Source organism: Enterococcus sp. S183_ASV_20 (assembly GCF_018919685.1).
In the GTDB taxonomy this organism is placed as follows: Bacteria; Bacillota; Bacilli; order Lactobacillales; family Enterococcaceae; genus Enterococcus; species Enterococcus faecalis.
This window is the reverse complement of sequence record NZ_JAHLRI010000006.1, coordinates 1-57,671: the sequence shown is the minus strand read 5'-3', so window position 1 is coordinate 57,671 and position 57,671 is coordinate 1. Positions and strand designations below refer to the sequence as shown.

At 36.4% G+C, this 57,671-nt stretch carries 54 protein-coding genes and 1 pseudogene (1 of these 55 running past the window's edge); 18 read left to right on the top strand and 37 right to left on the bottom strand.

Features of this window, described 5'->3' with window-relative positions; translation table 11 throughout:
- Positions 1-388 carry the start of a putrescine carbamoyltransferase gene (gene ptcA / locus KQI94_RS03855; RefSeq protein ID WP_002355587.1) on the bottom strand. 632 nt of this gene lie to the left of the window's left edge, so only the first 388 of its 1,020 coding nucleotides appear in the window; it begins with the start codon at positions 386-388; the stop codon falls past the left edge of the window.
- A gap of 398 nt (positions 389-786) precedes the next feature.
- Between ptcA and KQI94_RS16710 the strand changes: the two genes are divergently transcribed.
- Positions 787-1,632, top strand: a complete 846-nt coding sequence (locus KQI94_RS16710) for a helix-turn-helix transcriptional regulator (RefSeq protein WP_002392183.1) — start codon at positions 787-789, stop codon at positions 1,630-1,632.
- A 42-nt stretch (positions 1,633-1,674) separates the two neighbouring features.
- Here KQI94_RS16710 and KQI94_RS03845 read toward each other — a convergent pair whose 3' ends face one another.
- The 8 genes from KQI94_RS03845 to KQI94_RS16495 all read right to left on the bottom strand — a co-directional run bounded on the left by KQI94_RS03845 (position 1,675) and on the right by KQI94_RS16495 (position 8,579).
- On the bottom strand, positions 1,675-1,992 hold the full coding sequence (locus KQI94_RS03845; protein ID WP_002355583.1) for a thioredoxin family protein: 318 nt from the start codon (positions 1,990-1,992) through the stop codon (positions 1,675-1,677).
- Positions 1,993-2,131: 139 nt separating this feature from the next.
- Positions 2,132-2,260: a hypothetical protein gene (locus KQI94_RS16705; RefSeq protein WP_002355577.1), complete on the bottom strand. Its 129-nt coding sequence runs from the start codon at positions 2,258-2,260 to the stop codon at positions 2,132-2,134.
- Positions 2,261-3,634 (bottom strand): 23S rRNA (uracil(1939)-C(5))-methyltransferase RlmD, encoded by a 1,374-nt coding sequence (gene rlmD / locus KQI94_RS03840; RefSeq protein WP_002355574.1) that lies wholly within the window; start codon positions 3,632-3,634, stop codon positions 2,261-2,263.
- A gap of 199 nt (positions 3,635-3,833) precedes the next feature.
- Positions 3,834-4,922 carry a diacylglycerol kinase gene (locus KQI94_RS03835; protein WP_002403511.1) on the bottom strand — a complete coding sequence of 363 codons (1,089 nt, stop codon included), beginning with the start codon at positions 4,920-4,922 and terminating at the stop codon, positions 3,834-3,836.
- Between the two features lie 18 nt (positions 4,923-4,940).
- Positions 4,941-6,371 (bottom strand): Asp-tRNA(Asn)/Glu-tRNA(Gln) amidotransferase subunit GatB, encoded by a 1,431-nt coding sequence (gene gatB / locus KQI94_RS03830; RefSeq protein WP_002358703.1) that lies wholly within the window; start codon positions 6,369-6,371, stop codon positions 4,941-4,943.
- A complete protein-coding gene (gene gatA, locus KQI94_RS03825) occupies positions 6,371-7,840 on the bottom strand; it encodes an Asp-tRNA(Asn)/Glu-tRNA(Gln) amidotransferase subunit GatA (protein WP_002358701.1) in 1,470 nt (489 codons plus the stop codon). Before gatA ends, gatB begins: the two co-directional genes overlap by 1 nt.
- Positions 7,840-8,145: an Asp-tRNA(Asn)/Glu-tRNA(Gln) amidotransferase subunit GatC gene (gene gatC, locus KQI94_RS03820; protein ID WP_002355569.1), complete on the bottom strand. Its 306-nt coding sequence runs from the start codon at positions 8,143-8,145 to the stop codon at positions 7,840-7,842. Before gatC ends, gatA begins: the two co-directional genes overlap by 1 nt.
- Positions 8,146-8,462: 317 nt before the next feature.
- The gene (locus KQI94_RS16495) at positions 8,463-8,579 is read right to left on the bottom strand and encodes a putative holin-like toxin (protein WP_002355568.1); all 117 of its coding nucleotides are present in this window, start codon (positions 8,577-8,579) and stop codon (positions 8,463-8,465) included.
- On the opposite strand from KQI94_RS16495, the gene KQI94_RS16760 reads away from it, so the two are divergent.
- Positions 8,542-8,730 (top strand): hypothetical protein, encoded by a 189-nt coding sequence (locus KQI94_RS16760; protein ID WP_336447689.1) that lies wholly within the window; start codon positions 8,542-8,544, stop codon positions 8,728-8,730. The genes KQI94_RS16495 and KQI94_RS16760 overlap by 38 nt on opposite strands.
- Here KQI94_RS16760 and ligA read toward each other — a convergent pair.
- Entirely contained in the window at positions 8,727-10,757 is a 2,031-nt protein-coding gene (gene ligA / locus KQI94_RS03815) for an NAD-dependent DNA ligase LigA (protein WP_002384934.1), read from the bottom strand. The genes KQI94_RS16760 and ligA overlap by 4 nt on opposite strands.
- 125 nt (positions 10,758-10,882) lie before the next feature.
- The gene (gene pcrA, locus KQI94_RS03810; protein WP_002363179.1) at positions 10,883-13,141 is read right to left on the bottom strand and encodes a DNA helicase PcrA; all 2,259 of its coding nucleotides are present in this window, start codon (positions 13,139-13,141) and stop codon (positions 10,883-10,885) included.
- Between the two features lie 164 nt (positions 13,142-13,305).
- On the opposite strand from pcrA, the gene KQI94_RS03805 reads away from it, so the two are divergent.
- The 4 genes from KQI94_RS03805 (at position 13,306) to KQI94_RS03790 (ending at position 18,613) form a co-directional block, all read left to right on the top strand.
- Positions 13,306-14,865, top strand: a complete 1,560-nt coding sequence (locus KQI94_RS03805) for a ClC family H(+)/Cl(-) exchange transporter (protein ID WP_002388522.1) — start codon at positions 13,306-13,308, stop codon at positions 14,863-14,865.
- A 135-nt stretch (positions 14,866-15,000) separates the two neighbouring features.
- Entirely contained in the window at positions 15,001-15,753 is a 753-nt protein-coding gene (locus tag KQI94_RS03800; RefSeq protein ID WP_002388523.1) for a DeoR/GlpR family DNA-binding transcription regulator, read from the top strand.
- Complete coding sequence (pfkB, locus tag KQI94_RS03795; RefSeq protein WP_002363177.1) at positions 15,750-16,667, top strand: 1-phosphofructokinase; 918 nt, start codon at positions 15,750-15,752, stop codon at positions 16,665-16,667. Before KQI94_RS03800 ends, pfkB (KQI94_RS03795) begins: the two co-directional genes overlap by 4 nt.
- Before the next feature lie 23 nt (positions 16,668-16,690).
- Positions 16,691-18,613 (top strand): fructose-specific PTS transporter subunit EIIC, encoded by a 1,923-nt coding sequence (locus tag KQI94_RS03790; protein WP_115357844.1) that lies wholly within the window; start codon positions 16,691-16,693, stop codon positions 18,611-18,613.
- 46 nt (positions 18,614-18,659) lie between these two features.
- Here the strand turns inward: KQI94_RS03790 and KQI94_RS03785 are convergent, their stop codons facing one another.
- Complete coding sequence (locus tag KQI94_RS03785) at positions 18,660-19,322, bottom strand: hypothetical protein (protein WP_002384931.1); 663 nt, start codon at positions 19,320-19,322, stop codon at positions 18,660-18,662.
- Between the two features lie 111 nt (positions 19,323-19,433).
- Positions 19,434-20,717, bottom strand: coding sequence for a trigger factor (tig, locus tag KQI94_RS03780; protein ID WP_002355556.1), 1,284 nt, complete (start codon positions 20,715-20,717; stop codon positions 19,434-19,436).
- A gap of 263 nt (positions 20,718-20,980) precedes the next feature.
- Between tig and KQI94_RS03775 the strand changes: the two genes are divergently transcribed.
- The 3 genes and pseudogenes from KQI94_RS03775 to KQI94_RS03765 all read left to right on the top strand — a co-directional run bounded on the left by KQI94_RS03775 (position 20,981) and on the right by KQI94_RS03765 (position 25,265).
- Positions 20,981-23,356 carry a hypothetical protein gene (locus tag KQI94_RS03775; protein ID WP_002384930.1) on the top strand — a complete coding sequence of 792 codons (2,376 nt, stop codon included), beginning with the start codon at positions 20,981-20,983 and terminating at the stop codon, positions 23,354-23,356.
- A 54-nt stretch (positions 23,357-23,410) separates the two neighbouring features.
- Positions 23,411-24,150 (top strand): annotated as a pseudogene (locus KQI94_RS03770) (WxL domain-containing protein).
- Positions 24,151-24,185: 35 nt separating this feature from the next.
- Positions 24,186-25,265, top strand: coding sequence for a DUF916 and DUF3324 domain-containing protein (locus KQI94_RS03765; RefSeq protein ID WP_002403513.1), 1,080 nt, complete (start codon positions 24,186-24,188; stop codon positions 25,263-25,265).
- A gap of 44 nt (positions 25,266-25,309) precedes the next feature.
- Here the strand turns inward: KQI94_RS03765 and ptsP are convergent, their stop codons facing one another.
- The 3 genes from ptsP to KQI94_RS03750 form a co-directional block, all read right to left on the bottom strand.
- The gene (gene ptsP, locus KQI94_RS03760; RefSeq protein WP_002361251.1) at positions 25,310-27,037 is read right to left on the bottom strand and encodes a phosphoenolpyruvate--protein phosphotransferase; all 1,728 of its coding nucleotides are present in this window, start codon (positions 27,035-27,037) and stop codon (positions 25,310-25,312) included.
- A complete protein-coding gene (locus KQI94_RS03755) occupies positions 27,037-27,303 on the bottom strand; it encodes a phosphocarrier protein HPr (RefSeq protein ID WP_002355551.1) in 267 nt (88 codons plus the stop codon). Before KQI94_RS03755 ends, ptsP begins: the two co-directional genes overlap by 1 nt.
- A 170-nt stretch (positions 27,304-27,473) precedes the next feature.
- Entirely contained in the window at positions 27,474-27,665 is a 192-nt protein-coding gene (locus KQI94_RS03750; RefSeq protein ID WP_002366170.1) for a hypothetical protein, read from the bottom strand.
- 302 nt (positions 27,666-27,967) lie between these two features.
- On the opposite strand from KQI94_RS03750, the gene KQI94_RS03745 reads away from it, so the two are divergent.
- Together KQI94_RS03745 and KQI94_RS03740 are read left to right on the top strand one after the other, a co-directional pair.
- Positions 27,968-30,208: an ATP-dependent Clp protease ATP-binding subunit gene (locus KQI94_RS03745; protein WP_002384925.1), complete on the top strand. Its 2,241-nt coding sequence runs from the start codon at positions 27,968-27,970 to the stop codon at positions 30,206-30,208.
- A 194-nt stretch (positions 30,209-30,402) separates the two neighbouring features.
- A complete protein-coding gene (locus KQI94_RS03740) occupies positions 30,403-30,717 on the top strand; it encodes a DUF1827 family protein (protein WP_002355547.1) in 315 nt (104 codons plus the stop codon).
- 42 nt (positions 30,718-30,759) lie between these two features.
- Here KQI94_RS03740 and KQI94_RS03735 read toward each other — a convergent pair whose 3' ends face one another.
- The 8 genes from KQI94_RS03735 to KQI94_RS03700 all read right to left on the bottom strand — a co-directional run bounded on the left by KQI94_RS03735 (position 30,760) and on the right by KQI94_RS03700 (position 38,396).
- Positions 30,760-31,830: a hypothetical protein gene (locus KQI94_RS03735; protein WP_002375935.1), complete on the bottom strand. Its 1,071-nt coding sequence runs from the start codon at positions 31,828-31,830 to the stop codon at positions 30,760-30,762.
- Between the two features lie 66 nt (positions 31,831-31,896).
- Positions 31,897-32,544: a DUF421 domain-containing protein gene (locus KQI94_RS03730; protein ID WP_002355545.1), complete on the bottom strand. Its 648-nt coding sequence runs from the start codon at positions 32,542-32,544 to the stop codon at positions 31,897-31,899.
- Between the two features lie 15 nt (positions 32,545-32,559).
- Positions 32,560-33,003, bottom strand: a complete 444-nt coding sequence (locus KQI94_RS03725; RefSeq protein WP_002355544.1) for a DUF3290 domain-containing protein — start codon at positions 33,001-33,003, stop codon at positions 32,560-32,562.
- 483 nt (positions 33,004-33,486) lie between these two features.
- The gene (locus KQI94_RS03720) at positions 33,487-33,870 is read right to left on the bottom strand and encodes a Pycsar system effector family protein (protein ID WP_014524773.1); all 384 of its coding nucleotides are present in this window, start codon (positions 33,868-33,870) and stop codon (positions 33,487-33,489) included.
- Between the two features lie 118 nt (positions 33,871-33,988).
- A complete protein-coding gene (locus tag KQI94_RS03715; protein WP_010774078.1) occupies positions 33,989-35,257 on the bottom strand; it encodes an adenylate/guanylate cyclase domain-containing protein in 1,269 nt (422 codons plus the stop codon).
- Positions 35,258-35,418: 161 nt separating this feature from the next.
- Positions 35,419-35,613: a hypothetical protein gene (locus KQI94_RS03710; RefSeq protein WP_002384921.1), complete on the bottom strand. Its 195-nt coding sequence runs from the start codon at positions 35,611-35,613 to the stop codon at positions 35,419-35,421.
- Positions 35,594-36,598, bottom strand: coding sequence for a hypothetical protein (locus KQI94_RS03705; RefSeq protein ID WP_010774077.1), 1,005 nt, complete (start codon positions 36,596-36,598; stop codon positions 35,594-35,596). The genes KQI94_RS03710 and KQI94_RS03705 overlap by 20 nt, the downstream gene beginning before the upstream one ends.
- 46 nt (positions 36,599-36,644) lie before the next feature.
- Positions 36,645-38,396 (bottom strand): DUF262 domain-containing protein, encoded by a 1,752-nt coding sequence (locus KQI94_RS03700; protein WP_002384918.1) that lies wholly within the window; start codon positions 38,394-38,396, stop codon positions 36,645-36,647.
- Positions 38,397-39,361: 965 nt separating this feature from the next.
- On the opposite strand from KQI94_RS03700, the gene KQI94_RS03695 reads away from it, so the two are divergent.
- Together KQI94_RS03695 and KQI94_RS03690 are read left to right on the top strand one after the other, a co-directional pair.
- The gene (locus KQI94_RS03695) at positions 39,362-39,607 is read left to right on the top strand and encodes a hypothetical protein (protein WP_224561195.1); all 246 of its coding nucleotides are present in this window, start codon (positions 39,362-39,364) and stop codon (positions 39,605-39,607) included.
- A gap of 187 nt (positions 39,608-39,794) precedes the next feature.
- Positions 39,795-40,535: a hypothetical protein gene (locus tag KQI94_RS03690; protein ID WP_002388530.1), complete on the top strand. Its 741-nt coding sequence runs from the start codon at positions 39,795-39,797 to the stop codon at positions 40,533-40,535.
- Positions 40,536-40,643: 108 nt separating this feature from the next.
- Here the strand turns inward: KQI94_RS03690 and KQI94_RS03685 are convergent, their stop codons facing one another.
- From KQI94_RS03685 to KQI94_RS03670, 4 genes are all read right to left on the bottom strand, one after another.
- Positions 40,644-41,552 carry a tyrosine-type recombinase/integrase gene (locus KQI94_RS03685; RefSeq protein ID WP_002384915.1) on the bottom strand — a complete coding sequence of 303 codons (909 nt, stop codon included), beginning with the start codon at positions 41,550-41,552 and terminating at the stop codon, positions 40,644-40,646.
- Between the two features lie 74 nt (positions 41,553-41,626).
- Entirely contained in the window at positions 41,627-43,201 is a 1,575-nt protein-coding gene (locus KQI94_RS03680; protein WP_002355543.1) for a peptide chain release factor 3, read from the bottom strand.
- Between the two features lie 173 nt (positions 43,202-43,374).
- On the bottom strand, positions 43,375-44,754 hold the full coding sequence (locus KQI94_RS03675) for a hemolysin family protein (protein WP_002363168.1): 1,380 nt from the start codon (positions 44,752-44,754) through the stop codon (positions 43,375-43,377).
- 174 nt (positions 44,755-44,928) lie between these two features.
- Complete coding sequence (locus KQI94_RS03670; RefSeq protein WP_002384914.1) at positions 44,929-46,143, bottom strand: AI-2E family transporter; 1,215 nt, start codon at positions 46,141-46,143, stop codon at positions 44,929-44,931.
- A gap of 75 nt (positions 46,144-46,218) precedes the next feature.
- Between KQI94_RS03670 and KQI94_RS03665 the strand changes: the two genes are divergently transcribed.
- Complete coding sequence (locus KQI94_RS03665; protein WP_002384912.1) at positions 46,219-46,650, top strand: GNAT family N-acetyltransferase; 432 nt, start codon at positions 46,219-46,221, stop codon at positions 46,648-46,650.
- 87 nt (positions 46,651-46,737) lie between these two features.
- On the opposite strand, the gene bph is transcribed toward KQI94_RS03665, so the two are convergent.
- From bph to pfkB (KQI94_RS03640), 5 genes are all read right to left on the bottom strand, one after another.
- Complete coding sequence (bph, locus tag KQI94_RS03660; RefSeq protein WP_002355538.1) at positions 46,738-47,271, bottom strand: biofilm phosphatase Bph; 534 nt, start codon at positions 47,269-47,271, stop codon at positions 46,738-46,740.
- A 188-nt stretch (positions 47,272-47,459) separates the two neighbouring features.
- Entirely contained in the window at positions 47,460-48,437 is a 978-nt protein-coding gene (lacD, locus tag KQI94_RS03655; protein WP_002358681.1) for a tagatose-bisphosphate aldolase, read from the bottom strand.
- The gene (locus KQI94_RS03650) at positions 48,434-48,895 is read right to left on the bottom strand and encodes a fructose PTS transporter subunit IIA (protein WP_002358680.1); all 462 of its coding nucleotides are present in this window, start codon (positions 48,893-48,895) and stop codon (positions 48,434-48,436) included. Before KQI94_RS03650 ends, lacD begins: the two co-directional genes overlap by 4 nt.
- Before the next feature lie 26 nt (positions 48,896-48,921).
- Positions 48,922-50,340 carry a fructose-specific PTS transporter subunit EIIC gene (locus KQI94_RS03645; protein ID WP_002403514.1) on the bottom strand — a complete coding sequence of 473 codons (1,419 nt, stop codon included), beginning with the start codon at positions 50,338-50,340 and terminating at the stop codon, positions 48,922-48,924.
- 4 nt (positions 50,341-50,344) lie between these two features.
- Positions 50,345-51,271: a 1-phosphofructokinase gene (gene pfkB, locus KQI94_RS03640; protein WP_002355534.1), complete on the bottom strand. Its 927-nt coding sequence runs from the start codon at positions 51,269-51,271 to the stop codon at positions 50,345-50,347.
- Positions 51,272-51,448: 177 nt separating this feature from the next.
- On the opposite strand from pfkB (KQI94_RS03640), the gene KQI94_RS03635 reads away from it, so the two are divergent.
- Positions 51,449-52,195 carry a MurR/RpiR family transcriptional regulator gene (locus tag KQI94_RS03635; protein WP_002363162.1) on the top strand — a complete coding sequence of 249 codons (747 nt, stop codon included), beginning with the start codon at positions 51,449-51,451 and terminating at the stop codon, positions 52,193-52,195.
- Positions 52,196-52,254: 59 nt separating this feature from the next.
- On the opposite strand, the gene trmB is transcribed toward KQI94_RS03635, so the two are convergent.
- The 4 genes from trmB to KQI94_RS03615 all read right to left on the bottom strand — a co-directional run bounded on the left by trmB (position 52,255) and on the right by KQI94_RS03615 (position 55,830).
- Entirely contained in the window at positions 52,255-52,899 is a 645-nt protein-coding gene (gene trmB / locus KQI94_RS03630) for a tRNA (guanosine(46)-N7)-methyltransferase TrmB (protein ID WP_002403515.1), read from the bottom strand.
- 72 nt (positions 52,900-52,971) lie between these two features.
- Positions 52,972-53,751 carry a phosphotransferase family protein gene (locus KQI94_RS03625; RefSeq protein ID WP_002355531.1) on the bottom strand — a complete coding sequence of 260 codons (780 nt, stop codon included), beginning with the start codon at positions 53,749-53,751 and terminating at the stop codon, positions 52,972-52,974.
- A gap of 128 nt (positions 53,752-53,879) precedes the next feature.
- On the bottom strand, positions 53,880-55,091 hold the full coding sequence (locus KQI94_RS03620) for an ABC transporter permease (RefSeq protein WP_002370786.1): 1,212 nt from the start codon (positions 55,089-55,091) through the stop codon (positions 53,880-53,882).
- A gap of 1 nt (position 55,092) precedes the next feature.
- A complete protein-coding gene (locus KQI94_RS03615; protein WP_002363160.1) occupies positions 55,093-55,830 on the bottom strand; it encodes an ABC transporter ATP-binding protein in 738 nt (245 codons plus the stop codon).
- 213 nt (positions 55,831-56,043) lie between these two features.
- Here KQI94_RS03615 and KQI94_RS03610 point away from each other — a divergent pair, with 213 nt between their 5' ends.
- The 3 genes from KQI94_RS03610 to KQI94_RS03600 form a co-directional block, all read left to right on the top strand.
- Complete coding sequence (locus tag KQI94_RS03610; RefSeq protein WP_002355527.1) at positions 56,044-56,469, top strand: HIT family protein; 426 nt, start codon at positions 56,044-56,046, stop codon at positions 56,467-56,469.
- The gene (locus KQI94_RS03605) at positions 56,470-56,814 is read left to right on the top strand and encodes a YtxH domain-containing protein (protein ID WP_002355526.1); all 345 of its coding nucleotides are present in this window, start codon (positions 56,470-56,472) and stop codon (positions 56,812-56,814) included. It begins immediately after the preceding gene.
- A 133-nt stretch (positions 56,815-56,947) separates the two neighbouring features.
- Positions 56,948-57,671: IS30-like element IS6770 family transposase (locus tag KQI94_RS03600; RefSeq protein WP_216448154.1), on the top strand; the 724-nt coding region annotated here is incomplete at its 3' end.

The window sequence follows — 57,671 nt, the reverse complement described above, 5'->3', positions numbered from 1 at the left end:
GATTGTAATCAGACATACCGTTAATGACTGGGATGGTAGCACAATTAGCTAAATCAACAATACTATGGTGACGTTCCACACGAGCCATCAAAATATCTACTAAACGTGACAATACGCGGCTGGTATCTTCAATCGTTTCATGTCCCCCTAATTGAATTTGACCAGGTGCTAAATATTCGCCATGTCCGCCTAATTGTTCCATTGCAGTTTCAAAAGATACTCGTGTCCGAGTTGAAGATTGTTGGAAAATCATTCCTAAAGATTTGTTTTTTAACAGTTGCGGATAATACCCATTTTTAATCGCTTCTTTAATTTTTAATGATAAATCGACTAAGTAGTGCATTTCCTCTTTCGTATATGTTTCTGTTGTAACGTAATCTCTTTTCATGATGTGTTCCTCCTAAAAGTTGTTTTTGTTTACACATTGACTTTACCAAGTTTAGCGAAGAGTTTACTATCCACCAAAAGTTAGAAAACGCTTTCTTTTTTGGCGTAATTTTTCATTAAAAAAAGTTTATTTATGGTTATAAACCGTTGGTACACCAGGGGTTTATAAAAGTTTAGGCGGATTTCTCTCTAATTTCTGACCAATCATAGATTTGAAAATGGTATAATTATTTTGAAAAATCATTCACTTAAAATAAAAGATGAAAGGGGTTTCCAATCGTGACATTTGTTTTTATTTATAACATCTTGTTGATTATTTTATATTCGTTTACTTCAACCTTTACCTTAAATCTTTACTTGAAAAATAAACAACCGATTTTTTTATTGCTTCTCTTTTTAATGGTTATTTTTATTTGTGACAATGTGATTGTTTATATGACTGAGTTCATTAATTCGTTTGCAACCGAATATAATCAGACCTTTATGACCGCACCTTTTTTAAAGACCATCATTTTTATTTGTTGTAATTTTGCCTATCTGGCTATTATCAATACTATTAGTGGTCGTCCTTTTAAAAATTATCAATTTGTCTGGTTATTTTTAATTGGTTTATGGATGCTAGCTATTCCATTTTCACAAAATTCCGCCTTAAAAGTTTGGTTGTACTATTTACCCAATCAGCTATTTTTAATTTACCTTGGATGCTATGCGCTCTATCAACTACGAATAGATCCTTTATCAGCCCTTGCGAAAAAATATCTTCGTTTTATTGGTTGGCTAAGCATTGGTTTCGGTGTGGCGATTCTTTTGGAAGATACCTTCGTTATTTTTAACATTGACCAATATTCTGATATTGTCTTTAAAATTAACAACCGAAACGTTTCTGAAGATATTTATACAATCATTCTCTCGATCGCCATTATCTACTTCTGTAATCGTGATTTTCCTCTGTCGGTTCTTGAAAAAGACGCTGCTAAATTGGAAGAAAATCAATCAGATGAACCCGTACTTTTGGCGCCTTTTTGTGATGCCTATCAATTAACGCAGCGAGAACGAGAAGTGCTTTCGTTACTTTTAGAGTGCAAAACAAATCAAGATATAGCCAACGAACTATTCCTATCAATCGGGACAGTAAAAACACATATCCACAATATTTTCGTTAAATTAGAAGTAAACAAAAGAGCAGAAGTTTTTGTCAGTTATCAACTTTTTTCTCAACAACAAACTGAACATTTAGCGAGATAATTAAAAAGGAAGCCTCTCCGTGATCGGTGGCTTCCTTTTTGATTAACTATTTTCTTGTACTTGTCGAACTCTCTTTTCAATTTCTTGAAAGTTAATAATTTTAGCTTGGCGATGAATTTCTTTTCCTTCATAGTATAAGATAATGGTCGGTGCAGAAAAAGCATTTAATTGTCCAATTATTTCTGGACTTTTATCAGCTTCTGCAATGTATGTAGGAAATTCATATTTTGTTGCAATTTTTTCGACAATCGGTTTATCAACTGTACAAACACTACAATTTTTTGCTGTCAAAAAGACGGCTTGTAGACGATTGTCTGTAATTTTTTCTTCTAATTCTTCTAATGTTGTTACATATTCCACTGAATAGCCCTCCTTGTCTTTTGTCTAAAATAACAGATTTACTAGCAAAATAACAACTTATTTGTTTGGCTAAGAATGCTTTAACAAAAAAGTTGTCGCCCATTTCATTAATGGGCGACAACTTTTTACTGATAACCGCTTATTTATTAAAAATTTTAGGCCCTTTGCGCATGTTTTTACGATCATTTTTGGGAGTTTCCATTTTTTTAGAACGGCCACCACCTTGTTTCTTTTTAATTAATTCTAACATTTTTTCTTTTTCATTCATTTAATCCACCGCCTTTGTTAATAACGTGACAGATTCAATGTGGGTCGTTTGTGGGAAATTATCCACTGGTTGAATTTCTTTTGCTTCATAGCCACCTTCTGTTAATAATGCAATGTCGCGAGCGAGTGTGGCTGGATTACAGCTGACATAAACAATTCGTTCAGGTTGCGTTTCAATTAATGTGTTTACTAATTGACCGTCTAACCCTTTCCGTGGTGGATCCACCACCACAACATCTGGTTGCAAGCCATTTTCAACTAATTTTGGCAATAATTCTTCCGCTAAACCAGCCGTGAAAGTGGCATTCTCAATGTTGTTTAATTTAGCATTATTTTCTGCATCTTTGACCGCTTCTTCAATTACTTCAATACCGTAAACTTGCTTTGCATCTTGGGCTAAAGTTAAGCCAATCGTTCCAATCCCGCAATAGGCATCCACCACAATTTCATTGCCTGTTAAAGCCGCATACTCTTTAACTTTTTGATACATCACTTCTGTTTGTTGTGGATTTACTTGATAAAATGAACGCGCGGAAATTTCAAATTTCAAATCAAAAATAGTATCTGTAATTTTTTCAGACCCATGTAATAAGATGGTTTCGTCGCCAAAAATGACATTGGTTCGTTTTGGATTTACATTTTGTACAATGCTGACTACTTCCGGAATAGCTTCCAAAATATCTGGCACAATTTTACTAATTGGGAATAATTTCGGTGTTCTCGTAATTAGAACAACCATCATCTCCCCAGTATGGTAGCCACGACGAACGACAATATGGCGTAAGTTCCCTGTATTATCAGATTCGTTATAAGGTTTTACGCTATATTTACGCATAATGTCACGGATTTTAACAATTGCTGCATCAATTTCTGGGTCTTGAATATAGAAATGTTCCATCGGAATTAAATCATGGCTATTTTTCCGGAAAAAACCTGTTTGTAGTTGGTTGTCAATTTTACGCACGGGAATTTGTGCTTTGTTCCGGTAATGCCACGGATCGTTCATCCCAATTGTTGGTAAAACAGGGACTTCTGGCAATTTAGCGACACGTTGCATAACATTTTCGACTTGTTGCGTTTTAAATGATAGTTGGGCGCCGTACGCTAAATGTTGCAACGGACTAATCCCGACTTTTGTAAAGTTTTCATCTTTCACGGGCACACGCTGTTCACTGCTTTTTAGGACAGTCAATACTTTCCCATAACCAAAACTTTTGCCTGTTTTTAAGACTTTGATTTCAAGTTTTTCACCTGGTAAGGCATTTTCAATAAACAATGGATAATGGTCCACTTTTGCCACGCCTAAACCTTCATGCGTCAAGTCAATGATTTCTACTTCAATGACGTCATTTTTCTTTACTGGATAATTTTTCATAAGTCGCTCCTTCTTTTTATACACTTCACTCATTCTAATGAAAATACCTAAGAAAAGCAACAACGAATTTTCATGGCGATTTAGCAATTCCGTTTGAGCTTTTTGGGTAAATAAAAGAATGAGACCCTTTCCCTTAGTCAAAAAATAGCCAATGAAAGATCTTATCAACTAAATCTTTCATTAGCTATTCACGGACTACCTAGTGCTTTTCTTTTTCGGCAATCTTTCCATCGCCATCAATATCTTCGTCTGTTAGTCGTTCAACTTCTTTGACAAATTCTTTGCTGGCTTCGTTATATGCTTCTTCCTCTTCGTCTTCTGATTCTACGACAATCTCATCGCTACCAGTTAAGACAGAACCCATAATTGCATTGGACGGCAGTGCATCACAATTTGCAAAAATTTCAATGTGTTGATGCATATTTTTAAAGGTCATTGGAGCATCGCCTCCATATTCACCATCTAAATTAATCATCATTTTATTGTTCTTTTCTAACGTTTCTGCATGTAAATAGCTGGTCTTTGTATAGATTAGTCGATGATCTTCAACATGCTTTCCACCATTTAACATTAACGCAACTAAATGAAGAATCTCAAAAATATTGGCTGTTTTTACAATGATTAATGAAAACTTACCATCGTCTAATTTAGCATCTGGTACGATTTGCTCAAAACCACCCACCGAGTTAGTCAGCCCTAGGAAAAACATTGATGCATTGCCTTCGTACACACCTTCATCATACGTCATGCGCATTTTAATCGGCTTCACTCGTGGCAACATTTCGGCTCCTTTGGCTAAGTACGCTAAATAACCAAAAATACTTTTCAACTCTGACGGAACCTCATAAGTCAGTTCCGTTAAATGACCACCCGCCGCAATATTGATAAAGTAATTTTTGCCGGCTTGGCCAATATCCATTTTGACAGTTTGATTTTTTTTAATCACTTCTGCTGCCTTAACGATATTATCACGAGGAATCTTCAAGGCCCGTGCATAGTCATTCGTCGTTCCAGCAGGAATAATGGCCATTTTAGGGCGCCGCTTCAACGGAGCAATCCCATTCACGACTTCATTAATGGTCCCATCTCCACCTGCGGCTACTAGTAAATCAAATCCTGCACGCGCAGCACGATGTGCTTCATTGCGTGCTGAATTTTCTTCTGGTGTGGTCGCAAATGCACTGGCTTCATAACCACATTCTTCTAAAATAGATAAAATATCGGCTAAGTTCTTTTTGATTAACTCTTTTCCTGACGTTGGATTATAAATCACTCTAGCTTTTTTCATGGTTTGCCTGCTACTTTCTTATCGTTTTGAAAGCTCTTCTTGCAATAACTTGTTAACCACACCTGGGTTTGCTTGTCCACGAGTTGCTTTCATAATTTGTCCAACAAGGAAACCAACTGCACGGTCTTTTCCGTTTTTAAAGTCATCAATTGATTGTTGGTTGTTGTCTAAAACTTCGTTAATCATTGGTAATAATTGCGCTGGATCAGATAATTGAACCAAACCTTTTGCTTCGACAACTTCTTTAGCGTCTCCACCGTTTTCAATTAACTCTTTGAACACTTTCTTCGCAATTTTCGAGCTGATTGTGCCATCGTTAATCAAAGTAATCATACCCGCTAGATTTTCTGGTGTTAGTTTAGTATCGGCTAATTCAACTTTTTCACTGTTTAAGTAAGCAGAAACTTCGCCCATTAACCAGTTTGATGCTTGTTTCGCATCTGCACCGTTTGCTAAAGTTGCTTCAAAGAAATCTGACATTTCTTTCGTTAAAGTTAAGACCATTGCGTCGTATTCAGGTAACCCTAATTCACTGATATAACGGGCACGACGTGAGGCTGGCATTTCTGGCAAACTAGCGCGAACTTTTTCAATCCATTCATCATCAATTGAAAAACGAGGAACATCTGGCTCTGGGAAGTAACGGTAGTCACTTGAGCCTTCTTTAACACGCATAAGCAACGTTGTACTAGTTGCTTCATCAAAGCGGCGTGTTTCTTGTTGAATTTCGCCACCAGATAATAGGACTTTGGCCTGGCGTTTTTCTTCATAAGCTAAACCTTTTTTTACAAAGTTCATAGAGTTCAAGTTCTTTAATTCCGCTTTAGTACCAAATTCTTCTTGACCATACGGACGTAAAGAAATATTGGCATCACAACGCATAGAACCTTCTTCCATTTTCACATCAGAAACTTCTGTAAATTGGATAATTGAACGCAACGCTTCTAAATAAGCATACGCTTCTTCTGGTGAGCGCATGTCTGCTTCAGAAACGATTTCAATTAAAGGCGTACCTTGACGATTCAAGTCTACATAAGAATAGCCATCTGTGCCGTGAATATTTTTCCCAGCATCTTCTTCTAAATGCACCCGTTCAATGCGAATTTTTTTCTTTTTGCCTTCGACTTCAATTTCAATCCAACCATCATGTCCGATTGGTTGATCAAATTGAGAAATTTGGTATGCTTTCGGGTTATCTGGGTAAAAATAGTTTTTACGGTCAAAATGTGTTTCTTTTGAAATTTCACAGTTCAAGGCAAGTGCTGCTTTCATGCCAAATTCTAAGGCACCTTTATTCATGACAGGCAAAACACCTGGGTAACTCCAGTCAACCACATTTGTGTTGCTATTTGGTTCTGCTCCGAAATGCGCTGGCGCAGAGGAGAAAATTTTAGAGTTGGTTTTCAATTCTACGTGGACTTCTAATCCAATGACAGTTTCAAAGTTCATTAATCGTTCCCCCCTAAAATGACTGGTTTTTTCGTATGGAAATCTGTCGCTTGTTCAAAAGCATAGGCTGCTTTATACATTGTATGTTCGTCAAAATGTTTTCCAATAATTTGTAAACCAACTGGCAAGCCTTCTGAGAAGCCTGCTGGAATGGACATGCCTGGTAGTCCTGCTAAGTTGACAGGAATGGTTAAAATATCATTCATATACATTGTGATTGGATCATTGATGTTTTCCCCTAGACCAAAGGCAACTGTTGGTGTGGATGGGCCAATGATTAAGTCATAATCCGCAAAGACATTCTCAAAATCTTGTTTGATTAGTGTACGGACTTGACCAGCCTTTTTAAAGTGCGCATCATAATAACCAGCACTTAAAGAGAAGGTTCCTAACATAATCCGACGTTTAACTTCTGTTCCGAAACCTTCAGAACGTGAATTAACATAGACATCTTCTAAGTTTTGTACATTGTCTGAACGGTACCCGTAACGAATGCCATCAAAGCGTTGTAAGTTTGAACTTGCTTCTGAAGAGGCAATAATATAATAAACCGCTACGCCGTACTTAGAATGTGGCAAACTAACTTCTTCCACCGTTGCTCCTAAAGATTTAAATGTTTCTGCTGCTTTTAATACCGCTTCACGAACATCAGGTTGTACCCCTTCACCTAAGTATTCTTTTGGTAAAGCAATTTTCATGCCTTTGATGTCGCCAGTTAAATCTGCCGTAAAATCAGGAACAGAAACGCCTGCAGAAGTGCCGTCTTTTTCGTCATAACCACTAATTGCATTTAAAGCTAAGGCATTGTCTTTAACATTTCGTGTCAATGGACCAATTTGGTCTAAACTTGAAGCAAAAGCAATCAAGCCAAAACGAGACACACGTCCATAAGTTGGCTTCAAGCCCACAATACCGTTGAATGCGGCTGGTTGGCGGATACTGCCACCTGTATCGCTCCCTAAAGAAACTGGGACTTGTCCGGCTGCGACAGCAGAAGCTGAACCACCAGAAGAACCACCAGGGACTTTGGTTTGATCCCAAGCATTTTTTGTTTTCTTGAAGTAAGACGTTTCCGTACTTCCACCCATGGCAAATTCATCCATGTTCAATTTTCCGACTGGAATCATATCCGCTTGATAGACTTTATCCATCACGGTCGCATCATAAATTGGGTCAAAATTGTGTAACATTTTTGAGCCAGCTGTTGTTAAAATATCTTTTGTGACAATGTTGTCTTTAATCCCAATTGGAATCCCAGCTAATGGATTACTTTCAGTGATGCCTTTTAAGTCAATCGCTTTGGCTAATGCCATTGCTTTTTCTTCACTAACTGTGATAAAAGAACCTAGTTGTTCTTCTGTATCTTGAATACGATTTAATGTTTCTTCGGTTAAATCAACTGCTGTGATTTCTTTTGAAACCAATAAATCATGTAACTCTGTTAACGATTTGTCGTATAATTTTTCCATTAGGCTCCTGCCTCCCCGTTATCCATAATTGCAGGCACTTTAATGTAACCATTCTCTGATTCCGGAACATTCCGCATTAATTCTTTACGGTCCATTCCTGGTGTCGCTACGTCTTCACGCATGACATTGATTGATTCATTCACATTTGAAGTAAAAGGAACCCCTGTTGTATCTACTTCTTCTAGTAATTCCACCATATCAATAATTTTATCTAGTTGATTGGTAAAGTCCGCTAATTCTTCTTCGGAGAAAGATAATTTTGATAATTTAGCGACATGTTTGACTTGTTCTTCTGTAATTGCCATAGATACCCTTCTTTCTATCATTTACTGAAATTTTCATTTTCAGATTAATCAATTGGATTGTATTTCTTTAAACAGCTTAGCACAGCTGTTCACTCTGTTCCTATTCTACCATAAAATGGTCGGATATTTTAGATGAAACCTTGAATTTCATTGATAATTTGTCGCTCGCAAAAATGACGGAAATATGTTATTATGAAAATGAAAAGAGAGATATGCAGGAACATACCTTTCTAATAGCCACTACTAGTTATAAGAACTAGCGGCTTACTGAGTTATTGGTTTTATTTCAAACGCTTAACCGTTCAGCTCCTCAAAGCTTATGAACGGTTATTTTTGTTGTCTAAGACAAGCGCTAAGATACCGAAGATAATGGTCACAACAAGTGTTGCAAAACCAATCATCAGTCCTAGCGCTGCTTCAACGGACAAAAACATTGCTCCTTTCGTTAAAGTAAGAAGAATTGCGCATAAGCATCAACCTCCTTTCTCAACTCAGAAATTCCTCGTTCATATAACTTTTATGACTAAAATAAGCATACCATCAAATTACTACATAAAATCTGACAACGTTAATTTTTCTTCTTAAAAATGACTTGCATCTAACGCATCGACCATTTCTTGTTCATTCCAAACGCTCACGCCTAAGCTTTCAGCTTTGGTTAATTTACTGCCTGCATCTTCGCCAGCAACCACAATGTCAGTTTTTTTCGAAACACTCCCTGTAACTTTTCCACCAAGATTTTCAATTTTTTCTTTGGCTTCTTCGCGAGTGTACTGCGTTAATTTTCCTGTTAAAACAACTGTTTTGTCTTTGAAAGGTGACTCCACTTCTGCTAATTGTTCTGTCCGGAGACCTTTATATGTCAAGTTCACTTGGGCTTTTTCCAGTTCAGCCATTAATTCATGAACTTCCTCATTTTCAAAATACGTCACAACGCTGTCTGCGATTGTTTCGCCAATTGAATCCAAAGCCACAATTTCTTCCGCAGTTGCACGACTTAAGGTTGGTAAATCACCAAAATGCTCCGCTAAAATTTTCGCCGCTTTCGCCCCCACATGGCGAATTCCTAAGCCAAAAATCAAACGTTCGACAGAGTTTTCTTTACTCCCTTGAATGGCAGTGTAAATGTTGTTTGCTGATTTTTCTTTGATTTTATCCAAAGTCATTAATTGTTCTTCTGTTAAGAAATACAGATCCGCTACGTCTTTCACTAATCCTTTGTCATACATTTGTGCTAACACTCGTGGCCCCAAGCCATCAATGTTCATTGCGTTTCGTGAGACAAAGTGATTCAGCCCTTCTTTAATTTGCGCAGGGCATTTTGGATTAATACAACGTAACGCCACTTCCTCATCTAAATGCACCAACTCACTATGACAAATTGGACAATGTGTCGGCATTTCATAAGGCTGACTATCGGCTGCACGTTTTTCAACTAGGACTTGCGCTACTTCTGGGATAATATCGCCGGCTTTGTAAATAATAACATGATCATTTAAACGGATATCTTTCATTTGAATAAAATCTGCATTATGCAAACTTGCCCGACTAACCGTGGTTCCCGCGACTCGTACAGGAGCCATGACCGCAGTAGGAGTGACCACTCCCGTGCGCCCAATTGTCCATTCAATATCTTCCACTACTGTCTCTGCTTCTTCTGGTGGAAATTTGTAGGCAATCGCCCAGCGAGGTGCTTTGACAGTGAAACCTAATTCATCTTGCAACACAAATTCGTTCACTTTAATCACAATTCCATCGATTTCGTATGGCAAAGTGCTCCGCTTTTCATGGTATTCTTCAATGTAGGCCCAAACTTCATCGATTGACTGACATAATTGCCGTTCGGGATTGGTTCTAAAACCAATTGCAGAAAGCTCTTCTAATGCCTCAAACTGCGTCTTCGCTTTCATTGGTCCAAAGTCAGCAACTGTGTATAAAAACGTATTTAAGTTCCGTTTTGCCACAATTTTTGTGTCTAATTGGCGCAAGCTTCCCGCCGCTGCATTCCGAGGATTGGCAAAAATATCTTGGCCATTTTCTTCACGTTCTTCATTCAACGCGACAAAGGATTGTTTAGGCATGTAGCACTCGCCACGAACTTCCACTGAAATGGGCTCCGTTAAACGCATCGGTACAGAGCGAACCGTTCGTAAGTTCTCTGTAATGTTTTCACCAACCGTTCCATCGCCTCGTGTTGCTCCGCGTACAAACACCCCGTTTTCATAACGTAATGAAATTGCTAACCCATCAATTTTCAACTCGCAACAGTAAGCAACGGGTTTACCAATCGCCTTACGAACACGTTCATCAAAAGCAAAAATGTCTTCCTTGCTAAACCCATCATTTAAACTATACATTGGAATGTCATGCGGAGCTTTTTCAAAACCAGATAAAACTTTGCCACCTACACGTTGTGTCGGCGAATCTGGCGTGATTAAATCAGGAAACTCCGTTTCAATATCGACTAACTCTTTATACAAACGATCGTAAACATAATCTTCTACGGATGGTTGATCTTTGACATAATATTCATGGGAATATTGATTGAGTTGTTTTCTTAATTCTTGCGCACGAGTTGTCGCCGCCGTTAATGTTAATGGTTGTTGTTCCATCGTAGAACTCCTCCTCATAAGTGTAATGCTCTTATCGTCTTTTTAACACATTTACACTAAGATAGAAAATAAAAAGAATTTATCTAATGATGATTTCTCATTAAATCGCTGACCTATTTTGCATGTTAAATTTTTTCAATTGGTGCAAATGCCGCTAACAACCGTTTTATGCCTTTTTCTGGGAAAGCAATGTCCAACTCTAAGTCTTTGGCCGAACCGCCTACACGAACGACTGTACCAACGCCCCATGCTTTATGTTGGACCTTATCACCTGCTTGCCAAGAAACTTTTTCGCCACCACTTGCCACTTTGTTGCTAACTGATTTTGTAGCTGGCTGTGTATAAGCTGGTTTACTTGCGCTGGGCTTGAATACTTTAGGATCAAAGGTGCGCGCTGGAGCTTTCTGTAAATTGGCCGCCGCCCCTTGTTTCATTAAACGCTCCGCCTCAATTTCTTCTAAAAAGCGACTTGGTCGATTATATTGCGTGCGACCATATAATGTTCTCGAATAAGCATTCGTTAAGAACAGGGCTTCTTCCGCTCGTGTGATACCAACATAAGCCAAGCGCCGTTCTTCTTCCAGTTCACTTTCTTCTAGCATGGCACGTGATAATGGGAAAACCCCTTCTTCTAAGCCCATTAAAAAGACCACTGGAAATTCCAGCCCTTTGGCCGCATGCAACGTCATTAAGGTTACTTGTGAAGAGCTCTCTTCTAAATTATCTAAATCAGAAACCAAGGCTAAATCTGTTAAAAAATCCGCTAATTTTGTTTCTTCGCCATTTGGATCGTCGTTATTTTGCGCTTCAAAACGTTTATCAAATTCTTGTGTCACAGATAAAAATTCGTCCAAGTTTTCTAAGCGAGCTTGAGACTCTAAATTATTTTGCGCCATCAAAGCTTCCCGATAACCACTACGTTGTAAAGTTTCTTTCACCAATTCTGTAATCGTTAAATAGGGCACTGTTTTCGTTAAGTCTTGAATCATCATGCCAAAATTACCAAGCTCTTTACCCGCTTTTCCTGAAATATTTGCCAAATCAACATTTTGGGCAGCTTCCAGCAAAGCCCAACCATGCGTATCCGCAAATAGTCGTAATTTTTCAATTGAACTTTTACCGATTCCTCGTTTTGGTTCATTGACAATTCGTTCAAAACTAATCGAATCATCTGGATTGGCAATCAAACTTAAATAAGCCAAAATATCTTTAATTTCTTTACGGTCGTAGAATTTATGTCCGCCCACCATGGTATACGGAATATTAGATTTCAAGAGCATTTCTTCCACTACACGGGATTGGGCATTGGTCCGATATAATACCGCAAAATCACCATAAATTCGGTCATTTTCCCGCATTTCTTTTTGGATTTGGCTCACAATAAATTGTGTTTCATCCCGTTCTGTGTCCCCGCGATAATAGACAATTTTTTCACCGTCTATATTTTCTGTCCACAGTTCTTTCTCGCGGCGGTTACGGTTATTTTTGATGACATCATTCGCAGCCGCCAAAATGTTTTTGGTGGATCGATAATTTTGTTCTAGCAAAATTACACTGGCATCTGGATAATCTTTTTCAAAATCCAAGATATTTTGCATATCCGCCCCGCGCCAACCATAGATACTTTGGTCGGCATCACCTACGACACACAGATTTTTGAAACGTGCAGCCAATAAATTGACTAAGGTATATTGTGCATGATTGGTATCTTGGTATTCATCCACATGAATATAGTGAAATTTATTTTGGTAGAACGCCAACGTATCTGGTTGTTCATTGAATAAACGAATCGTATTCATAATCAAATCATCAAAATCCATACATTGGTTTTTGCGTAATTCTTTTTGATAGGCTTCATAGCATTTTGCGACAATTTCTTCATATAAGGAACCTTGCATTTCAGCAACTTTTTCAGGCGTTTGTAATTCATTTTTGGCATTGCTAATCGTACCTAAAATTGAGCGAGGATCATATTTTTTTGAATCAATATTTAAGTCGTTTAAGATGCGTTTCATTAATGTTTTTTGTTCCGATGGGTCAATAATTGTAAAATTACGGTTGTAACCAATCTGATCCACATCACGACGTAAAATTCTTACACACATGGAGTGAAAAGTGGAGACCCATACATCTTCGCCACCCGTTTCCAGTAATTTATTTACACGCTCTTTCATTTCTTTAGCAGCTTTATTGGTAAACGTAATCGCCAAAATATTCCATGGATTTACTTCTTTTTCCTCAATTAGATAGGCAATTCGGTGTGTTAAAACCCGCGTTTTTCCACTACCAGCACCAGCCATGACTAACAGTGGTCCTTCTGTATGCAAAACGGCTTCTTCTTGTCGAGGATTCATTCCCTGAACCAAGGCATGTTTTTGTGTCATATTAAACGTCCTCTCTCTTTTTTCAATCTTATACAGTATACCAAAAATCCCTTTGAAGTTCTTTAGAAAAGAACAAAAAATCTTTTTCTTTTTATATGAAATTTTCTTGTAAATCAAGTCAAACCGCAGTACATTAGTAAGTAGTGATGGAGGCTAGAAATGAAATGAATAATGATGTACATGAAATTAAACAATTAGATGGTACCCGAATCGGCTTTATCCTTAAAGGCATCGTCGTCGGAATCCTGGTCGGCTTTGTTGTCAGCTTATTTCGCTTAGGCATTGAAAAAATTGGCGAACAAGTCGTGCATCTGTATCAAACGTTTCACGAAAAACCCTTTTGGATGATTCCTTGGTTCTTATTTTCTCTCGTGCTTGCTTATTTATTAGGACGACTGATCAAAAGCGAACCAGCAATTAAAGGCAGTGGCATTCCCCAAGTGGAAGGACAACTTCAAAGTCAATTAGAAATTCACTGGTTTCCAGTGCTTTGGAAAAAATTTATCGGTGGGATCTTAGCGATTAGTCCTGGGCTATTTTTGGGACGTGAAGGTCCTTCAATTCAACTAGGTGCAGTGGTTGGACAAGGCTATAGTCAATGGCGGCAAAGCACCAAGTCTGAAGAAAAAATTTTAATCAGTAGTGGTGCCAGTGCTGGTTTAGCCGCCGCTTTTAATGCACCAATCGCAGGACTTTTATTTGTTCTAGAAGAGGTTCACCATTCCTTTTCACCTTTAGTTTGGTTAACCTCTTTTTCTGCGGCCATTTCCGCTAACTTTGTTTCTTTGCATTTCTTCGGATTGCAACCAGTTCTTTATATTGGTCCGGTTAAATCTTTGCCTTTAGAGTACTATTGGACATTAGTCCTGCTGGGCGTTTTGCTAGGATTATTAGGTTGGATATATCAAAAAACATTGTTGTCCTTACCAAAAGTATATGGAAAAATCAAAGGCCTTTCTTCTAATTATTATGGTTTTGTTCCTTTTATTTTGATTTTACCGATTGGTTATTTCTTTCCACATTTACTTGGCGGTGGGAATCAAATTGTTTTAGCTTTAGGCAATCAACCGGCCACGATTTGGGCTTTAGTCGGCTTACTGGTTTTACGTTTTGTTTTTTCAATGGTTTCTTACGGTTCGAATCTCCCTGGTGGTATTTTCTTGCCTATTCTAACTTTAGGTGCCATTATCGGAACATTGTATGGTAGTCTACTTGTCCAATACGTAGGGATGGATCCAATTTTTGTGAAAAACTTTTTAATTTTTTCCATGGCTGGTTATTTTACTGCGATTGGTAAAGCACCGTTAACAGCGATTATTTTAGTAACAGAAATGGTCGGCAATTTTTCTCATTTAATGTCTTTAGGGGTTGTCGCTTTAGTTAGTTATATTACCATCGATAGTCTTGGCGGTAAGCCAATTTATGAAAGCTTATTAGAACGTTTGGTTCCTTCTAAAGTAAGTAATATTCGTGGCCACAAAACGATTATCGAATTACCTATCACTGCAGAAAGTTCCTTAGATGATACGATGGTACGTGATTTTGTCTGGCCTAAACAAATGTTGCTCACTTCCATTCGCCGTGGCGAATCGGAAATTTTAACACATGGTGATACTGTTATGCATGTTGGCGATGTGCTCATTATTTTGACCGATGAAAAACTCGCTTACCAAGTCAAAAAAGAGATTTATCAAAAAACTTTACCGAATGATTTAGTGAATTAAAGAAAGCTGCTGAACCTGAGTTCAGCAGCTTTCTTTTTTTATGACTGTTTTTTAATTTTTTTGAATGTTTTTGACCGTTTTAGATTGATTAGCGTTTTCATTTGTGCTATTATATCCATGAAATGAGGGATGAAAATGCTTACGGAAGAACGACATCAAAAAATTTTACAATTGTTAGATCAAAAATCAGTCGTCAAATCACAAGAACTTGCTAGCTTGTTCAATGCTTCCGAATCCACAATCCGCCGCGATTTACAAGAATTAGAAGACGCCAATTTGTTAGAACGCATTCATGGCGGCGCTAAGCGTATTCTTAATTTAGGCTTTGAACAAAACATGACGGAAAAATCAATCAAAAACACGCACGAAAAGCAAAAGATTGCTTCTTTAGCCGCTAGTTGTGTACAAGATGACGATATGATCTATTTAGATGCTGGTTCAACCACGCTAGAAATGATCCCTTTTTTAGTTGGGAAACAAATCCATGTAGTGACGAATTCCGTGCATCACGCTGCAAAACTTAGCGATATGGAAATTCCCACTATTATGCTTGGTGGTACTTTGAAGCTCTCCACTAAAGCAATCATTGGTGCCACTAGTATGGAACAGCTACAACATTTTCGTTTTAACAAAGCTTTTTTAGGAACTAACGGCGCACATTTAGAGTTTGGTTTAACAACGCCTGATCCCGAAGAAGCAGCGCTAAAAGCCTTGGCTATTCATCAAGCAGAAACAGCCTATGTTTTACTGGATCATACAAAATTTAATGAAGTAACGTTTACCAAAGTGGAAGAATTAGAGTCAGTTACTTTACTAACTGACTACTGCCCTGCTGAATCGCTTCAAGGATTCCAGCAAAAAACTATTTTAATGGAGGCAAACAAATGATTTACACAGTGACTTTAAACCCTTCTATCGACTTTATCGTTCATGTCGATCATCTACAAATTGGTGATTTAAATCGGATGACGAATGATTTTAAATTACCTGGCGGCAAAGGAATCAACGTTTCACGTATTTTAAAACGTATGGAGACAGAATCCACTGCCTTAGGTTTTTTAGGTGGTTTTACAGGCTCATTCATTGCCGATTGGTTGAAAAAAGAAGAAATCCAAACGAATTTCACTCCCGTGTCTGCTGATACACGAATCAACATTAAATTGAAATCAGATACTGAAACAGAAATTAACGGCTTAGGACCTGCTCTAACAAACGAAGAAATTCAAGAACTAAAACAAGCAGTTAGTCGTGTTCAGGCTGGTGATATTGTTGTTCTTTCAGGAAGTACACCTGCTTCTCTACGCAAAGGATTTTACGAAGAATTAATCCAAATTGTGAAGGAAAAAGGCGCAGAATTTGTTATTGATACGACAGGTGAAGATTTAATGAACGCTTTGTCACAAAAGCCTTTATTGGTCAAGCCAAATAATCATGAGTTGGCAGAATTATATCATACAACCTTTACAAGTGTTGAAGATATTTTACCTTATGGACATCGGTTACTAGAAGAAGGAGCGCAACACGTAATTATCTCAATGGCTGGTGATGGTGCATTACTTTTCACAACAGAAGGTGTTTATCGTTCCAACGTTTTAAAACGTCCACTGAAAAATTCTGTCGGCGCTGGCGACTCAATGATTGCTGGTTTTATTGGCAACTTTTCAAAAACACAAGATCCTTTAGAGGCTTTCAAATGGGGTGTCGCTTGCGGTAGCGCGACTGCATTTTCTGATGATTTAGCCTCAGAAGATTTTATCCAAGAACTTATCCACGAAGTAACAATTGAAAAAATTTCAGAATAAATCCACTAAGGGAGGAAAATAGAGTGAACATTAATGATTTATTAATAAAAGATGTCATGATTATGGTTTTACAAGCTACTGATAAAAAAGGCGCGATTGATGAAATGGTCCAAAAATTATACGATGGTGGCCGCATCTCTGACATTGACACTTACAAAGAAGGAATTTTAAAACGCGAAGCACAAACATCGACTGGTTTAGGCGACGGCATCGCTATGCCTCACGCAAAAAATAGTGCCGTAAAAGAACCGACAGTTCTTTTCGCTAAAAGTAAAAAAGGTGTTGATTATGAAGCACTAGATGGACAACCTACTTATCTATTCTTCATGATTGCTGCTCCAGAAGGCGCCAATGATACACATCTCCAAGCGCTTGCGGCCCTTTCTCGATTACTTATCGACCCAGAATTTGTTGGCAAATTGAAAGAAGCGGAAACTCCAGAAGCAGTACAAGCACTTTTCCAAGCAGCGGAAGATCAAAAAGAAGCGGAAGAAAAAGCAGAACAAGAACAAACAACGCCAGCACCAGAAAGCAATCGTAAATATATTATTGCTGTGACTGCTTGTCCTACAGGAATTGCTCATACTTACATGGCCGAAGATGCACTGAAGAAAAAAGCAAAAGAAATGGGCGTAGACATTAAAGTAGAAACAAACGGTTCAGAAGGAATTAAAAATCGTTTAACTGCTGAAGATATTGCTCGTGCTGATGGCGTGATTGTTGCAGCCGATAAAAAAGTAGAAATGAATCGATTTGATGGTAAAAAATTAGTCAATCGTCCCGTCAGTGATGGAATTCGTAAAACCGAAGAACTAATTAACTTAGCCATTAGTGGTGAAGCTCCTACTTTCCATGGCAGTGACTCGGCTGCAAGCGACCAAGAGGATTCAGCGGAAGGTTCAATCGGTTCTCGTATCTATAAAGATTTAATGAATGGTGTTTCTCATATGTTACCTTTCGTTATTGGTGGCGGAATTGCCATTGCTCTTTCCTTTATGATTGATCAATTTATCGGAGTTCCTCAAGATCAATTAGCCAACTTAGGTAATTACAATGACGTAGCTAGCTGGTTTAACCAAATTGGTGGCGCAGCATTTGGCTTTATGTTACCTGTCTTAGCTGGTTTTATTGCTTCTAGTATTGGGGATCGTCCAGGCTTAGTTGCTGGTTTCGCGGCTGGTGCATTAGCAAATGCTGGCGGAGCTGGATTCCTTGGGGCCCTAATCGGTGGTTTCTTAGCTGGTTATGTAGTGGTTCTTTTACGTAAAGTCTTCAAAGGCTTGCCAAAATCATTAGATGGAATTAAAACCATTTTATTCTATCCAGTTTTTGGTTTGATTATTACGGGCTTATTAATGTTAGTCATTAACATCCCGATGAAAGCAATTAATGATGCGTTAAATCATTTCCTACTTGGTTTAGATGGCACAAATGCTGCTTTACTTGGTGCCTTATTAGCTGGTATGATGGCCATCGACTTAGGTGGACCAGTTAACAAAGCTGCTTATGTTTTCGGTACAGCTACGTTAGCAAGTACTGTTGCAGAAGGTGGCAGCGTGGTCATGGCTTCTGTAATGGCTGGCGGAATGGTTCCTCCATTAGCAATTTTCGTAGCAACTCGTTTATTTAAAAATAAATTTACAAAAGATCAACAAGATGCCGGCTTAACCAATATTGTAATGGGACTTTCTTTTGTCACTGAAGGGGCAATTCCTTTTGCAGCAGCTGACCCATTACGTGTGATTCCAAGTTTCGTGGTAGGTTCTGCCTTTACTGGTGCGTTGGTTGGTGCGTTTGGTATCAAATTATTGGCACCACATGGAGGAATCTTCGTCGTCTTCCTATTAAGTAATCCATTACTATATCTATTGTTCATCTTAATTGGGGCGATTATTTCAGGAATTGTCTACGGACTTTTGAAAAAACCTGTCGAAGTACCTGCTTAAAAAAACAGCAAAAAAGCGATTCAACCATGGTTGAATCGCTTTTTTATTATTTTCTCTTCATCGCATAATTTTCTAAATACTCAGGATTCCCTTTGCTTCTGATATACGTATACACGCCCATCACAAAGGCCCCAAGGGTATTGGTAAATAAATCCCCCATCGTATCCATTAAAGCAGCACGCCCAATAAATGGTTGGCCGTTGGACATATTATAGCGTTGTAAGTTCATGTTCCCTAGTGAATCGCAGATAAATTCCCAGAATTCCCAGAAGACGCCACAAAGCCCTGCAAATGCAAACCCAAATAATAAAAATAACCACGGGGAAACATCGGCGTACTTCGTTTTCTTCAATAGGAAACCAGCAATACCATAACCAACAGCAGTTAACAGCATCGGACTAACAAAGTGTAAAATTTTATCCCAGAACGAAATGATTGAAATCATATGCAACGAGGTTCCTAGGAATACTGAAATAAATAAGAAAAACCAGTAAAAATAAACGATGGTCGGTGGCATAATAATTTTTAAAAATTTATTGACAAGATCTGGTAAAAAGATCAGCCCAATTCCAAGTAAACATTCGATAACAAACGTCACACCTTGTTTTGTTGAATACTTAGCCGTAAAAAATTCCCAGAGATTGTACGTCAAGCATAAGATGCCAAACACCACTAATCCATATTTAATTTTCGAATAATTTTTATCCATTTTGACACACCCTTTCAAAAGTTATTTTATATGAAAAAAACTGTAGATGAAAGACACCTTCCATCTACAGTTTTAGAAAACTCTATCGAATGAAGAGCTTATTAAAAATGTTTATTTTTCAACAGCTGTTTCAGTAATTGTTTCAACCGCACGTTTCATACGAATATCGTGTTCTAACATGTCGTTGTTTAATACTTTACGTACTTGCGCTTCAGGCATGTTGTATTGTTCTGCTAAATCTTTCACTTCAGCATCGATGTCTTCTTGTGTTACTTCGATGTTTTCAGCTTTGGCAACTGCTTCAATCACTAAGTTTGTTTTTGTGCGTGTTTCTGCTTCGCCTTCAAATTGTTTGTGTAAATCTTCTTCTGTAGAACCAGTTAATTGGTAGTACATTTCAGGAGAAATTCCTTGGCGTTGCATGTTGTTTAAGAATTCATCCATTGAACGGTGAACTTCGTCGTGAACCATTACGTGTGGTAATTCAACGATTTCAGCATTTTCAACAGCTAAACGAATTGCTTCTTCGTCTTTTGCTTCTTCAGCTGCTGCTTCTTTTGCTTCTGTCAATTCTTTACGGAATTTTTCTTTTAATTCGTCTAATGATTCTACTGAATCGTCAACGTCTTTTGCAAATTCATCATCCAATTCTGGTAATTCTTTTGCTTTTACTTCATGAACAGTTACTTTGAAAACTGCTTCTTTACCAGCTAAATCTTCTGCTTGGTAATCTTCAGGGAAAGTAACGTTTACTTCTACTTCTTCGCCAGCTTTTTTGCCAACTAATTGGTCTTCAAAGCCTGGAATAAATGAATTAGAACCTAATTCTAATGAGTAATTTTCGCCTTTGCCGCCTTCAAATGCTTCGTCGCCTAAGAAGCCTTCAAAGTCGATAACTACAGTGTCGCCATTTTCAGCAGCGGCATCTTCTTTGATTACTAATTCAGCTTGAGATTCTTGTTCGCGTTTCAAACGTGCTTCCACGTCTTCATCTGTTACTTCACGGTCTTGTTTAGACACTGTTAAGTTTTTGTATTCGCCTAATTTTACTTCAGGTTTTACAGTTACTTCAGCAGTGATAACCCAGTCTTCCCCTTTATTCATGCTTTCAACATCAATTTTTGGTTGTGCTACTGGTTCAATTCCTGCTTCTAATACAGCCGCTTCATATGCTTCTGGTAAAACAGCGTTTAACGCATCTTCGTATAACGCTTCTTCTCCATACATACGGTTAAAAACAGTACGTGATACTTTTCCTTTACGGAAACCAGGTACGTTTAAGTTTTTTTTCACTTTATTGAACGCTTGCGTTAATCCTTTTTCGATTACTGCTTGTTCGATTGAAAAAGTTAATACACCATCATTAGTGCCTTTTTTTTCCCATTTCGCAGACATTTGTTTCCCTCCGAATAACATTTAATTTTATACATCAAACTTTATTTATGCATACCTTTAAATAGTACACTATCCCTAGGAAAATGTAAATATTTTAAGTGCTAAGAAGTGAAAGAAAGACTCGATTTTTAGCAAACTATCAGTTTTTTAATTTTTTCGGATTAAAAAAGCATAGAATTTCGAGAAATTTCCTTCTTAAAACACTAAAAGATTGTGAACAAAATATCTTGTTCACCATCGGATGTAATCGCTTTACTTTATGAATGGCCCATTATAGAATGTATGTACTCAATATTTACACATTATATATTTTCGTCATTATACATATAATATCAAAAAAGGAGAGGATGGTTTTGAATAAGTTCGTATGGGGAATCTTTTCTTGCATCATATCATGGCTTTTTTTATCGCTGACTCAACCTTTGATAGCTCATTCTGAAACACTGAACCCTACAACTCACGCCTCTACTTTTAGTGAAACATTTACTTCAGTTTCAACAGAACAACAAACAACTCAAGCAACCGATATCGTGGAACAAGAAACCGAGCAAACCCATGCTTCCTCTGAAAACGATGAACCTATGGCACCTACGCCAGCTAGTGTTTCTGTTGGTAATAGCACCTTAAAAAGTACCTTAAGCACGGGAACGTATAACCAAGATATTATCACACTTTCGTATGAATACAGTGTGACACTTATCGGCTTAGCAATTAATGATCGACCGATTATTGCTATTCAACTTCCTACAGAAATTTCAAGCCAGTTAGATAACGACACTCTAAAGCAACAAGATTTTCTGACTCTTTTAACAGGGACTGTCAGTTATCCAGGAACAGCCACTCAAGATATTCACAGTTCAACTAACGGCGTCAGCCTCTCTTATAGTAGCACTTATCATTCTGTTTATCTGACTTTTCCAAGTAGCACCTTGGTGTTACTTCCCGGAACCAAATGGTCTGCCGCCATTTCGTTTGATGTGGGCGCACTTTATAAACGAGGAATTTCAATCCCTCCTGCTCTTAACGGCAAAGACTATCCGATTCGAGGAACCTTTACAGATGTCGGCACTGGATTAGGTGCAATTAATATTATTATTGGGAACAATACAAAAACAGGCGTAATTAGCAAAGCTCAACTTAGTTTAGGTAATTACCCCGTTCCTCAAGTCACACCAGCCAAACTAACTCAACCAAATCATCTGGACACTACTGTAACAGGGACCATTCAACAAGTACAAGACCCAAACTATAACTACTCTGTTCAATTAACCTTGAACCGCCATGATGGCACCACTACCCCCATTGTGGTGAAAGGGATTTCTGTCGATGCAGCCGGAAATTTCTCGACATCGTTAGCTTCACCATTAGAATATGGCGACACGCTCTCTACAATTGTCTTTGCTCGTTCCAAAACGTCAACCGACTATATTCAAAGCAGCCCCTCAGCTGACCAAAGTGTCAATTGGTCAATCCAACCAGTCACAAACGTAGTCGCCAATGCCGGCTCAACTCAACTTTCAGGTAAAGCTTCTCAAGTATCTAACGGAACCTATCAAGTTAAAGTACAAATAAATGGTGGTTCTATTTACACAACGTCCTTAGATTCCAATGGCCATTTTCAATTTGCTAATTTACCCACTTTCCAAGGAGGAGAAACGGTCAGCTTGTGGGTCCAAGGGCTCAGCAATCGCACTGGCCTGCCTTTGCTAACCAGTTCTACTGTTTCTCAAACAGTTGCTTATTCTGTGCCTCAACTAACGGTCACGCAAATCATTGAGCGGAAAAATGCACAAGGGCTCTGGGAAGCTGCAAACTCTGTCGTAAGTGGTCAAATCATTCGTTTTACGTTAACCACACGTTTAACCAATCAACCAGCAACGTGGATGAATCAACAATTACGAGCAACGGTGCCTAAAGGACTGTCCCAACTTTCAGCTGCTACATTAACAAAACAATCAGCAGCAGGTTTAAGTACGCCAATAGCTGGGCTTCAACTTTTAACTGATAGTTCCACTGGTTTGCCGTATTGGAGTTATCACAATTCGCTGCCAGCAGATAATTTTACAGAAGCCAATACACAATTCACCTTACAATATACAGCAACGGTTACAGAAGAATGGATAAACCAATTTCTTTTATTTTCTAGCACGGTTACTGGCAATGATGGTGGCGGAACGCCAATTACGCCAATCACTAAGGAACAGTCTTTACCTACCAAAAACGGTACCCTCCGTTTTGTGCAGATGCCAACTACAGTTTCCTTTAAAAATTTACCTTTTCCCAGCAAACGAACTATATACTCACCATCGACCATAAGCGCTCCTTTCCTCATTGCCGATGGTCGAGTTGCAAAAACACCATGGCATTTGTTGGTAAGAGAGAGTCAGCCCATGCATTCAACTTCTACAAATAAAACGATCCAGCAAGCTTTCATTTATCGAAAAAATGGCAGTGATTTTCCTCTCTCCTCTTTAGCAACCGAAGTTTATCAATACACCGCAACGGACGATAACAATGTAGAAATTCCTTGGAACCAACAAAATGGACTTTTTTTAAGCGTTGCTCCTGACCTTAATTTAACGGTCAAAGAATCTTACACTGCCGAATTACAATGGATTCTTTCTGATACACCCCTCTAATTAGGATTTAGCTTTTTTAAAAGTTAAAAATAAACAAGAAAGAAGGAATAAAAAATGAAAAAGATCGTGCGCATTTCAAGCATTTTGTTCGTTGCTACGCCTCTTATGCTTTTAAATAGTCCAAAAGTTGAAGCAGCTCAAGTCGCTTCTATTCAATCCAACGCTGATATTACGTTTGCTCTTGATAATACTGTCACGCCACCTGTCAACCCGACGAACCCTTCTCAGCCTGTGACACCTAATCCTGCTGATCCTCATCAACCTGGTACAGCCGGACCCCTTAGTATTGACTATGTTTCAAATATCCATTTTGGATCAAAACAAATTCAAGCCGGAACAGCAATCTATTCGGCACAACTGGACCAAGTACAAAATAGTACTGGCGATTTAATTAGCGTGCCAAACTATGTTCAAGTAACTGACAAACGTGGTCTAAATCTTGGCTGGAAATTATCAGTTAAACAGAGTGCGCAATTTGCTACAAGTGATTCAACACCCGCTGTTTTGGATAATGCATCCTTGACCTTTTTAGCAGCAACACCCAATTCAACACAGTTACTTTCTTTGGCGCCATTAACGGTCCCAGTAACCTTGGATCCAACTCTGGTGCCGCCACTTCTCCTGTGGCGACTGCCGCTCTTTCAACAGGAATGGGCACTTGGACATTAGCTTTTGGTAGCGGAGCGACCGCTGCTCAAGGCATTCAATTAACTGTTCCTGCGACAACGAAAAAAGTTGCAGCTAAACAATATAAAACAACGCTTACTTGGATTTTGGATGATACACCACTTTAAAAGAAAACAACCAAGGTATTGCATGAAACAACTTCATGCAATACCTTGTTATAAAAAATTGTCAAAAAGGAGTGCACACTATGAATCAGCAGCTTTTTAAATGGCTTCATGCTGTTAGCGTCATCATTTTTTTATTTTTTATTGGCTCTTATTCTGTAGAAGCAAGCGAAATGACTTTTTCTGTAAAAGCCATTTTACCCGACAATCAACGAACCAAAGAAACAAGTTATTTTGATTTACGTGTCGCTCCAAACCAAACACAAAAGCTACAAATCGAACTAACGAATCAAACAGCCAACGACATTACCGTGCTAGCTTCAGCCAATGCAGCGATTACTAATGATAATGGCTTGGCAGATTATTCTCATGCTGAAACAAAAAAAGATCCATCTGCACCTTTTACTTTTAATGAGATTGCGCAATTACCAAAAGAAATCCAACTACCTAAACACTCAACCAAGACTGTTGAATGTCAGCTTATTTTACCGGAAAAACCATTTAATGGGTATGTTTTAGGAGGACTCTACTTTGAACAAAAGTCAGATGAACAACCTGCTCACTCAGAAAACGGCGTGGCCATCAATAATCGTTTTTCTTATGTAGTCGGCGTCTTACTTAGTGAAACAGATGAACCTGTTCAGCCAGAATTATCTTTAAATGAAGTAAAAACCGATCAAGCTAACGGTCGTAACCGCGTATTAATGAATCTCCAAAACAAACAAGCGGCTATGATTAAAAAATTACAAGTCGACGCCTCTTTATATTATGAAAAAGAAGCTAAACCTCGCTACGAAAATCACCAAGAGTCGTTAACAATGGCCCCTAATACAAATTTTAATTATCGGATTGACTTAAAGGAACAACCTTTTGTTCCTGGAAATTATACTGTAAAAATCAAAGTAAACGATGGCTATCAAGACTATTCGTGGGAAAAACACTTAGTCATCCAAGAAAAAGAAGCTAAAAAATACAATGCTACCGCCGTCAACCTCCCACCTGAAAAACACACCAATTTCCCTTGGAAACTGGTGAGTAGCATCACGCTGGTTTTTCTATTCATTTTGGGAAGCACGATTTATTATTTCAAGAAAAAAATACGTGAATCGCAACAATAAAAAAGCACATCGACAATTGTCGATGTGCTTTCATAATCACTTAATTATTTTGTATATTCTTCAACTAATGCAACGACTTCTTCCATCGTGTCGCATTCTTTTAATGCGCGGTCAGCAAGTTCAGCCATTTTAGTTGTGTCTAGACGTTTCATCAAGCTACGTGTTTTAAGGATAGATGTAGCACTCATTGAGAACTCATCTAAGCCCATACCCAATAGTAATGGAACAGCTGTTTGATCGCCCGCCATTTCACCACACATACCAGCCCATTTACCTTCAGCGTGTGCTGCATCAATTACATTTTTAATTAAACGTAAGATTGATGGGTTGTATGGTTGGTATAAGTAAGAAACGCGTTCGTTCATACGGTCTGCCGCCATTGTGTATTGGATTAAGTCGTTGGTTCCAACACTAAAGAAGTCTACTTCTTTGGCAAATTTATCAGCTAATACGGCAGCTGCTGGAATTTCAATCATAATACCTACTTGGATATCGTTTGAAACTTCAACACCTTCGTTGACTAATTTTTGTTTTTCGTCTTCAAAGATTGCTTTCGCTGCTCTAAATTCTTTCAAAGTAGCAACCATTGGGAACATGATACGTAAGTTACCATGAACAGACGCACGTAATAATGCACGCATTTGTGTACGGAACATGCCGTCACCTAGTTCTGATAAGCTAATACGTAATGCACGGTAACCTAAGAATGGGTTCATTTCGTGTGGTAATGTTAGGTAAGGAAGCTCTTTGTCCCCACCAATATCCATTGTACGAACCACAACTGGTTTTCCTTCCATTCCTTCAAGAACTGCTTTATACGCTTGGTATTGGTCCTCTTCAGTTGGAAAGTCAGATGAATCCATGTATAAGAATTCTGTACGATATAAACCAACAGCTTCGCCGCCGTTTTTGTGTACGCCTTCTAAATCTTTTGGTGTACCAATGTTTGCAGCTAACTCAACATGTTTGCCGTCAGCTGTCACTGTTTCTGCATTTTTTAGTTTATCCCATTCTGCTTTTTGATCTGCATAAGCTTTTGCTTCTGCTTCAAATTCAGATTTTTCAGCATCTGTTGGGTCAATAATAACATCCCCAATGATTCCGTTCACTGCTAAAATATCGCCTGCTTTTACTTTGTCAGTAATTTCTTTTGTACCAACGATTGCAGGGATTTCTAACGAACGAGCCATGATTGCTGAGTGAGAAGTACGTCCGCCGATGTCTGTAACAAAGGCTTTAACATACGTACGGTCTAATTGTGCAGTATCACTAGGTGTTAAGTCATGGGCAACCACGATTACTTCTTCGTTAATCATTGAAGGATTTGGAAGAGTCACACCTAATAAATGTGCTAAGATACGTTTGGCAACGTCACGAATATCTGCTGCACGCTCTTGCATGTAAGCATTGTCGTCCATTGCTTCAAACATACCAATATACATATCCGTAACTTCTTTCAAGGCAGCTTCTGCATTGACTTTGTTGTCTTGGATATTTTGTTTGATTTGACCAACCATTTCTGGGTCAGATAAAACCATTAAATGAGCATCGAAAACTTGCGCTTCTGCTTCACCAAGGCTTTGAGCTGCTTTGTCGCGAATTGCTTGCAACTCTTCAGTAGATTTTGCTAAAGCATCGTCTAAGCGAGTTGCTTCTGCATCAGTATCTTCTACGGAAGTTTTGTTGAAAGACAAGTCAGGTTGAACTAGCAGGTAAGCTTTAGCAACAGCAACGCCATCACTTGCGGCAATCCCTTTTAGCATCTCAGACATTATTCAGCCAATCCTTCTTTTTGTAATGTTTCAACGATTGCTGCCATTCCTTCAGCTTCGTCAGCACCATCAACAGTGATTGTTACGTCAGAACCTTGACCAACGCCTAAAGACATAACGCCCATGATTGATTTTAAGTTAACAGATTTACCTTTGTATTCTAAGTTAATATCTGAGTTAAATTTGCTTGCAGTTTGTACTAATAAAGTAGCTGGACGTGCGTGAATTCCTGTTTCTGCTACAATGTGAAATTCTTTCTTTTCCATATAAATCGGTCTCCTTCGTAAATAAAAAATTTTTATGTTAGGGTTTTCCTTTCTTGATACGCTAAAATCAAACGTCTACTCGAAAAAAGACCCTTTCAGTTTCTAAGATTACCATTTTTTTCTATCTTACACAACACTTTTTGCTTAAATTTCGTGATGTTTTGCACTGACTATTCTTCCTCTTTTTGGTAACGATAAATGATTCGTCCATTTAACCCCGCTTCTCCAACAATTTCCGCGCGGTCAGGCAAAGAAATCCAAGCATCACGAAATTGGAAAAATTCATTTTGCTCCACGATTAATTCAGAGATTTCTCCAGCTTTTAATGAAGCAATTTTTTCTACAAAAGGATTTTCAGCCATTGATTTCACCACTCTTTCTCTTAAATATCAACTCTTATAGTTTACTTGAAAATGGCGCAATTGTCTGTAAAAAAAATCGAATCTTTGCCTTTTTTTAAACAAGGTCTTTTACTTGATTCTCTTACAAAAAATGCTATAATAACCTCAAAGGTCAAAAATGGTCAAGTGGTTTTATAGACAGAATTTATTCTTGCTATCTAGTACTTGGCTGGTTTGAGGAAAAATGGTCTGTTTACTAGAAATAATAGAGCAAACAGCTATTTTTCTGGCCTCAGTTATTTTGAAAGGATGTGTTTCATTCAATGATTTGTCAAAATTGTCAACAAAATGAAGCAACAATTCATTTATATGCAAATGTGAATGGTCAAAGAAAACAACTGGACTATTGCCAAAGCTGCTATCAAAAATTAAAAAATCAAGCAAATAATTCCCCTCAAAATATGGGACAAGACCCTTTTGGCTTTGGGAGTTTAGACGATTTATATCGTTCTCTTTCTCGCCAAATGCAACAAGGTAATCCTTATGAACAACAAACACCACCCACTCAATTTGGTGATGGTGGTAATGGAGGTCAACCCCCTCGCGGAGGCGCTGGCGCTGGTCAAGGTTTACTAGGCGAGTATGGGATTAACATCACCGAAGCGGCACGCCAAGGAGATATCGATCCTGTGGTAGGACGTGATCAAGAAATTAAGCGTGTCATTGAAATCTTAAATCGCCGTACAAAAAACAACCCCGTTTTAATCGGTGAACCAGGTGTTGGTAAAACAGCCGTTGTTGAAGGTTTAGCCCAAAAAATTGTCGATGGCGATGTGCCCCAAAAATTATTGGACAAAGAAGTCATTCGTTTAGATGTGGTTTCACTTGTTCAAGGAACTGGTATTCGCGGACAATTTGAAGAACGGATGCAAAAATTGATTGAAGAAATCACTGAAGCTGAAAATGTCATTTTATTTATTGATGAAGTCCATGAAATTGTGGGTGCTGGTGCTGCTGGTGATGGCAATATGGATGCTGGCAATATTTTAAAACCAGCCTTAGCACGTGGTGAATTACAATTAGTCGGTGCCACAACTTTAAATGAGTACCGTATTATTGAAAAAGATGCTGCCTTAGAACGTCGGATGCAACCAGTCCAAGTAGATGAGCCAACCGTTGCCGAAACCATAACGATTTTACATGGTTTGCAAAAACGTTATGAAGATTATCATCATGTTAAATATACAGATGAAGCGATTAACGCAGCAGCAAACTTATCCAATCGTTACATTCAAGATCGCTTTTTACCAGATAAAGCGATTGACTTGTTAGATGAATCTGGTTCAAAAATGAATCTAACTATTCAACTCGTCGATCCAAAAACAATTGATAAAAAATTAGCAGAAGCGGAACAACAAAAACAACAAGCTTCCGCAGAAGAAGATTTTGAAAAAGCGGCTTATTATCGTGATCAAATCAATAAATTACAAGCAATGAAAGAAAAACAAATCAGCGATGAAGAAACACCCGTCATCACTGAAAAAGATATTGAAGCCATTGTGGAACAAAAAACTGGCATTCCTGTCGGTGACTTAAAAGAAAAAGAACAAACCCAATTGAAAAATTTAGCTGTTGACTTAAAAGCTCATGTTGTCGGACAAGATGATGCCGTCGATAAAGTAGCTAAAGCGATTCGTCGCAATCGTGTAGGCCTAGGCAAACAAAACCGCCCAATTGGTTCCTTCTTATTTGTTGGGCCAACAGGCGTTGGTAAAACAGAATTAGCAAAACAATTAGCTTTTGAGCTATTCGGTTCAGAAGATTCGATGGTTCGTTTTGATATGAGTGAGTATATGGAAAAACACAGTGTTTCTAAACTGATTGGTTCTCCTCCAGGCTATGTTGGGTATGACGAAGCTGGACAACTCACAGAAAAAGTCCGTCGTAATCCTTATAGTTTAATTTTATTGGATGAAATTGAAAAAGCGCATCCTGATGTTTTACACATGTTTTTACAAATTCTCGACGATGGTCGTTTAACAGATGCACAAGGTCGTACGGTCAGCTTTAAAGACACCATCATTATCATGACAAGTAATGCTGGAACAGGAGCTGTGGAAGCCAACGTTGGCTTCGGTGCTGCCCGTGAAGGTGTGACTAAATCCGTTTTAGGTCAATTGAACAACTTCTTCACCCCCGAATTCCTTAACCGTTTCGATGGTATTATCGAATTCAAAGCATTAAGCAAAGAAAACCTGATGAACATTGTCAGCTTGATGTTAGAAGAAGTAAATAGCTTATTAGCTAAACAAAAATTACACATTGAGGTTCCAACAGAAGTCAAAGAGAAACTCGTTGATTTAGGTTATGATCCTGCAATGGGCGCTCGTCCTTTACGTCGAACAATTCAAGAACAAATTGAAGACGGCATTGCTGAATACTATCTAGATCATCCTGAAAATCATCAATTAGTCGCAGCGTTAGATAACGAAGGTAAAATTATCGTAACTGGCGCACAAGAAGTGACTAAAACAGAAACTTCAACATCTGACCAAGCAGAATAATCAAAAATCCACACGCATTAATAACAATGCGTGCGGATTTTTTTATGCTTTTCACTTTTTATTTTCATCAAAAAAAACTATAATAGAAGAAAGATATTCGTATACTTGTTCCTCATAGAAAAAATTCAATCTTGAACTCCTGTACATAATTGGAAACGCTCTTTTGCAGCACACAACTATAATGAGGTGATAAAATGAAATTAGTGAATGTGACCAATAGCTACAAACAATTAGTAAATAAACAATTGGAAAACACGGATGCTTACTTTGTAAAAGTCTACTCAGCAGGAAACACGACCGCTGTCTATTCAGAAGCAGCTCACCATGTGGAAGTTCTGATTATGAATAAAAATCGTCGCATTCGTCCGACAGAAGTAAAAGAAATTTTAGCAAAACTGTTAAAACGATTACCTAAAGAGGCTTATGACCCAGATGAAATTTCTATCATTGAGTTAAACCATGTGACCGAAGTGTCTGTTCCATTAAAAGTTTCCCTCATGGAAAACTAAAAAAAACTGCCGAAGTTTCCCCACTTTGGCAGTTTTTTCAATTTATTGTGACGTTATTTTTTTTACAAGACTTTGATAATTTTCCGACCAGGCTTCCTCATTTGTCGGACTGACTAATTTATTTTCCTCGATTGCTTTTTTTCTTAAGTCATCCACTTCTTTTTTGAAATTTTCCCCCGATTTTTGAGCATAATCTTTAGAAAAATATTTTGATTGGCGAGAATAAGCCTTCAGTTTTGCGTCTTTAATCTCTTCTTCTGTATCTGCAAAATATTCATCATAACGAAGATCGGTTATTTTCCCTGAATCTTTTAACGTAATAACAGTTAAACGTCCAGAAAGCCCCTCCCCAAAATCTTCTGTTAGACTTGTATAATGTTCTTTTGAAGGTTCTTTGATTTCCTTGGCTAAAGCCCTAGCAGCAGGAAGATAGCCATTATTAGCGCTATTGGATTGACCTTTGGCTGTCTGGAATGCGCCATCTAGGCGATTTTCAGCAACCATTTGATTTTCTAAAAAAGTCATCGTATTAACAACGGTCACTAACGATTGATCGGTTCGGGCGTTGTTCGCTTGAAAATTTGCATAGCCGGATAAACGTTTTGTCACTCCTGCCCATTCTTCAGAATAATAGTTTTTAGGTCCACGTTCATCAAATTCCACTAACTGAATTTGTTGATCCTTAACAACGACATCAATTAAAGCCGTATAGCCGCCATCAAACACGACTTCATGATGATAATAATCCCCTTGAACTTCCCCGATTTCTGGACGACCTGACCAATACATCTTCTGGGCTTTTTCTTCTGGACTAATTCCTGATTGTCCATTATTAGCTTCTACTGTAGCGCCAGAAACAGCATCAACTTCAAAGGTATGTCCATTACGCTCATAACTCACTTTGGCAGCACTCTCCTTCGGTTGATCATTCGTGTTTGTCTGCTCCTCCTGCTTTACAGAAGTGGCATTAGTGGCTGCCGAGGCACCACTCGTTACTTGGACTGCTTCTGCTTCAGTACTTTCTTTCATTTTTTCAGTTCGTTGATCTGGTTGGCACCCCATTAAAATAATCATTGAACAAAATAACCCGACAACTATCTTTTTAGTTTTCATTTTTCCTCCTTTTAAAACTCATTGAATTACCATTTAATTTTAATATAAGTAGAATGAAAAGTATAGCTAAGAAATCGTTTTTTCTTCATACGGCGATAAACTTAACTGTCCAGATAAATACTCACCTAAATAGATTTCCTGTAATCTTTGGAATCCTTGTTCTTGGATTTGCGTTAATAGCCAGTGCTCATCTTTTTTGATTAACTCTAGGACATCCATGTTGGCTTGACCGTCCACAATAATCGGATAACGAATACTTTCATCGCCATATTCGACGATTGTTAATTGACCATTTTGTTCTAAAACCGCCCGTTTAACAAGCTGGACTTCATAAATACCATTTGCTCGTAATTTAAACATTAGATCATTTGCAGAAATACCATTTTTCAAACATTCCTTCACCACAACCTGTCCATCCTTGATTAAAGTAATGGGTTTACCATCCACAATTTGCTTCACATAGCGATTGTGTTCTTTTGCAAATTTTAAAATTAAGACTAATAATGTCCACAAAATTAACACTAATACAAATTGGAGCACCGTAATTGAATCATTATAAATAACACCACCAATAATGCCCCCCAATACATAGTTTTGCACTTGGTCCATAGCCGATGTGGGCGCCAAATTGCCTTTTCCCATCAAATTAATTTGGACAATTAAACAAATAATACCTAAAGCAAATTTAATAATAATTGGACTATAAAACTGCATTAATTTTCCCTCACTTTACTTTATGATTTCAATCGTTGGTGTTAATAAATACGTTTCTTGTAACGTATAAGACTGCTGATCCGTACTTAAACTCATTTTATAAAAGACTTCGTCAATTTTAACTATGGTTCCGTCAGCCAATTGTGTACCATTGACATAAACTTTTTCTGGAGAAACCTTTTTTTCCTGTGCCACTTGTTCGACAAAATGTACCATTTGTGAAGATTGTGAATGCTGATTTTGGTTCAGTTGATAATTGGAATATTGAACCCCTAAAACAAATAATAATGATAAAAAAATAATAATACTTAATTCACGATATTTCGTTTGAATTTGATGTCGCACATAAAAACTAAACACAATGACTAGCCCGATTAACAAAGCAAAAATAAAAAAATACTTTAAGTAATCATTTAAATTAGATTGGCTTTTTAAATACTCGATGCCATAAAAATTCATGTTCTTGTCCACTCCTTGATAGATTCGTTATAGTAAGTATTCTATCTCAAAAAAAACAATCACGCCTGCTTTAATACCTTATAACAAGAAAAAGCCCAGCGCAATCATCTTGATAATGACTGCGCCGAGCTTCAATCTTCTAAAGATTCAGCTACTGATTGATTACAAATTAATTTTACATCAAACTTTTCAGTTCAACATCTGGATATTTATCCGCAAACCAGCGTTCCGCAAATTGGTTTTCAAATAAGTGAAAGTCCCTTTTTATCAGGCTTCATCATACAATAAATAATCTTAGAAAGCAATCCATTTCTGCTACAAACCAACGCAATGTTCAACCTTTGTTTTTCTCAATACACCTATTACTTCTTAATCAATAATTTTAGTAGGAAAATTGATTAGACAAGTATCACAAAACAAAAGTTGAAAATTATATGTTATTTATTGTGACTTTTCTGTTTTATCAATGGAACCTAATTTTAATCATTTCAATACATTCAGGATAGAAAAAACAACTACAGATATATAAGAAGCTATCGAAAAAATAAAACTCCAGTGTAAGTTTTTATACTTTTTCGTTGCTGTCTTTGCCAGATAATAATTTTGTTCAATCATGACTTCTTCAAAACTACCTTGAGGGATTTCAGATACTTTCATTTTATAAGATTCTGCATCTTTATAGGTAGTTACGTCTTCCCAAAAAACAATTCCGTTGCCATTTCTATAGCTTCTACGTGGAAAAATAACTAAAAATAAAAAAACATAAGCCACAAGTAAAAGTCCAATACTCGCTAATAAAAAAAGATTTTTCGATTTTTCAAATTCGAAAGGCATATTATCTTTAATTTGAGTATATAAAAATCCCATCAATACACCGTTTACAGTTATAAATACTGCTGATTTAGTATCTGCAAACTGTATATAATTGTTTAGATAGTCATTTTGTGAATAAACAAAGTCTTTTTTTTATGATGCCATGTAAATATCACTCCAATTCAGCTTTTTTTAAGTAACTCTTAGATAAATCATTATCATTAACATATAAACTAAAATATTTATTTTTGGTAATATTTCCTTCAGCTTTTATCTTACAAATCATATAATGCAGTCCATTAAAAGCAGTATGTCTCTTACATCGAAAAACAGCATTATCTTCATCCGTGAAAGCTTCCTTTGGGACTACATAGTCTAATTCTTCTTCTTTCGAAGCTTCAATACCAGAGTTTGAAACAGTCCATTCTACACTGTTAATTTTATGTAGCAACGACTGACTAGCTTCAATTTGATAAACTATATCTGTATCTTTTTCTAATGCTTTTTCTGAATAGTAAGGTATCCGCCTTTCGTTTTCTGATAAATAGTAACATTTTATTTGAAAATCTCCCTCATACGATTCAAAATGGGCTATTCTTTCTAAATATTTTGACCAATCAAAATTTTTCATTTTATAATTAAATGAATTGTGTTTCATAATATAATAGTCTTTTTCTTCAGAGCTACCTTTAATGTAGATATCACTGAGCAAATCATCTGGTAATTGCAAGTATGAAAAAACATTTTCTCCAACCATAATACTATTTTCAGAAGCCTTATTTTGGAGCTTAGATGACAAATCAGCATGTAAACTAGTCACAGTAACTTCATTAATATTATCAATGCCATATTTAGACCAAAGAACTTCATCATCATCCCCAAAATCTATACCAATTCTTATTTTTAATGATGATACACCTAAAACATTCTCAAAATATTTTTTCAAAATATTTTGATTCATGTATTGTATCACTGAAGCAGCATTTATAGCTTGAATTATTGCATCACTTTTTAAAAGTTTACTATGTCCAGTAAAAGCAAAAATTGCATCTCCTTGAAGTCGGTGGATATGACCACCAAAATATCTAATAATTTCAATTCCAGTTGAAAGAACAGCATTTTTTATTTTCTGAACAGTCTCTAAATCATATTTAAGTGCCAATCTAGTGGAACCTTTAATATCTAAAAAAATGGAGCAGATATACTGTGTCTTTGGAAGTAAACTTTCATCAATAAAATCTGGATGTGTTCCTATTTTCTCAGAAAATCTATTTGGTGGAAACTTAGCTATAGTAAGTGTTTCATTCTCTGGAACGATTATACTTTGAGAAGAATCCATATATCTACTATGAATTACAGATTTTTCTAATTTATTATCTAGGTTTTCTTTTCGTAAGTTTTTATAAAAAATTCTTTCAATATTATTATAATTATTATACAATTTAATTTTCATCCTTTCAGCTATACGAGCACATAGTTACAATAAAAAGCCTAATAAAGGCTTTTTATTATAAACACTCTAAATTTTAGTCAATTATCTCCAAAGGAGGTAAGCTTTCTACTAAATCCATTTATTGACTATAACATGATTAAACATTCCAACTAAATCTTTTTCTTGATAATACTGTTTGCTAAAGTAGTCACTCCTAGAATAGCTACGCTACCTAAAGCAGTTCCAACTAAATTTCTTTTTTCCTTTAAGCTACGACTATGTTCCATACAAAATAAAGATTTATCTGATGGAACTTCTTTGTTGCAATTTGGATACTTACAAGTCTTAATTTTCGATTCTTTCATTTTCAGTCACGTCTGTCCTTTCATTATTATAAGTTGCTATGAGCACTTCAATTTTTGTAGACAAATCATTAGTTAATTCCTGAATTCTTCCATCATCACCCACGTGAGCATTATCTAATAACCACGCAATAGTTCTTCCGCTTTCGTTTTCTTTCATTAACACTTGTTTAACAAACGAGTGATAGTTTGTCAGTGTTGCAAATAAAGATTGTTTTTCTCCCAAAGCTGTATACGCTATTAGGTTTAGTTGGACTGCAGAATTTAAATATCCTAAAGATGTTTGCAATAAATTATCAATTCTACGTGCATCTTTTGATTTTGTTTTTGAATCAATTAAAAGAGCTGCATCTTCGTGAATAGAAAGCATTAGCTTGCTAATTGTTTCATTAGCAATTTTGATAGAACTAATCAATAGCTCTCTTTTGTTCGATTCATTCTCTGAAGCTAATCCTTCAACAACTAATTGTCTGGATGAAAAAAATCCCGCATATCTATCATTATACTGACCTTTCTCTACCCTTTGTATAATTTGATTTAATCCCTCAATTTGCTCTGAAATTGATGCTAACTGACCTTGGATTGCTGATAACTCTGGTAGAACACCTAACTCTTTTACAATTTTCTTATCAAGAGTAACAAAACTTTTATTTTCCCCACTTAAATTATCCTTAATGACAGCATATGTTTCACCTGTTTTTTTTCTTACGCCAAATGACCATTCTCCAGAATCTATCTTTTCCTTTGCAAAATCAGGTATCCTAGCTACGTATTCTGTTTCTTTCTGATTAGACAAATTTTCAATCAAACTCATTTCTGAAATATTTGAAAATAAACTGTTTTTAATTTTTACCGCTATCGATTTTGAAGCTATTCTTTGCAATGGCAATAATGAATAAGATGTAAAATCATAATTGTATAAATTTTTATCGGTAACATTTACCAATAACGATGCGTCTTTAGGTAAACCAATTTCGAAATCTTTCATAATAACACCTACCTGATAATAAGTTGAATTACAAGCCACTAAGGTATTATTTAACAAGCTCCTTTAAATCTTGTTTCATCTTGGCAACTCTATTTTCATAAAACAATTCAAAATTTTCTATATCTAATTTGATATCTTCATCAATAAATAAAAATGAGTTATTCAAGTGATTGATTTCCATCCATTCTGACAAACTCTTATCTTTCTTCAAAATATTTTTTTCCTTATTTAATAATTGTAAATTTCCAATTTTATTCCAATTATTACCAATCCTCTCAATTTCTTCTTTACTAAAATGGTTTTCCATAAATGTTTTATTTTGAAATTTTGATTTTGGGTGAATATGGTCAATATCGAAATTTTGATTGAAATAATCTAAATCTGGATAGAATAAAGACAATACAAAAAATGCGTCATCAGAACCACATTGTACTTCAAATAAGCCTTCAATTATTGCATCATCAAAAGAATAATTTTTTGTAGGATTGCTTTTAGCACTATTGATTATTTCTTTTAAAGGAAAGACACCAGAGGAAGAGTCATCAATTATTTTACGAATTTCTCGAAGGATACTATCTGATTGCCCACCAAAAATACGTTTCAAAAACACTAATAATAACCATTTTTTCATGAGTTGAGAATTGGCGTTTTGCGTGTTGGAATCTAAGAATCTATTTTTTATAACTTCATCCTCAAGTTTGTTTTCATAGATATAATAAACAATTGGTATAGCAGCATTTTTAGCAGGAAACGTTCTGTTTTCAAAACCCAATCTATAGAACATCTCAAAAGCATTAAGAATTGATTTACGAATCCTTTCCCAATTAGTTTTAATTTTATTAATTACATCTTCATTAAAATTTTTCACTCTACTCTTTATGTCATCTGCATATAAAACTAACATATTTTTCAAAATGAAGTCTATTGTGATAGAAAAATCACCGAACTGGTTAACTTCTCTAATTAATTCCTCAAAATTTTCCCTCGCATCAGACCAATGAACTGTTAAAAAAGACATCAACAAATCTGAAAAAGTAAGTTTCGTCCCGCCATCATTAGTTCGAATAAAAATATCTAATACCTTATCAAGATTTTGTTCATCTTCCAAGTAATAATTTAAAACTTTTTCTTCGTTGATAGTCTCATATAACAGATTTAATATATCTTTGGAGTATTCATTATTTTCTAAACCCACTTTTTCTAAATAAGAACATCGATTTTTTTCATCTGACAAGCCTAAAATACTTCCTACTTCAAACCAATATTTTTCACCTAATTTATTTTCTTTCTCTACTTTATCTCTACGTAAAAATTTGAATTCATATTCTTTATCAATTTTTGTTTCTTGCTTATAGGTATTTTTTATATTTAAGTATAACTTCATTGGAGGAAAATTGTCTTCATTGTCCACCCATCGTTTGTGATTTAATTTAACTGCATAGCTTCCTTTTAGTCCAATATATAAGCTGTTCAACCTCTGTTGTCCATCAATTACTGCAAAAAAATTGTCTGTTCGTCCCATAGAATTATAATATTCATTCATTTCTCCAAAACGTTGTTTATATTTTCTCAAAAAAGAATAAAATCTATAATTATTTTTTATTTCATCTGAAGTAATTTGCCATAACATTAACGAATTTATAGGATACTTTCTCATGATACTATCAAACAATGATTCTATCTGCTCTGGGCTCCATACAAATTTTCTTTGGATAGCAGGTAATAGATAAATATTTTTGTCTATATTTTCAATAGCTTCTTTGATAGTAATTAACGGTTGAAATCCTCTTTCCACCATATCATATCTCCTTGCATAGTTGACTTATTTTTTAATCTGTGAGTGTATTTTTTGAATTATCACAATAATAAAGAACAATATTTTAGAGAATACGGTTCCATAATAAATAACAAGTAAAATTACTCTATTTTATATTCCGTTCTTCTAAATTTTCCAATCATACAATATTATCTCAAACTTATAAGAAAAATCAACTTAAAATAGATATAAAAAACTCGTATAATCCATACTTTTCTTACTATTAACTTAAATTAATATTCACAGAAGCCAGACCACACTTCCTCTCTTCTGAAAATATATTCAAAATCTCCAGAATCGATTGTATGCTGCCTGTATTACATTCTAAGCGTTTCTAAAATATTAAGTATTAATTTTTATCAAGAATAAATTTTAAAACCCCTGAAAAATAACACAGGCTATTTAAATTCCATACTACGTTATTTTTAACACTACATATCTAAACAAAATAAAAATATAACTTTACCTATATATTCTAGATATGAAGATAGTTCTAGTTGATTTCAAAAAAACAAATAATTCAACTAAAGCAACAATGAATTATCACTTTTTCGTTATATAAATATATCTAGAGCGTAAATTTTAGCTATTTTACTGAACCTAAATAGTGCTATTAAGTAAGCAAGATATCTCTTGCCGGCACTAAAAAATAAATACTGATATATCAATTTTTTACAGCCATTTTTATCACACAATTATCGATGTAAATAGTTTTTTTGCGTAAAGATATGCGTGAAAACAGGTAGATTACCTTAGATTTTATTGACTTTTATTATCCTACCATTTTTATCAGTGTTTCTAGAGATAAACTATAAAGATTTTCTTATCTCGCACTTTTTCTTTTTTTAAGTTACTATTATACTAACAAAAAAACAAATAGAGAGTTGGAACATATAATGAATACTCACAAGATGCAATTTGGATGGATTATCGAAGCTCCTAAGTATTTGTCGATACTAACAAATCAAGATGGATTAGTTGCTATTGTTTCTGAATATACTACTTTTGGCGACAATCAATCATTATTAATTACGTTGTCAGAAACATCTGCTAAAGTGGCAGTAACTCCTCATTATATTTCTTCTTTAACGATTTCAACAGATAAAAAGATTAAAATATCTACCTCGCCATTCTATGAACAACAAATAGTTGAAATTGAAAAAATGAATTCTGATGGTCAAATTATAGATTAAAACTTCTCAAATCTTATTGACTATTAAAAATCATATGAAATATCATAACTTATAATACTTACAGTTTACAGAAATTAAAAATTCTAAACTATAATTATCAATTCATATTCTCTCTTCTAAACATTTGTTATATTATTGTTATAGCATAAGTATTTATAAAATATTAAGTTTAAGGAGTAATAGACCATTGAGCAAATTATATTCCAATCACTCTCATCTATCTAAAGTTTTGAAACATAGCGCACTGCCTATACTGATAACTAAAGAATTCGATTTCTTTAGATGCGTTGAATTCAATCAAAATTTTTATGAAAAAACTGCCAGCGAGCTGTTTCATGGCAATCTAAGAGATAGTAACTCATCAAATAGATATTCGCAATTATTTCCAAATCAAAAATTATCTTATTGGTCGGACACACCAGATACTTCCCGTAAAGAAATTTTAAAACATGGTTCTAGTAAAAATATAGTTACATTCTGGGCTTATGATGATTTGACAAGCACTTTTCCAACATTAGAAAATGAAGAACCTCTAATTATTATTGATGGAATACAATTCGGTTTTGAGGATATTTTAGAAAAATGCGACAATAATATTCCATTATCTAGTGAAGATAATATCTTGATAACCAAAATAAATCATGCAAAACCAGATTGTATAGCGTATAAGTCTATGGTAACTGGAACAACTAATTTCTTATTCTTTGAAAAAGTATTTAAAAAGTTAGCTATTAAAGAAGTCAGACTTAAAATGGGGGAATTAAAAAGCAATGATTCAAATAGAATTATATGTGCGGCTACATCTGACTACTTACCTATTTTAGAAAGTTATGGAGAATGTTTCACCCCTATAGCACAAACTAAAATGAATGAAAATTATCTTAAATCCGCAGAGTACAAATCTCGTTCAAAAATTTATAATCACTAACTCTAATATTATAGACACAAAGGTTTAAAATTCATTAAACCCCGTTAGGAAATCCTAACTGGGTTTATTAAATAATTTTGTACTTTAAAGAAACGTTAAATAACTTAATCACCTCAAATTCATCAAAGTACTCGTTTTAATAGACTTCTCTATAAAATCTTCGCTACTTAACGTATAAATATCTAATCCGTTCCGTAATTGCATACTTGCATAAGTATGTCTTAACGTATGACCTGAAAAACGGACACAATCTCTTATATCAATTTGCTTCTTTATTTCTTGCATAATCTGCCAAATACTTTTTTCATTCAATTTTTTACCTAGATTACTGACAATAAAAGGATTTCCTTCTAACAGCCCAAATTTTCTTTTCTTAATTCGTTGATATTTTATTATTTCTTTTTTGAGAATCGGACTGACAGCGACGGCTCTATCCTTATTATTTTTTGATTTTCTAATAATGATTTGATTATTCATAATGTCTTCATCTCGTATCTCGCAAACTTCGCTAATCCTTAACCCACATTCAATCATCAACATCAATATCACAACATTTCTTTGTGCTATATGTTTGTATGGGTGTTTTTTAGCAACTGTCAGCATTTGTTTAATTTCATAATCATTCAAAGGATAGATTACTTTTCTTTGTTCTTTTAATCTTTCAATATCAACAAACGGATTATAGTCAATATATTTTTCAATTAACATATAGTCAAATAACTTCTTTAATCTGCTAACACTTACATTGATTGTCGATGCTTGCATTTCTTTTTCTTGCATATCTATTATCCAGCTTTTTATCTGTTTCTTTTCAATCTGCGACGGTTCAACATTTATTGATTTGAAAAAATTTGCTGTGTTTCTCAATTTTGATTTATAATTTTTGATTGTTATTTTTGAAAAACCTCTCACTGTAATATCCATACAAAATTCTAAAATAATATCCTCCCAGTTCATGAAAAAAAGTCCCTTCTTATCAAATTTTGATAAAAAAGGACTTCTTGCAAACCAACACATTTTAATGGATTTTCCATTAAAATGCGAGCTTCAATCTTCTAAAGATTCAGCTACCGATTGATTACAAATTAATTTTACATCAAACTTTTCAGTTCAACATCTGGATATTTATCCGCAAACCAGCGTTCCGCAAATTGGTTTTCAAATAAGAACAATGGTTGGTCGAAACGGTCCCGTGCCAAAATGTTTCGGCTAGAGCTCATGCGTTCATCTAAATCTTCTGGATTAATCCAGCGGGCAATTTTAGAACCCATTGGCGTCATTACCACTTCAGCATTGTATTCATTGGACATTCGATATTGGAAAACTTCAAACTGCAATTGACCTACGGCGCCAATGATATATTCTTCTGTTAAATATGTTTTGTATAATTGAATGGCTCCTTCTTGAACCAGTTGGTAAATTCCTTTATGGAAAGATTTTTGTTTCATTACGTTTTTGGCAGTCACTTTCATGAATAATTCAGGGGTAAATGACGGCAACTCTTCGTATTGAACATTCATTTTCCCTTCATACAAAGTATCGCCAATTTGGTAATTTCCTGTGTCATACACGCCGATAATATCGCCTGCAACAGCTTCTGTGACGTTTTCGCGGGCATCCGCCATAAATTGCGTCACGTTACTTAATTTGACTTTTTTGCCTGTTCTACCTAAGGTCACGTCCATGCCTCTTTCAAAAACACCTGAACAAATTCGAACAAAGGCAATTCGATCACGATGGGCTGGGTTCATATTCGCTTGAATTTTAAAGACAAAGCCTGAAAATTCTTTTTCATAAGGACTTACTTCGCCACCCTCTTCTGTTTTATGCGCATGTGGCGCAGGCGCAAATTGTAAGAAGGTTTCTAAAAATGTTTGAACCCCAAAGTTTGTCAAAGCAGAACCGAAGAAGACTGGCGTTTGATCACCACGAGCGATTTTTTCCTCGCTAAATTCATCGCCTGCTTCTACCAATAACTCAACATCTTCCAACACTTGTTGATAAACGCTGTTATTGTGCAATGGTAAATCGCTTGGGATATCGCCATCTTTTAAAGGAATAAAACGCTCCCCGCCATTATTTTCTGGACGATATAATTCCACACGTTCATTATAAATATCGTATAGACCTTCTAGGCCTTTTCCCATACCAATTGGCCAGTTCATTGGATAAGATTCAATATCCAATAGTTCTTCCAATTCTTCTAAAAGTTCCAATGGTTCCCGTCCGTCACGGTCCAATTTGTTAATAAAAGTAAAAATTGGAATACCACGTTTTTTAACAACTTGGAAAAGTTTTTTCGTTTGTGCTTCAATCCCTTTGGCACTGTCAATAACCATCACAGCACTATCCACGGCCATTAAGGTCCGATACGTATCCTCTGAGAAATCCTCATGCCCTGGGGTGTCCAAGATATTAATCCGTTTGTCTTGATAGTCAAATTGCATCACAGAACTCGTTACCGAAATTCCCCGTTGTTTTTCAATTTCCATCCAGTCAGATTTGGCAAAGTTCCCTGTTTTTTTCCCTTTGACTGTTCCAGCTTGGCGGATGGCGCCTCCAAATAATAATAATTGTTCAGTAATCGTTGTTTTCCCAGCATCCGGATGGGAAATAATCGCAAACGTACGGCGACTATCGACTGCTTCTTTTTGATTGATCGTCATAAAAATCTCCTTATCACTTGTGATGTTTATTTATTTATTTTCTTCAGCATAATTTTTGATTAACCTTTGCTAGTATATCATGTCAAGCCTTGAGAATAAAGAGCTGCTGTTGGCTGTTTTTTAAAAGGAAAACCTGTGACATTAGTCAAAACGACTGATGTCACAGGTTATTTTTAACGTCTTGGTTCGTCATCTTCCATTTCTTTACGGAAAAAACGACGATTTTCTTCTGGTTCTTCATCGACAGTTTCTTCATCGTAGAAATGAACGCGTAAGACTAGCAAACGTGTGCCTTCCATTTCTTCAGCAGTTAACTTAATATTGCCCACTTCAAAAGAAGGTTTTTCCCCTTCATCAGGAATGGTTCCTAATGCTGTAATTAAGTAACCTGCCATTGTATCAACATCGCTCATGTGTAAATCTGTTTCAAATACTTCATTAAATTCGTCAATTAACATGCGTCCTTGAACCAAATATTCATTGTCAGCCACTTGTGTATATAAATTTTCTACTTCATCTGTTTCATCGTCAATTTCACCAACGATTTCTTCTAGTAAATCTTCCAGTGTTGCTAAACCGACAACACCGCCATATTCATCTAGTAAAATCGCCATTTGGTTTTGTGTTCGTTTTAACTCATAAAGTAAATCATCAATAAAAATGGTTTCTGGGACAAATAATGGTTCTTGGATAATCGCGCCTAATTCAATGTTTTCAAAGCCTAAATTACGTGCAGCTTTTAGTAACGTTTTGGTATGTAAAATACCAACAATTTTATCTTTGTCTTCACTATAAACAGGAATCCGAGAATAATTTTCTCCTAAAATTAAATTGATGTTTTCTTGGACATCATCTTGGATGTCAACCATGAATGCGTCTGTCCGAGGAACCATTACTTCTCGTGCCACTTTTGTATCTAATGAAAAGACACCTTGTAGCATTTCTAGTTCTTCGTTTTCCAAAACACCTTCTGTTTCAAGCATGTAGCGCATTTCATCTCGTGTCATCTTCGAATCGGCATCATCGAAAGTCATTGGTGTGATTTTGGATAATAAATCGGTCGAAGCCGATAGCAACCAAACGAAGGGACGCGCGATAACTCCTAAAAAGCGGACTGCACCAGAAGTCAATTGAGCGACTTCTTCTGATTTATTCATAGCAATTCGTTTAGGGTATAATTCACCAAATACAATAGAAACGTACGTTAACAATGCTAAGATAATGATACTGGCAAGACTCTTAGCTGCGGCGCCGCCACCTAATACAGGGGCCAAACGACTAGATAAAGTCTCTGCTAATGAAGCACCAGATAGGATATTAACCAAAGTAATCCCTACTTGGATTGTGGATAAAAAGTTATTGGGGTCTTGCAATACCTTAAGCAATTTTTGAGCTTTTGCGTCGCCGTCTTCCGCTTTTTGTTCCACACGATTCTTGTTAACAGATACGACTGCAATTTCCGCCGCTGCCAAAAAGGCATTGATAAACGTCAACACGACTAATAATAGAAGTTGCGCAATTAGCGACTGACTCTCAGGGTCAGCATTATTCATAATGTTCTCTCTCTCCTTAATTGTTGATAATTCCGAGGCTGTACTTTCGTACTCTTTTAACGTTCTTCCTCTTTTTATGGTTAGGCTTAGAAACAGACACAATCAGTATTATGACAGGTTATTTTCTATCCTAATCCATAAAATCATAGCACGAAAGATTAGCGGATTCAATCATTAACCGTTATTTTCTTTCGTATTTGTTTCATTCCCTAAAAGAACAGCATTGGTAACTTTTTCACTACGACCCGCTTTGACCATATCAATAACATAGTAGATAATGGTCCGGCAGATTGCGTAAAATGGGACACCGAGGAAAATACCTAGCAAACCTGCTAAATTTCCTGCTACCAATAAAATTAAAATAATCGTTAATGGATGGATTTTTAGAGATTTTCCGATAACGTTTGGATAAATAATATTTCCGTCCAATTGTTGAACCACTAGCACCACTAAACAACATAAGGCTGCTTTGACGGGTTCATTAAAGATGGTCACTAAGACAGCAGGCGCTAATCCTAGATAAGGTCCTAGATAGGGAATCAAATTCGTAAAGCCGGCAATGACACCAAATAAAAAGGCATAACGAACGCCAAGCAATGAATACCCAATAATCGTAAATGTACCGACAAATAAACATTCAATCGCTTGTCCACTAATATAACTGGATAAGGTTTGGTTCAATTGTCCTAAAAGATCCACGATATCATCTTTTCTTTTTTCAGGTAAAAAACGTTGAATCGCTGGTACTAGCTTGTCTCCATCTTTTAACATATAAAATAAAATAAATGGCGCAGTGACCAAAACAATGGTGGTTGACGCCACCGTTGATACGATTGAACCTAAGCTACTTGATAAACTACTTAAAAATTGTTGGATAATATTGGCATAAGAAATATCCATTTTTTCAATATAGCTTGTTAAATCAATTTGTTTAAAAATAGGTAACTCCGCAATCTCATAAATCCAGGTCTCCACTTGTTTAAAGAAATCTGGCATACTTGATGCTAAACTAGCTAGCTGATCTGCCAACTTAGGGATAATTGTTAATAAGATCAGAACTAATGCGATGATTAGTAATAAAAATACCAGTAAGACGGCATAAATTCGTTTCATTTTCGTCTTCATTAGTAGATTGACCACAGGATTTAGTAAATAATACAAAAAGCCTGCTACTAAGACTGGGGCAAACAACGTTGAAAAGAATGTCCCAATCGGTGCAAATAAGAAATTAATTTTCGAAGCAATAAATAATAGCATGGCTACGACAAGTAATTCAACTGACCAGAAAAATAATTTCGATTCTTTAAATCGATTAATCACAGCGGCTCCTCCTTTATTTTTGTTCAATTGTTGCTGTTTTATTTTATCACACCTTCCCCCCTCAGTCATTGAGAATACTTCATTGCTAGAACTTTTTCGTGGTATAATAAAATAGAAACAGATTCTGAACTTGGGGGTTTTTCTATGCATGTAGCTCAAACAAAAGATACCATGAGTGATCTTTATTTAGATGCTGTCCGGCTTCGTCAACGCGTATTCGTAGCGGAACAAGGGGTACCAGAAGAGATGGAAATCGATGAATATGAAGCACATTGTATTCACTTTGTTTTGTACACGGATCATGTAGCTGTCGCAACTTGTCGCTTGCTTCCACTAGAAAATGGCGTTATGAAATTACAACGAATGGCCGTTGAAAAAGCTTACCGTGGCGCCGACTATGGACGAATGATTATGGAAGCGGCGGAAAATTTTGCCAAAGAACAAGGCTACCACAAGATTACTCTAGGAGCACAAGTCACCGCTGTAGGCTTCTATGAACGTTTAGGTTATCAAAAAACAGGAGCACCTTTTATGGATGCTGGCATTGAACACTACGAAATGAATAAAGAACTATAACACCAATTAAATCGGAAAATTTAGAGCTTGGAGCATTAGCCATTTTGGCTAATGCTCCAAGCTCCTTTTGTGGGCTGTTTACATCGGCTATTTTTTTGATAGCTGTTGATAACGTTGATACCAGATATCTACATATTCGGGCGAGAAGGGGCCTTTTTCGTTATTAATCCAATCCACTAAAGTCTTGACATTTTCTTTTAAAATGAAGTCAATATCTTCTGGATAATCCATTAGTTTGCTATGAAATTCATATTCATCAACGTCTAGTAAACGTTTTTCACCATCTGGAAAAACCTTGATATCTAAATCATAATCAATATACTTCAACGCTTCGTCATCTAAAACATATGGCGAAGCCAGATTGCAGTAATACGAAACCCCCTTTTCTCTAATCATTGCTATTATATTGAACCAATATTTCTTGTGAAAATAAACAATGGCTGGTTCACGAGTCACCCAACGACGTCCGTCGGATTCCGTTACTAACGTGTGATCGTTCACACCAATTAAAGAATACTCGCTCGTTTTTAGTACCATCGTATCACGCCACGTTCGATGTAAATGTCCGTCATGTTTATAACTCTGAATGGTTACAAACTCGCCTTCTTTAGGAATTCCCATAATACCCCAACTTTCCCCAAATAAAGTAAAGCAATGTTACTTTTTGGGTGTTCATACATCGATATCGAAATAATTATATCATATCTTTTGAGTTTGCGTACATTGAGTTCACTTAAAGAAGACGATTTCTGAAAAAATTTAATTCAGATGACCAATTAGTTCAAATTCAGTAAATATTTTCAGCTTAATTACTGTATTTTTTCAAAGACTGATACTGCGCTCTCTCTTAAAACCTGATTTAATTCGTCAACATTTGTTTTACCAGTTGTTTCAAGCCACGCAACGGCTGCTTCTGAACCTTGTTGAACAAATGGAAGCACGCCGTCTGCCCAAGTTGCGCGACCACATAAGACTCCATTAAACGAGGAACCTGCTTTTTTTGCAAATTTCAATGTTTCCTGAAACATCGTAGCACTAACCCCTGCACTCAAGAAAATAAATGGAAGTTGTGTTGCTTCACTTTGCATGTTGAAAAAAGCCTGCGCTTCATCTTGGCTATAAAGACTTTCAGTGCCAAAACCTTCTACAAAATTCATATTCACAGGGACTTCTACTTTTAAAACATCAACATTATAGCGATCCTTTGAAAATTCTTTCATCGCTTCAATTACTTTGTGCGGTTTTACTTTAGCGTATTCTTTTGAAGCACTATCCGAATTGTTTGCATCATAAGAGACAATTTCTAAAAAGAATGGAATTTCTTCGGCTAAACACTCTGAACCAATCCGTTCTATATAAGCTTTCTTTCGTTCATTGATTGCTTCACTTTCGTCAACATCGTAATAAAGTAAAAATTTACACGCGTCTGCGCCCGCTTCTTTTAAACGCTTAACCGACCAAACATCAAGACTATCGGGTAACCGTCCTGGTGTCGAAGCATCGTAGCCCGTTTTTTCATACGCAAGTAACAAACCTGAAGTCTGTGCTCGATTTTCAGCAGCAGCTAGGCCATATTCTGGATCCAACAAAATTGCTGAAGTCTCTGGTGTTAAGCAACGAGATACTAATACTTTAAAGTCACTGATTTCTTGCGCAGTCACCTCTTTGTATTTTCCCATCATGCGTTTTAAGGCCCCACGTTGATCAATGGCTAGTGCTCCAATAATCCCTTGATCATCTACCAGATTTTCTAAATGTTTACGTTTTTGTTCACTAATTTTTTTCATTCTGTTCCCTCTCCTAATTGATTATTTAGTAACGTAGCAATTTCAGCTGGCGAACTTGCTTGTTTCAGTCCAGAAGTAACTTCTTCTCTTAATAGGAGGCGCGCAACGGAAGAGAGTAATTTCAAATGTGTCGTGCCAGCTTCGGCATCTGGAATAAACAGCGCAATCACAAACTCCGTTAATTGGTTGTCAAGGCTCTGCCACTCAACACCTTGGTCCAAGGTAACGATGATAATGGCCGCTTGTTGAATCGTTGCTGCTTTTGCATGAGGTATCGCAAATCCATTCATCATCCCCGTTGTTCCTTCTTGTTCTCGCTCGTTCAGTTTATCGAAAACTTCCTGTGCGTCCTGAGCAACTTCCAATTCTGTTGATTTTTTTGCTAAAAAGTGAAAAACATCCTCTTGCGTTTGTAACTGTTGATTTAAAAAAATATGATTTTCTTTAATAAAAGCCATTCCATCCACTCCTAATTCCTGTTATTTCATTTTTTTGATAACGATTGCTCTTGTTTGGCGATTCTACTTTTTTGTACAAAACCTAGCAATAAACCACCTACCAATGAACCAGCTAAAATTGCCAGAACCCATTGAACAGCGTGAGTAACAACTGGTAAAACAAGAAATCCTCCATGAGGTGCTGGCACTTGTACCCCAAACATATACGTTAAGACTGCCGCAATTGAAGATCCGAGCATCATAATTGGTAAAACCTTCAATGGGTCTTTTGCCGCAAACGGAATAGCGCCTTCTGTAATATGTGTGGAGCCTAAAATAAAGTTCACTAGGCCCGCATTGCGTTCATTTGTGTCAAAGTATTTTCCAAAGAATAATGTAGCAAAGCCTGTAATTAAAGGTGGCGCTATGCAGGCAGCAGAAACTCCTGCCATAAAAGAAGTATTTCCTTGAGCTAAGAGTGCCGTTCCAGTAACATAGGCCGCTTTATTAACTGGACCTCCCATATCAAAGGCACACATACAACCCACAATAATTCCTAAAACCAACGGACTGGAATTTTGGAAACTAGCTAAAAAGCTCATCATTCCTTCGTTAACAGCTTTCATCGGATCTGCTAGTAAAGACATAGTGATACCAATAACTGCAACGCCAATGACTGGATAAAGGAAAATTGCTTTTAAACCATCTAATGATTTAGGCAAACCTTTAAATACTCTTTGTAATAAAAGAATGAAATACCCAGCAAGGAAACCAGATAATATCCCTCCTAAAAAGCCAGTACCACCAGTGTTAGCAATCAAACCACCGACAAAGCCCACAACCAAACCAGGTCGTTTCGCAATCCCCTCTGCGATATACGCAGATAAGATTGGCACCATCATTCCCATTGAGGCATCACCAATACTTTTTAACATAGCAGCGGTAGCATTATACTGACTACTTTCTGGATCAAATGAATAAATACCCCAAATAGCAAAAGAAAGAGCAATTAAAATGCCGCCTGCTACTACAAACGGCAACATGTGAGAAACGCCATTCATTAAGTTTTTATAAATACTATGTCCAACATTTCCTGAAGAAATTTGTGTCTCCTGTTCAAGTTCGTCCACTGCTTGGTTTTCGGCCGCAATCGATCCTTTTCCTGCGAGCGCTTCTTCAATTAAGCGATCTGCTTCTTTAATGCCAACGCTGACAGGGACATCAATAATTCGTTTCCCAGCAAAACGTTCTGCTTGAACGTCTTTGTCGGCGGCAATAATGATTGCCTCCGCTCCTTGGATTTCTGCAGGTGTTAACTCGTTTTCTATACCAATCTGACCATGTGTTTCAACCTTAATCGTAATACCTTTACGTTTCGCAGCTTGTTCCAATGCCTCCTGTGCCATATACGTGTGCGCTATTCCCGTCGGACAACCTGTAGCAGCTATTAATTGATACGTAGCCATCTGTTTATTCCTCCTCTTGAATCTTTATTTGTTGCTCTAACTCCTGAACATCTGAAAAATCTGTCAATCCTTTGCGAAATGCTGTTGAACTACCTGCTGCAATACTTCTTTTTAAATTTTTTTCCAATGAAAGTCCTTGATGCCAGCCAGCTAAAAAGGTACCTAACATTGCATCCCCTGAACAAGCTGTATTCACAACCATTCCAGTTGGTGAATTGCCTGAAAGAACCTTTTCATTATTCATAAATAAAGCCCCTTCACTACCTAAAGAAAGTAAAATATTTTTGGCTCCCCGCTTCAGTAATTCTTGTCCGTAAAAAATGTAATCGTCCTTAGTCTGCACTTCTGTATGAAACCACTCTTGAAGTTCTTCTTCATTTGGTTTCAATAAAAATGGTTGATAAGGCAAACAATCTAAAATTTCTTCATAACTACTGTCTAAAATTAAGAACACCTGCTTTTCAAAACAAATTCGGCTAATTTCAATCAAAATACTTGGCGAAACCCCTTGTGGTAAACTTCCTGATACGCACAAATAATCCCCTTTACGTAACTCTGAAATTTTTTTCAAAAAACGTTGTACATGTTCTTCAGATAATTTTGGTCCCTTATTGACTAATTTGTATTCCTTTTGATCTTGGGTAACTTTTGTAAACACATTGATTCTCGTTGTGCCAGCGACTTCGATAAAATCAGTGGTTATCTCTTTTTCTTTTAAATAATCCTCGACATAGTTCCCAGTGAAACCAGCTTTGACTCCCAAAGCGGTATTATCAATCCCTAACATCTTTAAAATTAGGGAAACATTGACTCCTTTCCCGTTTGCTTGAATATCATCTTCCTTCGTGCGATTCACGACAAAAGGAACTAGCTCTTCTGTTTCGATAAATAAATCAATGGCTAAATTTAATGTACATGTATAAATAGTCACTGTAGTTCCTCCTTTCTCCTCTTTATTATGTCTCAAAATACCATGTAAAGGTTTTCATTCTTTCGCAAAAATATAGAAAACATTTACAATTTCATAATTTCTCTAGCTTTTTTATTTTTTTTCATTAAAAATAGGCTTATAAATGTTTTTTAGTGAAAGAAAGAAGGGCTGGCCATTATGGAACAAAAATTGAGTGAGTCGGAGCAATATCTCTGGCATTTTATCGAAACACATATTTTAGAAATCCCTGATTATTCCATTGTAAAATTAAGCGAACGAGCCAACGTATCAACTGCGACGATTGTAAGAACCATGAAAAAGAAAGGCTATGAAGGTTTCACATCCTTCAAGCATCACTTGAAAGATAAAGAAAACCAAAATATAAATTTTTCAGCATTAGAAAAAGTAGACCGAGGAATTCGGACGGCCATTTTAAAGAATGAAGAAGAAGTAACTCGCACGATTAACATGATTGAAATTGGTAATATCGAAGATGCGATCCAAAAAATCAAGGCTTCTCGACGGATTATTATCTTTGCTAGAGGTTTTTCAGAATTAATTGCTCAGGAAATGATGGTTAAGTTTCAATTGGCTGGCAAATACTGTGAACTGCATACGGACCCAGAAATTATTAAAAATATTAGTAAAAAGTTATCAAAAAAAGATGTGGCTCTTTTTGTTTCTTTAAACGGAGAAACTCAAGAATTAGTTGTCGCTGGTAAAAACTGTTACGACTCAGAAATTGGGACTATCCTTTTAACTGCAAGCAAACACTCTAGTTTAATGAAATATATTGAAATTCCGTTCGTGGGCTTCAAATCAGAAGGCTCCTTTTTCCCCGATTATGAAGTGCGTTCACGGTTACCACTATCCATTCTGGCAAGAATTTTATTGGATGCCTATGCTCTAAGAACGACAACTTAGGCTTTCTTAAATAATAAAAAACAAGCATTCCTTCACTTAAAATAAAGGAATGCTTGTTTTTATTTTGCAACAAAACGTGCTTCTACTCGATAAATTCGTTGACCACGACTAGAAAATTTTTCTTCGTATTCTGTCATAATGTTGCCTTCAAACTCGCTATTATGCAAATCTAGCCATACACGTTCAATAATCATGCCATATTTAGAAAAGCTACTTAATGAGTATTCGAAGAGCCCTTGATTATCCGTTTTAAAATGAATTTCTCCATTTGGTTTTAAAATAATTTCATCTGTCGCTAAAAAGTTTTTATACGTTAAACGACGTTTTTCATGTTTTTTCTTTGGCCAAGGATCTGAAAAATTTAAATAGATTAAATCTACTTCATTTTCAGCAAAATATTCTGTTAATGCTTCGCCGTCTACTCGCAATAACTGTAGATTAGGTAACGGCTCGGCCACTAGCTTATCTAATGCAATCGATAAAATACTTAATTGCATATCGATACCAATATAATTAATTTCAGGATGTGTTTTAGCCATTTCATAAATAAAACGACCTTTACCTGAACCAATTTCAATGTGGATGGGATGATTATTGCCAAAACGTTCTTGCCATTTCCCTTGCCATTTTTCAGGGCCTTCTACCACATATTGTGGATATTTTGCCATATATTCTGTTGCTCCGGGTCTATTTCTTACACGCATATTTAAAATTCCTTTCTTTTAAAAACAGACTGGTGAAATTCGCCAGCCTGTGTGGATGTTAAATGAATTAGTTTAACTACTAAACATTCGTTTTAATTGTAAAATTTCTGCAGTCATTGCTCTTCTTTCGCCCTCTTGGTGATGACGAACAATCTCTTGTAAAAAGCTAAATAAACCATACCAATAAATTCGTTGAACCGTACTTTCATTCGGGATTAAACCATAAGATAGTAACCATTGATTCCAACCGGAACGAGGGACATAATGACTCAAAATCATTCCTAAATCTACCGCTGGGTCCGCGACCATCACAGAATCCCAATCTACTAAATAGAGATAATTATTCGAGACTAACCAATTCCGATGATTCACATCGCCGTGAACAGCTACATAACTAGTTTCTGGATATTCTGGTAAATGATTATATAAATAAGTGATTACTTCTTTTAAATAACTGTTTCGTTTTAATTCTTTAGGTAGTTGACGCTTATACTCTTTCAACATTGTTAGCGGGGTACAAACTTCGCCACCAATTTTTTTCAACATGTCTTTCAGCAAATTGGAATGATGCAATTGGTATAACACGTCAATCACGTCATTGCGTTTGCCAATTTCGTCCGCATGTAATAAACGTCCTTCCAGCCATTCTTGGGCTGTTAGTACGTCGCCATTCGCTGTCCGCTTTGTCCAAATCATCTTCGGGGCTAACCCTTCTTTAGACAATGCTGCAAGAAGTGGAGAAGTGTTTCGTTTAATGAACACTTTCTCTGTTTCTTTTATTCCCATGTATGTTTGACCAGTTGCGCCCTTTATCGGCTGCAGACGCCAGTCTTTATCCAACTGAAATTCCATGGAAATTATCTCCTATCTCAACACAATTTTATTGCAATTTTTACAGCAATTACCATTTTAGTCGCCAAACCTTGCTTCGTCAAGCTTCTATGTGGTTCTTTTGTAAATTTTGCTGGGTTTTCTCATCTTTATAACTTATTCAAGCGCATTGGAACATACATTTTAGTGAAAATCACAACTTCTACAATTAAGGCACCCAGAATGATCAAGCTATTTTGCAAACTGCCTAAACGAAGGCAGACAATCCCACCAAAAATAATGGCCGCAACAGATAATGCGCCGCTAATTAACCGGCGAATCGCTGCTTGTTTTTTTTCTATTGAAATTGGATATAACTGTGTCATCACCATATAATCAAATTGCGTGTACATGGGAATCAACTGGAACCCGATTAAATAGACAAACAATAAAGCAACTACCAACGCAATCCAGAATTCTTGTAAAAAGAAGAGTAGCACGCCACCAACCAAAATCAAACGAAACAATAAGCCGCTATATTCGCTACCTCGTAAAAAGCTCCGAATGAATAAGTAAGCATACGTGTTCTCAGATGTTTTTTTGACTACTCCGAGGAGAGGATCTAAGTATTTACGGCGTTTCACTGTACTACTCACTTCAGGAATATCTGTAAACAGCTGAATGAATTTATAAATTCTATGCATTCTGTTTTGTTCTTTTTGGATCATTTTTTCCCAATCCAAGAAACTCTTTTTCATCTTATTTTGCCAAATACTCGATAAACAAACGGCCAGAATGATGCCACCAATCACACCAACCCAAGGCGTCCAGTAAATAGCTCCCGTCATAATCAAGAGACTACTGATCAACCAAACAAACCACCAACTACGGTAAGTGGTTGACGAAAGATGATAGAGCCCATAGCTTTGTAAACTAAGATGTGTATAAATCATACAAACTAGCATGACCAAAAATAAAAAGAAGGTTTGAAACGACCAACCTGTTGTGACTACAATCAACGGCATCAATAGGCCACTTCCTAGAAAGCTGACCACAATCGGTAAAAGTAAAGAGTAGCGCAGCGCTCGTTTCAGATAAGCAGCGAATTGTTTTTCTTTTGGTAATAAAAAAACCTTGTCGGGCTCTTCTGTCAGAGTAGCCAACTTACCAACTTGAATGAGTAGCAGCCAGCCCAATAGAATTAACGGTCTGCCCCAAACAAAATCACGAGGTAATTCTTTTAACAACTGGGAATAGTACAGACCTAATCCGCCTAATAAAAACATACAGACTAAAACAAAATGATCATTTAAAATATAGCGCAAGTACTTGGACATTTTTTTGAAATGCCGTGACAAACGTTGACTAAAAAATTCGCCCATGTTACCCCACCTTTTCTTCCTTCGTCAAGGCAAGATAAATATCATCTAAAGAAGACTCTGGTAAATTAAATTCTGCACGTAATTCAGCCATTGTACCGTTTGCCCGTAATTTCCCTTCGTGTAGCACCACAAAACGATCACAATATTTTTCAGCTGTTGCTAAAATATGCGTGGACATTAAAATCGCTGCCCCTTGCTTACGCATCGTATCCATTAATTCTAATAAAGCATGAATTGCTAAAGGATCTAAGCCTAGAAAAGGTTCATCAATAATATATAAACTCGGTTCAATTAAGAATGCACAAAGTACCATAACTTTTTGTTTCATGCCTTTTGAAAAATTAGCAGGAAACCATTCCAATTTATTGTCTAAACGGAACGTTTTTAGTAATGGTTCTGCTCGTTTGAACGCTTCTTCTAATGGAATATCATAAGCCAAGGCCGTTACTTCGATATGCTCTTTCAATGTTAATTCTTCATATAAAGAAGGTGTTTCCGGAATATACCCGATTTTTTTACGATATTCTTCAGGTGCTTGTTGCAATGTTTCCCCGTCAATCATAATTTTGCCTTTTTGCGGCGTAAGTAACCCAATAATATTTTTGATGGTGGTACTTTTCCCCGCACCATTCAAGCCAATTAAACCAACCATTTCACCAGACTTGACGTCAAAATTAATATCTTTTAAGACAGGAATATGGCCGTAACCTCCTGTTAAATGTTCAATTGTTAAGCTCATTTCTTTTGCCTCCAACCTTTTCTCTACCATTATTAAACCCTAAGCGAACCAAGAATTCAAAAATTACTCCCTTAATTAAATGGATTTTTTTCTTTCTCTTATTATACACGAAATGAAACGAACTTTTTAGCGAACTCACGTACTTTTTCATCCACAGAGAAATCAACTTGTGGTAAAGTAAAGGAAAGAACCTAGAGAAAAGAGGAATTTTTCATGAATGATTGTATTTTTTGTAAAATTATCAACGGCGAAATCCCAAGTTATAAAGTCTATGAAGACGAGAAAGTCTACGCGTTTTTAGACATTACACAAGTGACCAAAGGGCATACCTTAATGATTCCAAAACAACACGTTGCTGATATTTTTGAATATAATGACGTTTTAGCAAGCGACGTCTTTGCTCGTATTCCTAAAGTAGCACGAGCATTAGAAAAAGCTTTTCCAGAAATGGAAGGATTAAACATTTTAAATAACAATAAGGAAGTGGCTTATCAATCCGTTTTCCATTCCCACGTTCATTTGATTCCCCGTTATTCAAAAGAAGATGATTTCTCTATTCATTTTGGCAACCATCAAGAGGACTATTCCGCCGAAGCGATGCAAGAAATTGCTGAGACCATTGCAAAGCAGGTGAACTAAATGAAAAAATTTATTAAAGGTCTCTTTTTTGGTGCAGCTGCTGGTACCATTGGCGGCTTGTTGGCTGCTCCAAGAAGCGGGAAAGAAACACGCCAACATTTAATCAATGAGCTAGAGGACTATCGTTCACTGAAAAATCAAGTCACGAATGACTGGGATCAGGTGCAACGAAATTTGGCAGTTGTCGAAGAAAACGTTCCACTGGCAACTGAATTTTCAAAAGACCTGCAACAAGAAATCACTGATTTCAAATTCCAAGCGGAACCTCGGATTGCTCAAATTAAAGAACAAATTGCTAAAATCACGGCTGAATTACCTGACACACAAACCAACAAGCAAAAGTAAAGTCTTTTATGTTAATTATTTCTTTTGTTATTAAAAACGCGAATTGTAAAATTAAGTTAGAAAAATAAAAAGGCATTTATGGTACACTCAAATTGTATTTCCGACGAAAGAAAACAAAGGAGTGTAACCATAAATGACCTACAAACATCTTACCATAGACGAACTGACAATGATAGAATCATATTATCTTCAACATAATAAACCGGTTGAAATCGCTAACCGAATGGGACGTGCTATACAAACTATTTATAATGTAGTCAATAAGTTCAAGCAAGGCAAGACTGCTCTTGATTATTGGCACCAGTATAAAGAAAATAAGAAAAAATGTGGTAGAAAAGTCATTCAATTACCTGCTCATGAAGTAGATTACATTAAAGAGAAAGTCACTCTTGGTTGGACGCCTGACGTCATTATCGGGCGAAAAGAAAGGCCTGTTTCATGCGGTATGAGAACACTTTATCGTTTATTTTCTAAAGGGATATTTGATATTGACACACTACCGATGAAAGGTAAAAGAAAACCCAATGGCCATCAGGAAAAACGGGGAAAACAACAATATCAGCGCTCAATCCATGATCGACCTGATAATTATCCTGATTTCAATTCTGAGTTTGGTCACCTTGGAGGTGATACGATCGTTGGCATTCATCATAAAAGTGCCGTCATTACTTTAGTTGAAAGATTATCTAAAGTCATTATCACGATTAAACCCAACGGCCGTAAGGCATTAGATATTGAAACCGCCCTTAATCAATGGTTTTCTCGCTTCCCTAAAAACTTCTTTAAATCTATTACGTTTGACTGTGGAAAAGAATTTTCTAACTGGAAAGCCATTAGTAACCAACACGATATTGATA

Coding starts and splice junctions, on each gene's coding strand:
- KQI94_RS03670 (WP_002384914.1), bottom strand. CDS start 46,143: ATGACTGAGGGGGGAAGGTGTGATAAAATAAAACAGCAACAATTGAAC.
- KQI94_RS03685 (WP_002384915.1), bottom strand. CDS start 41,552: ATGTGTTGGTTTGCAAGAAGTCCTTTTTTATCAAAATTTGATAAGAAG.
- KQI94_RS03675 (WP_002363168.1), bottom strand. CDS start 44,754: ATGAATAATGCTGACCCTGAGAGTCAGTCGCTAATTGCGCAACTTCTA.
- KQI94_RS03755 (WP_002355551.1), bottom strand. CDS start 27,303: ATGGAAAAGAAAGAATTTCACATTGTAGCAGAAACAGGAATTCACGCA.
- gatA (WP_002358701.1), bottom strand. CDS start 7,840: ATGGAAAAATTATACGACAAATCGTTAACAGAGTTACATGATTTATTG.
- KQI94_RS03625 (WP_002355531.1), bottom strand. CDS start 53,751: ATGGAATTTCAGTTGGATAAAGACTGGCGTCTGCAGCCGATAAAGGGC.
- KQI94_RS03610 (WP_002355527.1), top strand. CDS start 56,044: ATGAATGATTGTATTTTTTGTAAAATTATCAACGGCGAAATCCCAAGT.
- KQI94_RS03835 (WP_002403511.1), bottom strand. CDS start 4,922: ATGAAAAAAGCTAGAGTGATTTATAATCCAACGTCAGGAAAAGAGTTA.
- KQI94_RS03650 (WP_002358680.1), bottom strand. CDS start 48,895: ATGGCTTTTATTAAAGAAAATCATATTTTTTTAAATCAACAGTTACAA.
- tig (WP_002355556.1), bottom strand. CDS start 20,717: ATGTCTGCGAAATGGGAAAAAAAAGGCACTAATGATGGTGTATTAACT.
- ptsP (WP_002361251.1), bottom strand. CDS start 27,037: ATGTCTGAGATGCTAAAAGGGATTGCCGCAAGTGATGGCGTTGCTGTT.
- KQI94_RS03705 (WP_010774077.1), bottom strand. CDS start 36,598: ATGAAAGATTTCGAAATTGGTTTACCTAAAGACGCATCGTTATTGGTA.
- KQI94_RS03710 (WP_002384921.1), bottom strand. CDS start 35,613: ATGAAAGAATCGAAAATTAAGACTTGTAAGTATCCAAATTGCAACAAA.
- KQI94_RS03735 (WP_002375935.1), bottom strand. CDS start 31,830: ATGAAAACTAAAAAGATAGTTGTCGGGTTATTTTGTTCAATGATTATT.
- KQI94_RS03740 (WP_002355547.1), top strand. CDS start 30,403: ATGAAATTAGTGAATGTGACCAATAGCTACAAACAATTAGTAAATAAA.
- pcrA (WP_002363179.1), bottom strand. CDS start 13,141: ATGACACAAAAACATGCCTTGGTTCAGGGAATGAATCCTCGACAAGAA.
- rlmD (WP_002355574.1), bottom strand. CDS start 3,634: ATGAAAAATTATCCAGTAAAGAAAAATGACGTCATTGAAGTAGAAATC.
- KQI94_RS03765 (WP_002403513.1), top strand. CDS start 24,186: ATGCAATACCTTGTTATAAAAAATTGTCAAAAAGGAGTGCACACTATG.
- pfkB (WP_002363177.1), top strand. CDS start 15,750: ATGATTTACACAGTGACTTTAAACCCTTCTATCGACTTTATCGTTCAT.
- KQI94_RS03720 (WP_014524773.1), bottom strand. CDS start 33,870: ATGGGATTTTTATATACTCAAATTAAAGATAATATGCCTTTCGAATTT.
- KQI94_RS16710 (WP_002392183.1), top strand. CDS start 787: ATGGTTATTTTTATTTGTGACAATGTGATTGTTTATATGACTGAGTTC.
- ligA (WP_002384934.1), bottom strand. CDS start 10,757: ATGGAACAACAACCATTAACATTAACGGCGGCGACAACTCGTGCGCAA.
- KQI94_RS03730 (WP_002355545.1), bottom strand. CDS start 32,544: ATGCAGTTTTATAGTCCAATTATTATTAAATTTGCTTTAGGTATTATT.
- lacD (WP_002358681.1), bottom strand. CDS start 48,437: ATGAAAAAAATTAGTGAACAAAAACGTAAACATTTAGAAAATCTGGTA.
- KQI94_RS03680 (WP_002355543.1), bottom strand. CDS start 43,201: ATGACGATCAATCAAAAAGAAGCAGTCGATAGTCGCCGTACGTTTGCG.
- KQI94_RS03805 (WP_002388522.1), top strand. CDS start 13,306: ATGAATAATGATGTACATGAAATTAAACAATTAGATGGTACCCGAATC.
- KQI94_RS03615 (WP_002363160.1), bottom strand. CDS start 55,830: ATGAGCTTAACAATTGAACATTTAACAGGAGGTTACGGCCATATTCCT.
- KQI94_RS03800 (WP_002388523.1), top strand. CDS start 15,001: ATGCTTACGGAAGAACGACATCAAAAAATTTTACAATTGTTAGATCAA.
- KQI94_RS03645 (WP_002403514.1), bottom strand. CDS start 50,340: ATGGCTACGTATCAATTAATAGCTGCTACAGGTTGTCCGACGGGAATA.
- KQI94_RS16705 (WP_002355577.1), bottom strand. CDS start 2,260: ATGAATGAAAAAGAAAAAATGTTAGAATTAATTAAAAAGAAACAAGGT.
- KQI94_RS03665 (WP_002384912.1), top strand. CDS start 46,219: ATGCATGTAGCTCAAACAAAAGATACCATGAGTGATCTTTATTTAGAT.
- KQI94_RS16495 (WP_002355568.1), bottom strand. CDS start 8,579: ATGTTTTTGTCCGTTGAAGCAGCGCTAGGACTGATGATTGGTTTTGCA.
- trmB (WP_002403515.1), bottom strand. CDS start 52,899: ATGCGTGTAAGAAATAGACCCGGAGCAACAGAATATATGGCAAAATAT.
- KQI94_RS03725 (WP_002355544.1), bottom strand. CDS start 33,003: ATGAATTTTTATGGCATCGAGTATTTAAAAAGCCAATCTAATTTAAAT.
- KQI94_RS03605 (WP_002355526.1), top strand. CDS start 56,470: ATGAAAAAATTTATTAAAGGTCTCTTTTTTGGTGCAGCTGCTGGTACC.
- KQI94_RS03635 (WP_002363162.1), top strand. CDS start 51,449: ATGGAACAAAAATTGAGTGAGTCGGAGCAATATCTCTGGCATTTTATC.
- KQI94_RS03775 (WP_002384930.1), top strand. CDS start 20,981: ATGGCCCATTATAGAATGTATGTACTCAATATTTACACATTATATATT.
- KQI94_RS03700 (WP_002384918.1), bottom strand. CDS start 38,396: ATGGTGGAAAGAGGATTTCAACCGTTAATTACTATCAAAGAAGCTATT.
- bph (WP_002355538.1), bottom strand. CDS start 47,271: ATGGGAATTCCTAAAGAAGGCGAGTTTGTAACCATTCAGAGTTATAAA.
- gatB (WP_002358703.1), bottom strand. CDS start 6,371: ATGAACTTTGAAACTGTCATTGGATTAGAAGTCCACGTAGAATTGAAA.
- KQI94_RS03750 (WP_002366170.1), bottom strand. CDS start 27,665: ATGGCTGAAAATCCTTTTGTAGAAAAAATTGCTTCATTAAAAGCTGGA.
- gatC (WP_002355569.1), bottom strand. CDS start 8,145: ATGGCAATTACAGAAGAACAAGTCAAACATGTCGCTAAATTATCAAAA.
- KQI94_RS03785 (WP_002384931.1), bottom strand. CDS start 19,322: ATGGATAAAAATTATTCGAAAATTAAATATGGATTAGTGGTGTTTGGC.
- KQI94_RS03620 (WP_002370786.1), bottom strand. CDS start 55,091: ATGGGCGAATTTTTTAGTCAACGTTTGTCACGGCATTTCAAAAAAATG.
- KQI94_RS03745 (WP_002384925.1), top strand. CDS start 27,968: ATGATTTGTCAAAATTGTCAACAAAATGAAGCAACAATTCATTTATAT.